The sequence below is a fragment of the Pantoea sp. ACRSC genome (assembly GCF_022346785.1).
Lineage (GTDB): Bacteria > Pseudomonadota > Gammaproteobacteria > Enterobacterales > Enterobacteriaceae > Pantoea > Pantoea alvi.
Genome location: NZ_JAKRNN010000025.1, coordinates 1 through 57671, shown reverse-complemented (window position 1 = coordinate 57671; position 57671 = coordinate 1). Strand labels below are relative to the sequence as shown.

Sequence of the window (57671 nt, the reverse complement as noted above, 5' to 3'; positions counted from 1 at the left end):
GGCTCAGGGCGCGTAGCTGCGACGGCAGCGATAAACCCAGGCGGGCGGCACATTTTTCAGCACCCGCTGACGCTGCCAGATAAAGTAGCGCGACAGATCGGGCTGGGTGAGCGAGGTGTACTGAAACTGCACGAAAACGCCCCCCGGCCCGAGCGCCTCGAAGGCCGCGCGCAGGATGTTGTTGCGCAGCGCGGGCGGCAGCGACAGCAACGGCAGGCCGGAAAAGATCGCGTCATACTCGCCGCTCAGATACTCCGCCGAACAGGTGCGCACCTGCAAACGCGCATCCCCCAGCGCGCGCAGTTTATCCGCCAGCGGCGCGCTAATCTCAAACGCATCCAGCGTCGCCTGCGGCTGCATGCGCGCCAGCAGATAACGCGTCAGCACGCCGTCGCCCGCGCCGAGTTCGGCGACGCGCAGCGCGCTGTGCCAGCAGACGCTGTCGCTCATGGTGCGGCACAGCGCCGCCGAGGAAGGCGTAATGCTGCCCATCTTGCGCGGATTGCGAATAAACTGATGAATAAATTCTGCTTTTGCGCGCATAAGGGTAAAAGCCGAAGCCAGCATGTCACTCTCTCCTGTGATTAACCTTATCTGTTGACCCTGTTTCGACCCCGGGTTTCGCTTTTTTTTGCCGCTTCGGCTTATTCTCAGAATTTTCTGTGTGCCCGGTCGGCGCGCTTTTCCTTTGCGGCGGTCACAGTTTCCGAAGGCAACATCTGACAGGCTGGGTTTGTTCATCCATTGTTAACAACAAGTTTCAATGTTGTTTAAATCCCAGCCATGTTAAGGAGATTTACCATGCGTTACGCCTCTCCCGGGGAACAGGGTTCTCTGATTCAGCTGCAGAAAACGTACGGCAACTTTATTAACGGCGAATTTGTGACGCCGGTGAACGGCAACTATTTCACCAATACCTCGCCGGTAAACGGCTCGGTTGCAGGGGAGTTCCCGCGTTCGGACAAGGCGGATGTGGATAACGCCGTCGCCGCGGCGCAGGCTGCCGCCGAGGCCTGGGGCAAAACCTCGCCGCAGCAGCGTTCGCTGGCGCTGCTAAAAATTGCCGATCGGCTGGAGCAAAATCTGGAATATATGGCGGTGAACGAGACCTGGGATAACGGCAAACCGGTGCGCGAAACCCTGGCCGCCGATATGCCGCTGGCGGTGGATCACTTCCGCTATTTCGCCGGCTGCGTGCGGGCGCAGGAGGGCACCGCCGCCGAGATAGACGAGTTTACCGCCGCCTACCATTTCCATGAGCCGCTCGGCGTGGTGGCGCAGATTATCCCCTGGAACTTCCCGCTGCTGATGGCGGCGTGGAAGCTGGCCCCGGCGCTGGGCGCGGGCAACTGCGTGGTGCTGAAGCCGGCCGAGCAGACGCCGCTGAGCATTACGCTGTTTGTCGAGCTGATCAAAGATCTGCTGCCGCCCGGCGTGCTTAACGTCGTACACGGCTACGGCAAAGAGGCGGGCGAGGCGCTGGCTTCCCATCCCGATATCGCTAAAGTGGCCTTTACCGGCTCGACGGCGACCGGCGGCCATATTCTCGAGCTGGCGGCGAAGAGCATGATCCCCTCTACCGTTGAGCTGGGCGGCAAATCACCGAATATTTTCTTCGAAGATATCATGCAGGCGGAAGAGAGCTTTATTGAGAAGGCGGCTGAAGGGGTGGTACTCGGCTTCCTTAACCAGGGCGAGGTCTGCACCTGTCCGTCGCGCGCGCTGGTGCAGGAGTCGATCTATGAGCCCTTTATGGCGGCGGTGATGAAGCGCATCAAAACCATCAAGCGCGGCGACCCAATGGACAGCGAAACCATGGTCGGCGCGCAGGCGTCGCAGCAGCAGTTCGACAAGATCCTCTCCTATCTGGAGATTGCTCGTCAGGAGGGGGCAGAGGTGCTCACCGGCGGCGGCGTAGAGAAGCTGGAAGGCTCGCTCGCCAGCGGCTACTACATTCAGCCGACGCTGCTGAAGGGTGACAACAGTATGCGCGTCTTCCAGGAGGAGATCTTCGGGCCGGTGGTCGGCATCACCACCTTTAAGGATGAGGCGGAAGCGATCGCTATCGCCAACGACTCGATTTACGGGCTGGGCGCCGGCGTCTGGACGCGCGATATCAACCGCGCCTACCGCGTCGGCCGCGCCATCAAAGCGGGGCGCGTCTGGACCAACTGCTACCACCTCTACCCGGCGCACGCCGCCTTTGGCGGCTATAAAAAATCGGGCATCGGGCGCGAGACGCACAAGATGATGCTGGATCACTATCAGCAGACCAAAAACCTGCTGGTGAGCTACAGCGTACAGCCGCTCGGTTTCTTCTGATTTCGCGGCCTGCGGCGCGCTGCTCTCTGGGCAACGCGCCGTTTTTGTTCCATATTCATCTCAACGCATTTCGCGTTTTTTCGACCCATTGTTAACTGTCATAACCGCGTAAGATTGCTATGGCATGGTCTGGAGAGGCGTTCCCGCCGGGCCTGAGGCCGAACTGAATAAGGAATGTTGATGAACGAATTATATAATGTGCTGACCGAACATGATGAGGTGCTGGATGGGCTGGAGTACAGCATTATTGCTGTTAACCTGCCGACCCGGCAGGCGGTCTCTCTGCGCGATAGCGGCGACGCCGCACGGCGGCTGACAGCAGAGGCGGGCGAGGCGGCTGAAGTGCCGCGCTTCTGGTAAGCTGTCGGCGTATCAGACAAGCACAATGCGCCTGAAACAGAGTGTTGCAGGCAGCGCAGAGGCTTAATACGCGGCTGAACGGGGTCGGGGAGCAAAGCGACCCGCGACGTCGATGTCGCGGGTCGAGCGAGCAGGGATGCGTAAAGCGCCCTGCCAGCCGCGTGAGCACAAATGTCACGCCTTCTGCGAGGTAGTTAAGCTTTACTTCACGCAGCGCGCGCAGGTGCTGTCCTGAATCTGCTTAAAGAAGTCGTTGCCTTTGTCATCCACCAGGATAAACGCCGGGAAGTTCTCAACCTCAATCTTCCAGATTGCCTCCATCCCCAGTTCGGCATACTCCACGCACTCCAGCTTCTTGATGCTCTGCTGCGCCAGCACCGCCGCCGGGCCGCCAATGCTGCCGAGGTAGAAGCCGCCATGCTTGTGGCAGGCATCTGTAACCTGCTGGCTGCGGTTGCCCTTCGCCAGCATAATCATGCTGCCGCCGTGCGACTGCAGCAGATCGACGTAGGAATCCATGCGGCCAGCCGTGGTCGGGCCAAGCGAGCCGGAGGCGTAGCCTGCCGGGGTCTTCGCCGGACCGGCGTAGTAGATCGGGTGATCTTTCACGTACTGCGGCAGACCTTCACCGCTGTCGATGCGCTCTTTCAGTTTGGCGTGTGCGATATCGCGCGCCACGATAATGGTGCCGCTCAGCGACAGGCGCGTAGAGACCGGATAAGCGGAAAGCTGTGCCAGAATCTCTTTCATCGGCCGGTTCAGATCGACGCTGACGACGTCGCCTTCGCCCTGCTGACGCAGCGCCTCTGGAATATACTGCGCCGGGTTATCCTCCAGCTTCTCGATCCAGATACCGTCGCGGTTAATCTTCGCTTTGATATTGCGGTCCGCCGAGCAGGAGACGCCCATGCCCACCGGACAGGAGGCGCCGTGGCGCGGCAGGCGGATCACGCGGATATCGTGCGCGAAATATTTGCCGCCGAACTGTGCGCCGAGGCCGAGCTGCTGCGCCGCCTCCAGCAGTTCCTGCTCCAGCGCCAGGTCACGAAACGCCTGACCATGCTCGTTACCGCTGGTGGGCAGGCTATCGTAGTAGTGGGTCGAGGCGAGCTTCACCGTCTTCAGCGTGGCCTCCGCCGAGGTGCCGCCAATCACAAAGGCGATGTGATAGGGCGGGCAGGCGGCGGTGCCGAGCGACATCATCTTATCCACCAGATAGTTCTTCAGCTTGCCCGGAGAAAGCAGCGCTTTGGTTTCCTGATAGAGGTAGGTTTTATTGGCTGAGCCGCCGCCTTTGGCGATGCAGAGAAACTTATATTCGTCGCCGTCAGTGCTGTAGATATCGATCTGCGCCGGCAGGTTGGTGCCGGTGTTCACCTCGTTATACATATCGAGGGCGGCGTTCTGCGAGTAGCGCAGGTTATCTTCAATAAAGGTGTTATAGACGCCCTGCGACAGCGCCGCTTCGTCGCCACCGCCGGTCCAGACGCGCTGGCCTTTCTTGCCCATGATAATCGCCGTGCCGGTATCCTGGCAGGTGGGCAGTACGCCTTTGGCGGCAATCTCCGAGTTGCGCAGGAACTGCAGCGCGACATATTTATCGTTCTCGCTCGCCTCATCGTCCGCGAGGATAGAGGCAACCTGCTGCTGGTGCGCCGGACGCAGCATAAAAGAGGCGTCGTGAAACGCCTGCTGCGCCAGCAGGGTCAGCGCTTTCGGATCGACCTTCAGCACTTCTTGACCCTCGAAGCTGGCGACGGAAACGTGCTCGCGCGTCAGCAGGTAGTACTGGGTCTCATCGTGGGACAGCGGAAAGGGATCTTGATAGTAGAAAGGTTTGTTCGACATCTCGGCTCACTTATGCGGCGACGGCTCGCTCAGGGCGAAACAAACAGCCGCAAATATTGTTGGTTTTTATTTCGCCAGCCGTGCAGGACGCGGCTGGCGTAAGCTGAAGGGAAAAGATTTTACACTTTATTAACCTGTCTCGTCGCCTGGTTTAGAACATCATTACCATCCACGGATAGGCGATCAGCATCAGCAGCACCAGGAAGAGCAGGCCGAAAATGGTGCCCAGACGCCAGTAGTCTTTGGTCGGCAGATAGCCGCTGCCGTAGTAAATCGGGCTGGGGCCGGTGCCGTAAGGGGTGATAATGCCCATCACGCCAAGGGAGGTACAGAGCATCAGGCAGAACACCGGCATATTGATGCCAGGGATCGCCGCGGCGATGGTCAGCATCGCGGGAAGCAGCGCAGTGGTATGCGCCGTGGTGCTGGCGAACAGGTAGTGCAGCAGATAGAAGGCGATAAGCAACACCACCGCGGAGATCTGCGGGTCATAGCCCTGCAGCAGCAGGCCGCCCTCTTTGCCCAGCCAGGCGATAAAGCCAACGCGCGCCAGACCATCCGCCAGCGCCACCAGCGTGGCGAACCAGGCGAAGGTGTTCCACGCCGCCTTGTTGCTGGTGATGTCGCTCCAGTTCAGCACGCCGGTCCAGAGCATCAGGATGATAATCAGCAGCGCGGCCATCGCAGGCTCAATCCAGGCGGTGGCGAAAATCCACATCAGCAGCGCACAGACCACGAAAATCAGCAGCAGAATCTCATTGCGTGACAGTTTGCCCAGCTTCTGCAGCTCGGCGGTAGCCCAGCGCGGCACTTCGTCGTTAACCTTCACTTCCGGCGGATAGAGCCAGTAGGCCAGCAGTGGCATGGTCAGGATCAGCAGCACGCCGAGCGGCAGGAAGGCGATAAACCACATGCCCCAGGAGATATCGAAGCCGACGACGCTTTTCACCAGCGCCAGCGCCAGCAGGTTCGGTGCCAGCGCCGACAGAAACATTGAGCTGGTGATACAGGCGGCGGTAATCGCCACCCACATCAGGTAAGAGCCGATGCGGCGCGCGCTCGGGTCGTTGGGTTTAGAGCCGTAGAGCGGCGGCAGGTTGGCGATAATCGGGTAGATGGTGCCGCCGCTGCGCGCGGTATTTGACGGCGTAAAAGGAGCCAGCAGCAGATCGGCGAAGGTAATGGCGTAGCCGAGCGTCAGGCTGCGACGGCCGAGATATTTCACCAGAATCAGCGCCAGGCGGCGGCCGAACTGGGTCTTATCGTAGCCGGCAGCGAACATAAAGGCGCCGAAAATCAGCCAGACGGTGGAGTTGCCGAAGCCGCTAACGCCCCACTTAAAGGCCTCAGTGGCGACTTTAAAACCGGGCTTCGCCAGCTCGGCGGGGCTAAACAGCACAAACTGGCTGAAAAGGGCGATAACCACAACCCCGGTCAGGCCGATAACTGCCCCCGGCAGCGGTTCGAAAATAAGGCCGACGATAACGCCGACGAAAATGGCGAAAAAGTGCCAGGCGTAGGGCTCCAGTCCGGCGGGTGTCGGCACCAGCAGTAGCAGGATGGCGACTACGATGGGCAGAGCGAGCATGATCCAGCGTTTATGTTGTCCCGGCGGCGGGACAGCCGCAGGTTGCGCGGCGTTGTTCAGCGTCGTTTTCATATTCATAGTAAGGGTCTGCAAGTTATAAAGAAGAGAGTGTCGGCTTTGTTGATGCGCCCTTTATTTATTCGTGCGCGTAGAACGCCTTCAGCAAAACCTTATTGAATAACGTCTTCACATGACAACTTTATTAAATAAACTTTTGCTCCGTGCCTATATGATGCGCCTGCCATAATTGTAAATTTTGATCTAGATCAAAGAGTGAGTGCGGCGTTAATTTGAATCAGCTGCTTTAAAATGCGTGCGGCACGCATAAAAGGATTTTATGCTGGGAAATGAGGTTATCGGCGCTTTTTGGTATAAATTTCATCTCTTTTACCTTATTGAAAAGTATGGGAAAATTTTTTACTTATAACAATAATTTGATTTTTTTAGCGCTTTCGCTAACATTACTATAACCAGATTCTCTGGCTTTGCAAAATAAATAACTCCGCTGCTTTAAAAGTTTTATAACTATATTCATTTCTTTCGTAACTAAAGTTGCTGGTATATTAGTTGCATCAAGCCGGACTTTTTAATAATTCACCAGAGTGCCTCGTCCGCAGAATTTCTCAGCTTTTAATTTCCGGAGTTAATCTAAATGAATACTCGCACCCCGCTTTTAAATCCGCTGACTTTGCCTAACGGCGCGGTATTAAAAAATCGACTGGTCATGGCGCCGATGACCACCTGTACGGGATTTTATGACGGCACCGTGACCAGCGAGCTCGTTGAGTACTATCGCGCGCGCGCAGGCACGCTGGGTACCGTCATCGTCGAGTGCTGCTTTATTGACGCCAAAGGGCCCGCCTTTCCCGGCGCTATCGCCATCGACAACGACAACAAAATCGCGGGACTGGCGCGCATCGCCGACGCGATTAAATCCCAGGGTTCGACCGCTATCCTGCAGATCTACCACGGCGGCCGTATGGTAGAGCCGGAGCTGATTGGCGGTAAAACGCCGGTCGGCCCGAGCGCCATCGCCGCGCCGCGCGAAGGCGCGACCAAACCGCAGGCGCTGACCGCCGATGAAGTTGAAGTAATGATCACTAAATTCGGTGACGCGGTGAACCGCGCCATCAAGGCGGGCTTCGACGGCGTAGAGCTGCACGGCGCCAATACCTACCTGATTCAGCAGTTCTATTCGCCTAACTCTAACCAGCGCGACGACAAGTGGGGCGGCAGCCGTGAAAACCGCGCCCGCTTCCCGCTGGCGGTGCTGGATATCGCCCATAAAATGGCGGAGCGCATCGCAGATAACACCTTTATTATCGGCTATCGCTTCTCGCCGGAAGAGATTGAGGTACCCGGCATTCGCTTTGACGACACGCTCTATCTGCTGGAGAAACTGGCGGAGCGCGGCCTTGACTACGTGCACTTCTCCGTGGGCCAGCTGCTGCGTCCCTCTATCGTCGATACCCGCGACCCGACGCCGCTGATCGACAAATATATCGCACAGCGCTCCGAACGCCTGGCGAAAGTGCCGGTCATCGGCGTGGGCGGCGTGGTGAATAAAGCTGACGCCGAGATGGCGCTGGAGCACGGCTACGATCTGGTGGCGATCGGCAAAGCCTGTATCGCCTACCCGAACTGGGTGGATCGCGTGCTCAACAACGAGCATCTCGACCTCTACATTGACAGCACCCAGCGCGAAGCGCTGATGATCCCGGAGCCGCTGTGGCGCTTCTCGCTGGTGGACGCGATGATCCGCGAAGTCAGCGCGCCGGGCCGCAAATATAAAGCGGGCGTCTATCAGGAAAAAGTCGAGGCGGAAGCGCTGAAGCTGAAAATCAACGTCACCCTCGATACCGACCGCATCACCGATATCTCGCTGGTGCCGGACGATACGCTGGACGTCGATTTCACCGAGACCTTTGAGAGCCTGCGTAGCCGTATTCTGGTGGCTAACAGCCCGCACGTTGACGCCATCAGCGGCGCCACAACCCAGAGCGAGGCGCTGAAAAAAGCAGTATCGCGCGCGCTCTCTACCTCCAGCAAAGAGTATGTGATTGAAGAGGGCGGTAATCCTTCCGCGCCGCAGAACTACGACGTGGTGGTGATCGGCAGCGGCGGCGCAGGCCTGGCGGCGGCGATTCAGGCGCACGACGAAGGCGCGCGCGTGGTGATCATCGAGAAGATGCCGACCATCGGCGGCAACACTATCAAAGCCTCCGTGGGCATGAACGCGGCGGAAACCCGCTTCCAGGCGATGAAGGGCATCAAAGACAGCAAAGAGCTTTTCTATCAGGAGACGCTGAAGGGCGGCCAGCACAAAAACAACCCGGCGCTGCTGCGTGAGTTTGTCGATCTGGCACCGGAGGCGATCGACTGGCTGGCGGATCACGGCATTGAGCTGAACGATATCACCATCACCGGCGGTATGAGTATCGACCGTACACACCGTCCTGCGGACCGCTCGGCGGTCGGCGGCTACCTGATCAGCGGCCTGGTGAAAAACATCAACAAGCGCAATATTGAAGTGCTGCTCGATACCTCGGTCGCGGAAATTCTCACCGAGAATGGCGCGGTGACCGGCGTGAAGGTGGTGGATGAGTATTACGACAGCCGCATCCTCTATGCGAAAAGCGTTATCGTCGCCACCGGTGGCTTCAGCGCCAACCGCGAGATGGTGGTGAAATACCGCCCTGAGCTGGACGGCTTTGTCACCACTAACCACAAAGGCGCTACCGGCAGCGGCATCGCTATGCTGCAGAAGCTGGGCGCGGATACCGTGGATATGGGCGAAATCCAGATCCACCCGACGGTGGAACAGACCACCTCCTATCTGATCTCCGAGTCGATTCGCGGCGGCGGTGCTATCCTGGTTTCACAGGCGGGCAAACGCTTCTTTAACGAGATGGAGACGCGCGACAAAGTTTCCGCGCAGATTATCGCGCTGCCGGAGAAAAGCGCCTGGGTGGTCTTTGATGAGCAGGTCCGCGCAAACAACAAAGCGGCGGATGAGTATATCGCCAAAGGCTTTGTCATCAGCGCGCCCACCGTGGGCGAGCTGGCAGTGAAGCTCAATATGGAGCACACCACGCTTGAAGAGACGCTGGCGCGCTACAACCAGTTTGTGGTGGACCAGAAGGATGAGGATTTCGGCCGTACCACCGCGCTGCGTCATCCGCTTAATCAGGGGCCGTTTTACGCCATCCGCATCGCGCCAGGGGTGCATCACACCATGGGCGGTGTCACCATCAACACCGACACTGCGGTGCTCGACAGCAACAAACAGGTGATCCGTGGTGCCTGGGCGGCGGGGGAAGTGGTCGGCGGCATCCACGGCGCCAACCGCATTGGCGGCAACGCTGTAGCGGATATCATTATCTTTGGTATCCTTGCCGGACGTAACGCGGCGGCCCTGGCGCGCGGCTAGCCCGCCGCTGGCGGCTACGAGAGCCGCGCCAGGGATGGCGCACGGCGCGCAGGGCAGCAACGCCCGGCGCGCCGTTGCCGCCGCGCCCGGATCCACTTAGACAGCCGAGGCGAGTATGTCAGCCGACGAAGGCGTTTACGCCTATTCCGCAGTGCTTATGGGTTCGCCCATCCTTCTTAAACTCTTTGACGATAATGCGGCGCTGGCCGCGCAGGTCTTCCGTCTTATTCGCCATCAGGAGAATATCCTCACCGTCAACCGCGCCCACTCCGAAGTGATGGCGATCAACCACGCCGCAGGCAAAGAGGCGGTCTGCGTCAGCCGCGAGGTGTTCGATCTGATCCAGTGCGCGCACCAGGTGAGTTTATTGCCGCAGAGCCTGTTTAATTTCACCATCGGCCCGCTGGTCAAGCGCTGGAAGATTGGCTTTCAGGGCCGCAGCGTGCCGCCGCACGCCGAGCTGGAGAGGCTGATGGCGCTGACCGATCCGCGCCAGGTGGAGCTGGATCCCGCGCGGCGCAGCGTGTTTCTGCGCCAGCCGGGCATGGAGATCGATTTAGGCGCTATCGCGAAAGGCTATATCGCCGATCTGGTACGCAGCTTTCTGCGCCAGCACGGCGTGGAAAGGGCGCTGATTAACCTGGGCGGCAACGTGCAGACGCTCGGCGCGCCGCCGCAGGCTGCCGGCTGGTCGGTAGGGCTGAAAACCCCCTTCGGGGCGGCCGACGCGCTTATCGGCGTGATTGAGGTGGCGGGTAAATCGGTGGTGACCTCGGGGATCTACGAACGCTATTTCGAGCTGGACGGGCGCCTCTATCACCATATTCTCGACGCGCGCAGCGGCTATCCGCTCGACAACGAGCTGCTGAGCGTCACGGTGATTTCCGACCGCTCGATAGACGGCGATATCTACACCACGCTGCTTTACGGGCTGGGGGTGGAGCAGAGCCTCGAGGCGCTGCGCGACGCGCCGCACATCGAGGCGATATTCGTGACCCGCGACCAGCAGGTGATCTGCTCTTCGTCGCGCCAGTTCGCGTTTCGCCTGCATGACCGCCGCTATCAGCTGATTACTGACAGTACTGCCTGAGCAGCGAATGGTATTCCGGCTGCAGGCGGTAGCGATAGACCGGTCGGCCGGTTGCGCCGTAATGGATGCTGGTGAAAAGAATATTGATCTGCGCCAGCCAGATCAGGTACTTGCGGCAGGAGACGCGCGAGATATTCACCTCCGCCGCCAGCTCGTCGGTAGAGAACTCGCTGCCGGGATTGGCATCGATCCACTGGCAGAGGGTGCGCAGCGTCTGCGGCGTCAGACCCTTTGGCAGCCGTTTGCTGTCGTTGCTGGTGGGCGGGTTGCCGTGGATCAGCTGGTCGACTTCCGCCTGCTGATAGTAGAGGTGGTTATCCATCAGCGACTTCTTCTGTCGCCAGTTGGTGAGCGCCTCTTCAAAACGCGGGAACTGGAAGGGTTTGATCAGGTAATCCACCACCCCGTAGTGCAGGGAGGTTTTGATGGTGGCGGCGTCGGCGGCGGATGAGATAATGATCACCTCGACAGGCTGCTTTGCCTCGCGCAGCTCCGGCAGCAGATCCAGCCCGTTCTCATGCTGCAGATAGATATCGAGCAGCACCAGATCCACGGCGGGCTCGCTGTGGAGGATCATCTCTTTCGCCTGCTGCAGCGTCGACGCCGTGCCGACGCAGTGAAAGCCCGGCACCTGCCCGACGTAAACGCGATTCAGCTCGGCGACCATAGCGTCATCATCGACCACTAACACATTGATCATGCGGTTTTGTTGCCTCCATCCCAGGGAAGTTGTACAAAAAATTGGGTAAACACGCCCGGCTCCGACTCCACGCTGACGCTGCCGCCCAGGCTTTCCGTCTGCTGCTTCAGCAGATACAGCCCAACGCCGCGATCCTCGCCTTTAGTCGAAAAGCCTTTGTCAAAGATAGCATCCAGCTTGTCGGTCGGTATGCCTGGTCCGTCATCGCTGACCTCACACGCCAGCCAGCCGTTCTGATAGTGCAGCATCACGTGGATATCGCCGTTGTGTTCACTGCCCAGCGCGTCGAGGGCGTTCTCGATCAGGTTGCCGAGCACGGTGATCAGCACGGCGATCTGCTGCTCGTTGCCGATATCGGGCAGGAAGCTGGCGTCGCTCAGCGTCAGGCGATGGCCGCTGTCCGAGGCGCGATTGATTTTACTCAGCAGGAAGCCGGCGATCACCGGCGACTTGATCTTATCGAGCAGCGAACCGATTTCGGTCTGGTAGTTGTTCGCCGTCTTTAAAATATAGGCTTCGACCTGCTCATAGTTTTTCATATGCAGCAGGCCAAGAATAACGTGCAGCTTATTCATAAACTCATGCGAGCGCTCACGCAGCGCGTCGACGTAGTTTACCATGCCGCTCAGGCGCTGCAGCAGCCGCGTGATTTCGGTTTTATCCCTGAAGGTGCAGACCGCGCCGATTAGCCGCTGCTGGCTGTAGACCGGCACGGTATTGCTCAGCAGCACCTGGCCGTTGATATTCAGCTCTTCATCGCGCCGCGCGCGGCCGGTAGCCAGCGTATCCCGCAGCTGCGCGTGGATCACGCTGGCGTCATCCATGCTGCCGGAGCCTTCCTCCGTTAGCAGCTTTTGCGCCGCCTCGTTGATCAGCGACACCTCGGCGTGGGCGTCCACGGCGATAACCCCCTCTTTTACCGAGTGCAGGATCGCCTGGCGCTGTTCGAACAGCGAGGAGATCTCCCAGGGCTCAAGCCCAAAGAGGATGCGCTTCAGGGTTTTTACCAGCGCCAGCGTGCCCAGCGTGCCCGCCAGCGCGCCGATCAGGATGGTCCAGATAATGCTCCAGCGGCTCTGGTTGATCTGCACGCTGACCGCCTCCAGCGAGATACCTATCGACACCACGCCGATCTGCTGCTGCTGCGCGTTATAGACCGGCGTAAAGACGCGCAGCGCCTCTGCCAGCGAGCCGCGATTGACCGAGACGTTCTCTTTGCCCTGCAGCGCCGGGTTGATGTCGTCGCCGATAAAATGCTTGCCGATAAGCGCCGGATTCAGATGGGAGTAGCGGATGCCCTGCATATTGGTCACCACCACAAACAGCAGATTGTTGTGCTGCTGTGCCGCGCGGGCGATAGGCTGGATAATGCCGGCGTCCGGCGGCCCGCTCAGCGCCTGTTGAATGGCGGGCACGTCCGCCAGCGTGCGCGCCACGGCCATCGCCTTGTCTTCCAGCTGGTTCTGCGTGGCGTTGCCGATCTGGAAGAAGTAGAGCAGATGCACGCTGAGCAGCACGAAGGTCACTACCGCGCCGATCATCAGCGTGACTAGCGTGCTGAGCTTCATATGTTTTTTGCGGGTCAGGTTGCCTTGCGGTGTGTCGCGCATCGTCGGTCCTTTATCGGAAAGCGGTGGGGTATTATCCCTTTCCGGCGAGAATTGAAAACCTTTTTAACGGTAAGCAGGGCGCAGGGGGGCGGCGCGGCAGAGCGAGCGTGAACGCAGCAAAAGTTTTGCCAGTAGCGATATGCAAGATATTCTTTTTTTTAAAGACTCACTTAAAATGAAGATGGAAGCATGTTGTACTCATCTTTGTTCTCATTTTTCACTGCGTCGTGACGAGATGAGTTGAAACACTAAGAAATGAAAAATCCACGCAGTTGCGTGGATTTTATAGGTTTTTGTGAACTTGATGAGGTGCTCTGACACCTCATGCGAAAACAAAACTTATTTAGACGTTAAACAAAAAGTTCATCACATCGCCATCTTTGACAATGTACTCTTTACCTTCTGAACGCATCTTGCCTGCTTCTTTCGCGCCTTGCTCGCCCTTGTAAGCGATAAAGTCCTCAAACGCGATGGTCTGCGCGCGGATAAAGCCTTTCTCGAAGTCAGTATGGATCTTGCCTGCCGCCTGCGGCGCGGTGGCGCCAACCGGGATAGTCCAGGCGCGCACTTCTTTCACGCCTGCGGTGAAGTAAGTCTGCAGGTTCAGCAGGGCGTAGCCAGCGCGGATCACGCGGTTCAGGCCCGGCTCTTCCAGACCCAGCTCGGCCATAAACTCGGCGCGATCTTCATCGTCCAGCTCGGCGATATCTGACTCAACGGCGGCGCAGACCGGCACAACCACTGAACCTTCCGCTTCGGCGATGGCGCGCACCTGATCGAGGTATGGGTTGTTCTCGAAACCGTCTTCGTTGACGTTGGCGATATACATGGTCGGCTTCAGCGTCAGGAAGCTCAGATAGCGGATCGCCGCTTTCTCATCGGCGTCCAGCTTCAGCGCGCGCAGCATACCGGCGTTTTCCAGATGGGGCAGGCACTTCTCCAGCGCGGCCAGCTCGACCTTCGCATCTTTGTCGCCGCCTTTAGCTTTCTTCTGCACGCGCTGAATGGCGCGCTCGCAGGTTTCCAGATCGGAGAGCGCCAGCTCGGTGTTGATCACGTCGATATCTTCCGCCGGATCGACTTTGCCCGCGACGTGAATGATATTCTCGTTCTCGAAGCAGCGCACCACGTGGCCGATCGCTTCGGTTTCGCGGATATTGGTCAGGAACTGGTTGCCCAGGCCTTCACCTTTCGACGCGCCTTTCACCAGACCTGCGATATCGACAAACTCCATGGTGGTCGGCACCAGGCGCTGCGGTTTGACGATCTCCGCCAGCTGATCAAGGCGCGGATCCGGCATCGGCACCACGCCGGTGTTGGGCTCAATGGTGCAGAAGGGGAAGTTAGCCGCTTCGATGCCCGCTTTTGTCAGCGCGTTGAACAGGGTGGATTTACCGACGTTCGGCAGGCCCACGATACCGCATTTGAATCCCATGGTTGATTACCCTTCTAACTTGAGGTGCAACGCCTGCTGCAGGCATTGCCGGAAACGAAAAAAAGTTGGCGCATTATACACAGAAATCGCGCGGGCAGGGCGTTTAGCTCGCCTTGAACGCGTGCAGCCGGTTCATCGCCTTCAGGCGATCCTCCTTGAGCCACACTTCGGTACAGCGCGCTGCTTCATCAATCGCGTCGTCGATCAGCTTCTGCTCGCTGGTGGGCGGCTTGCCCAGCACAAATCCCGTCACCTTATTGCGGTCGCCCGGATGGCCGATGCCGATGCGCAGGCGGTGAAAGTTATTGTTGTTGCCCAGCTTGCTGATAATGTCCTTCAGGCCGTTATGGCCGCCATGCCCGCCGCCCTGTTTAAATTTCGCGACGCCAGGCGGCAGATCGAGCTCATCGTGCGCCACCAGAATCTCCTCCGGCGCGATGCGGAAAAAGGTCGCCATCGCCGCCACGGCCTTGCCGCTGAGGTTCATAAAGGTGGTCGGCACCAGCAGACGCACATCTTCGCCCGCCAGGCTGATACGCGCGGTATAGCCGAAGAATTTCGCCTCTTCCTTTAGCGACTGATTATGACGCTCCGCCAGTAAATCGAGATACCAGGCGCCCGCGTTATGCCGCGTAGCGGCGTACTCCGCGCCGGGATTGGCCAGACCCACAATCAGTTTAATGCTGCTCACGATGATTATCCTGCTCAGGTGGTGAAAAGGCGTTAGTGTACTTCGCGGCAGAGCAGAGAACAAACATCACAAAAAGCGAGTGATTACGTCGCGTGACTAACTATTTTATTCTTTAAATCAAGCTGCTACGCGTAAATTTAGGTCAGCCTTTATTATTGTTTGTGATCCTGGACGCAAATTGTAAGCAGGTCATTGCCTAAACTTATGACAAGTTAACATTATGTGCGGTTTGTTTGGCTTGTTCATATGGACAGAGGTGAGTTATGAAACATCAACATTGTCGACACGCAGGAAACGCCCTGATGATCGTGGGGCTGATTGTGATGGTCTCCAGCATCTTCTTCTCAGTGCTCAACCAGCTGCCAAGCATTCAGATGCCGGCGCTGCTGGCGCAGGGCGCTATCCTCGGTATCTTTATCGGCGCGCTGTTGTGGCTGGCCGGCGCGCGCGTTAGCGGGCGCGAAAAGATCGAAGACCGCTACTTCTGGCACCGTCACTACGACAAGCGCTGCCGCCGCACGCCGCATCACTAACCTGTTGTTCCAGCCATAAAAAAACCGGGCGCATGGCCCGGTTTTTTAGTTAGCGAATCCTTAGTGCTCGAACATCGCCGAGATAGACTCTTCGTTGCTGATGCGACGGATCGCTTCAGCCAGCATGCCCGACAGGGTCAGGGTACGCACGTTCGGCAGCGACTTCATCTCTTCAGACAGCGGGATGGTGTCGCAGACAATCACCTGATCGATAACCGATTTACGCAGGTTTTCAACCGCGTTGCCGGAGAAAATCGGGTGAGTGGCGTAGGCGAAGACGCGTTTCGCGCCGCGCTCTTTCAGCGCTTCCGCCGCTTTGCACAGCGTGCCGCCGGTGTCGATCATATCGTCGACCAGCACGCAGTCGCGGCCTGCCACGTCGCCGATGATATGCATCACCTGAGAAACGTTCGCGCGCGGACGACGTTTATCGATGATAGCCATATCGGTATCGTTAAGCAGTTTGGCGATGGCGCGGGCACGCACAACGCCGCCGATGTCCGGGGAAACCACAATCGGGTTTTCCAGACCAATTTGCAGCATATCTTCCAGCAGGATTGGGCTGCCGAAAACGTTATCAACCGGGACGTCAAAGAAGCCCTGGATTTGCTCGGCGTGAAGATCGACCGTCAGAACGCGATCGACGCCTACGCTGGAAAGGAAATCCGCGACCACTTTAGCGGTAATCGGTACGCGAGCGGAGCGCACGCGGCGGTCCTGACGGGCATAGCCGAAATAGGGAATAACCGCGGTAATACGACCAGCAGAAGCTCGACGCAGCGCGTCGACCATCACAACCAGTTCCATCAGATTATCGTTGGTGGGAGCACAGGTGGACTGGATGATGAAAATATCACCACCGCGTACATTTTCATTAATTTGTACACTCACTTCGCCATCGCTGAAACGGCCCACTGCGGCGTCTCCAAGGCTGGTGTAAAGGCGGTTGGCAATACGTTGTGCTAGTTCCGGGGTGGCGTTACCAGCAAATAGCTTCATATCAGGCACGAGAAGAACCTCAGGCTTGGCGTCCAGAGAATGAACGGCGTTACGGTAACCGGCGCATACCGCAACGCATGTTCATACGGGTGTGTTAATGCACAGCGTGCAGCGTCTGGAACGGGGTGACACTGTCACACATGCGCTTACAGCCCGGAAAGGGTGCGATGCAAAGGCGAGACGTTAACGCCTCGCGCGACAAATCCGCATACCCATTTCGGGGCGAGTTCCAGCACCTGACGAGCGGCTGACTCGGTGTCAAATTCGGCAAACACGCAAGCGCCAGTGCCAGTCAGGCGCGACGGCGCGTATTCTAGCAGCCAGGAAACAAGCTCATCAACCTCGCGAAAACGTTTTCTTACCACTGCCTCACAATCATTGTGAAAAGGTGTCGATAAAAGCGCCGCCAGCGAACGCACCGGCGTATCGCGCGTAAGTTGCGGATCGTTAAACACCAGCGGCGTTGGCACGCTCACGCCAGGATGCGCCACCAGGTACCACTTTTCCGCCGGATCGGCAGGCTGTAGCTGCTCGCCGACGCCCTCTGCAAAAGCGGCGAAACCTCTGACGAACACCGGCACGTCCGCACCCAGCTTAATGCCCAGCTCCGCCAGGGTTTCCAGAGAAAAACCGACGCCCCACAGGTGATTGAGCGCCACCAGCACGGTGGCGGCGTTGGAGGAGCCGCCGCCCAGTCCGCCGCCCATCGGCAGCCGCTTCTCAATGGCGATCTGCGCGCCGGCGTCGGCCGGCAGTCGGTTCTGCGCCTGCGCCGCCTGGCGCAGCGCCGTCGCCGCGCGGACGATCAGGTTGTCGTCATGGGCAACCCCCTCAACCGGCGTGGTCAGGCTGACGCGACCGCTGCTGTCCGGGGTGATATGCAGGCTGTCGCCGTAGTCGAGAAACTGAAACAGCGTCTGCAGATTATGGTAGCCGTCTGCGCGACGGCCGGTGATATAGAGAAACAGGTTGAGCTTTGCCGGAGCGGGCCAGGTGGTGATCATTGCAGGGTCCAGCTATCCATACGCAGTTTGATGCGCTGGTCGCCTTCGCGCAGCTCCAGATTCGCCGGCAGCGGCGGGGTGGTTTTGCTGTCGTAATCCTGGATGGCGACCTGCCACGTCTGACCGTTGCTGCTGTAGTTCAGGCTCTTGAGCTGGTAACGGCTGTTTAGCTGGTAGTCGCTGGCGTCCCCCGGCAGGCCCATCATCCACTGGCGCAGGTTGGCGAGCGGAATATCCATGCCGGTCAGCTGAGAGATCATCTTCTCCGCGTCGTTGCTGACGTAGCGTTTGCCTTTGTTGTCCACCAGTTGCACGGTGTCGCCCTGGGCATCGAGCTGCAGCTCGGTGCTGCCCAGCGGATTGGTCAGCAGCAGGCGATAGCGGTCCGGGGCGGTCTGCTGCCAGTTAAAGCGCGCATAGACTTTCTGCTTGTCGGAAAGATAGGCGAAGGCGCCGCGTGTCTGGTAGTGCGTGACTTTCGCCACTTCCTGCTGATGCTGCTGCCACTGCGGCGCGGTCGTGCTCGGGCCAGGGCCCTGAGGCTGATTAACGGCGCAGGCGGTGAGCAGAACGCTCGCCAGCGGCAAAAGGCGCAACATAGTGCGTGGTGAATAGGTCATCACGTGGTCATCTCCTCGGACACGTTTTTAATTCGTAACGGATAACGCTAGCGATCCGCTTATAAACCGTCAATGCTGATTAGCGCAAAATTGCGCACGATCAGTTTAATCTTATTACTGTCATAGCCTTTGTATGGCTTTTCATGATCTGCCGCATCTTGTAGAATGCGCATCACAAAACCCTGACATTATTGGGACATCCCAACTTTTATCGCCATGACGCTGCTCGCACTCGGAATCAATCATAAAACTGCACCTGTTGCGCTGCGCGAACGCGTTGCGTTCGGGCCGGACGTGCTGGAACAGGCGCTCGACAGCCTTCTTTCCCAGCCAATGGTGCAGAGCGGCGTCGTTCTCTCTACCTGTAACCGTACTGAACTCTACCTTAGCGTAGAACAGCAGGCGGATCTGCAGGAGCGTCTGGTGCGCTGGCTGTGTGATTATCACCATCTCAATGAAGAGGACGTGCGTCAAAGTCTTTACTGGCATCAGGACAACGCAGCGGTCAGCCATTTAATGCGCGTCGCGAGCGGTCTCGACTCGCTGGTGCTGGGCGAACCGCAAATTCTCGGCCAGGTGAAAAAAGCCTTCGCCGATTCGCAGCGCGGCCATGCGCTGAGCAGCGAACTGGAGCGCATGTTCCAGAAAACCTTCTCGGTCGCCAAACGCGTGCGCACCGAGACGGAAATCGGCGCCAGCGCGGTGTCGGTCGCCTTTGCTGCCTGTACGCTGGCACGCCAGATCTTTGAATCGCTTTCAACGGTCAATGTGCTGCTGGTCGGCGCGGGCGAAACCATTGAGCTGGTGGCGCGCCATCTGCGCGAGCATAAGGTGCAGAAGTTGCTTATCGCCAACCGCACGCGCGAGCGCGCCGAGCGCCTGGCGGAAGAGGTGGGCGCGGAAGTGATCGGCCTGGCCGACATCGACGCGCGCCTGGCCGACGCCGATATCGTTATCTCCTCCACCGCCAGCCCGCTGCCGATTATCGGCAAGGGAATGATGGAGCGCGCGCTGAAAGCGCGTCGCAACAAGCCGGTGCTGCTGGTGGATATCGCCGTGCCGCGCGACGTTGAGCCGGAAGTGGGCAAGCTGCCTAACGCCTATCTCTACAGCGTCGACGACCTGCAGGCGATCATCGAGCAGAATATGGCGCAGCGCAAAGCCGCCGCCGTCGAAGCCGAAAGCATCGTGATGCAGGAGAGCAGCGAATTTATGTCCTGGCTGCGCGCCCAGAGCGCGGTCGAGACCATTCGCGAATACCGCTCTCAGGCGGAAAGCGTACGCGCCGATCTTGAATCGCGCGCGCTGGCCGCGCTGCAGCAGGGCGCCGATCCGCAGAAAGTACTGCAGGAGCTGGCGCACAAGCTGACCAACCGTTTAATTCACGCACCAACCAAATCCCTGCAGCAGGCCGCCCGCGACGGCGACACTGAACGCCTGCAATTGCTTCGCGACAGCCTCGGTCTCGAGTAGACTTCCGGGCTGTTGCCCTCTGTGACGAGAATCCCATCACGACATGAAAACCTCTATTGTTGCCAAACTGGAAGCGCTGCAGGAGCGCCACGAAGAAGTGGAAGCGATGCTCGGCGACGCCAGCGTTATTGCCGATCAGGACCGCTTCCGCGCGCTCTCGCGCGAATATGCGCAGTTAACCGACGTGACCCAATGTTTCCGCGCGTGGCAGCAGACGCAGGAAGATATCGAAACCGCCCAGATGATGCTGGACGATGCCGAAATGCGCGATATGGCGCAGGAAGAACTGCAGCAGGCGCGCCAGCAGAGTGAGCATCTGGAGCAGCAGCTGCAGCTGTTGCTGCTGCCGAAAGATCCTGACGACGAACGCGCCTGCTTTATCGAAGTGCGCGCCGGCACCGGCGGCGACGAGGCGGCGATTTTCGCCGGCGACCTGTTCCGCATGTACAGCCGCTACGCTGAAGGCCGCCGCTGGCGCGTCGAGATCGTCAGCGCCAACGAGGGCGAGCATGGCGGCTATAAAGAGGTGATCGCCCGCGTCACCGGCGAGGGCGCCTATGGCCGTCTGAAGTTCGAATCGGGCGGCCACCGCGTGCAGCGCGTGCCGGAAACCGAATCCCAGGGGCGTATCCATACGTCCGCCTGTACCGTGGCGGTAATGCCGGAGGTGCCGGAAGCGGAGCTGCCGGAGATCAATCCGTCGGACCTGAAAATAGATACCTTCCGCTCCTCCGGCGCGGGCGGTCAGCACGTCAACACCACCGACTCCGCCATCCGCATCACCCACCTGCCGACCGGCATTGTGGTGGAGTGTCAGGATGAGCGTTCGCAGCACAAAAACAAAGCCAAAGCGCTGGCGGTACTCGGCGCGCGCATCCGCGCCGCGGAGATGGCAAAACGCCAGGAGGCGGAGGCGAGCACGCGCCGCAACCTGCTGGGCAGCGGCGACCGTTCCGATCGTATTCGCACCTACAACTTCCCGCAGGGGCGCGTCACCGATCACCGCATCAACCTGACCATCTACCGCCTTGACGAAACCATGGAAGGCAAGCTGGACAGCCTGATTGAGCCGATCGTGCAGGAATATCAGGCCGATCAGCTGGCCGCGCTGGCTGGCCAGGAGTAATGGAGTTTCAGGAGTGGCTGAAACAGGCTGTCGCCGCCCTGCAGGGCGGGGATAGCCCGAAGCGCGACGCGGAGATCCTGCTGGGGCATGTCACCGGCAAATCGCGCAGCTGGCTGGTGGCGTTCGGCGAGACTGAACTGCTGCCCGAGCAGCAGGCGCGCCTCGACGCGCTGCTGGCGCGGCGCGTGCGCGGCGAGCCGGTGGCGCATCTTATCGGCGAACGCGAGTTCTGGTCGCTGCCGCTGCGCGTTTCCGACGCGACGCTCATCCCGCGCCCCGACACCGAAGTGCTGGTGGAACAGGCGCTGGCGCGCCTGCCGGCCGCGCCGTCGCGCATTCTCGACCTCGGTACCGGCACCGGCGCCATCGCGCTGGCGCTGGCGAGCGAGCGTCCCGACTGCGAGGTGCTGGGCGTCGACCGCATCGAGGCCGCCGTGGCGCTGGCGCAAAGCAATGCCGAACGGCTGGCGATTGCCAATGCCGCCTTCCTCCTGAGCCACTGGTTCGACGCGCTGCCCGCCGGGCGCTTCGACCTTATCGTCAGCAATCCTCCCTATATCGACGCGTGCGACCAGCATCTGTCGCAGGGCGACGTGCGGTTTGAGCCGCGCAGCGCGCTGGTGGCCGATGAGGCGGGGCTGGCGGATCTGCGCCTGCTTATCGCTCAGGCGCCGCAGTGGCTCGCGCCCGGCGGCTGGCTGCTGCTGGAGCATGGCTGGCAGCAGGATGCGGCAGTGCGCGCGCTAATGCAGCAGCAAGGTTTTCTTCAGGTTGCGACCGTAAATGACTACGGCGGCAATCCGCGCGTCACGCTCGGTCGCATTCCCTCTTAAAAAGGACGTTCCATGGCCGCTTACTACCCGCTTATCAAGCAACTGCACCTGCTGACGGTGTTTATCAGCATCGCGCTTTTCGTCGTGCGCTTCTACTGGCTGCGCAGCGGCTCGGCGCTGCTGCAGCGCCGCTGGGTGCGCATTGCGCCGCACGTTAACGACACCTTTTTACTGCTTACCGGCGTGCTGCTGGTGACGATCACCCACTTTTACCCGTTCTCGCCGCAAGGAAGCTGGCTGACGGAGAAGCTTTTAGGCGTTATTATCTACATCGCCTTAGGTTCCGTGGCGTTGAGTCGTCGCCCGCGTACCAGCCGTACCCGCTGGATCGCTTTCCTGGTCGCGCTGGTCGCGCTGGTGACAGTGATTAAGCTGGCGGTGACCAAAATGCCGTTATTGGGGATAGTATGACCTCCACAGAACAATTAGATTTTAGCCAGACGCCGCTGTGTGAAGCGGTGATTGGCGCCACCCGCGCGATCCGCGCCGATTTTCCCGCCTCATCCGTGCAGGAGCAGCTGGCGGCCCTGGTGGCGGAAGCCCGCCGCTACGTGAGTAGCGAACAGGACGCCGATATGCAGCTGGAGAAGCTGCTGGAGCTTTTCTATCGCCAGTGGGGCTTCGGCGGCGCCAGCGGCGTCTATAACCTCTCCGACGCGCTGTGGCTCGATAAAGTCCTCAAGACGCGTCAGGGCACCGCGGTGTCGCTGGGCGTGATCCTGCTGCATATCGCTCAGGCGCTCGACATCCCGCTGATGCCGGTTATTTTCCCTACGCAGCTGATTTTGCGCGCCGACTGGATCGATGGCGATATGTGGCTGATCAACCCGTTTAACGGTGAGACGCTGGATACCCATACGCTGGAAGTGTGGCTGAAGGGCAATATCAGCCCGACGGCAAAGCTCTACGACGACGATCTGGAAGAGGCGAAGACCATTAGCGTGATGCGCAAGATGCTCGACACCATGAAGGCGGCGCTGATGGAGGAGAAGCAGATGGAGCTGGCGTTGGGCGTAAGCCAGGTGCTGCTGCAGATCGATCCAGATGACCCTTATGAGATCCGCGACCGCGGTTTGATCTACGCGCAGCTGGAGTGCGATCATATTGCGCTAAACGATTTAACCTATTTCGTTGAGCAGTGTCCTGAGGATCCGGTCAGCGAGATGATCAAAGTACAAATTCACGCAATTGAACAGAAACAGGTGACGCTGCACTAAGCGCACCACACCATTAAGGAAAGGGCATGACTCAGAAAGTCGTCACTATTGGTGATATCAAGGTCGCTAACGATCTGCCATTCGTGCTGTTTGGCGGCATGAACGTGCTGGAATCGCGCGATCTCGCCATGCGTATTTGCGAACACTACGTCAGGATCACCGACAAGCTCGGCATTCCGTACGTGTTCAAGGCCTCTTTTGACAAGGCGAACCGCTCTTCCATTAAATCCTATCGCGGTCCCGGCCTCGAAGAGGGCATGAAGATTTTCCAGGCGCTGAAGCAGGCGTTCGGCGTGAAGATCATTACCGACGTGCACGAGGCGTCACAGGCGCAGCCGGTGGCCGACGTGGTCGACGTTATTCAGCTGCCCGCCTTCCTGGCGCGTCAGACCGACCTGGTGGAAGCGATGGCGAAGACCGGTGCGGTGATCAACGTCAAGAAGCCGCAGTTCGTCAGCCCTGGCCAGATGGGCAATATCGTGGATAAGTTCGCTGAAGGCGGCAACGATAAGGTGATTCTGTGCGATCGCGGCAGCAACTTCGGCTATGACAATCTGGTTGTCGATATGCTCGGCTTTAACGTGATGAAGAAAGTCAGCAACAACAGCCCGGTGATTTTCGACGTGACCCACGCGCTGCAGACGCGCGATCCTTTCGGCGCCGCTTCCGGCGGTCGTCGCGCCCAGGTGGGCGAGCTGGCGCGCGCCGGTATGGCGGTCGGCATTGCCGGTCTGTTTATTGAAGCGCATCCGGACCCGGATCACGCTAAGTGTGACGGCCCCTCCGCGCTGCCGCTGGATAAGCTGGAGCCGTTCCTGGTACAGATGAAGGCGATTGACGATCTGGTGAAGAGCTTCCCGGAGCTGGATACCAGCAAGTAACGGGTGCCTTAGCGGGCGAAATAAAAAAGAGCGACCTCGATCGCTCTTTTTTTTCGCCTGCCGGACAGGTCGTGCCGGGGCGCTTTGTCTTTTAGATTTGAATGCGGTGTGAAGCCTTTAATTCACAGCATAATCGTCATCAGATAGCCGGCAAAAATCGCCAGGTGTGCAGCGCCGTTCAGCACGTTGGTACGCCCGGTTGAAAACGAGATATGACACAGAATCAGCGCCGCTGACATCATCACCATCTGCGGCGGCTCAAGGCCGAAGACCAGCTGCTGATCGGTCAGGGTGGCGATAATGGTTACCGCAGGCACGGTCAGCGAGATGGTCGCCAGCACGGAACCGAAAAAGAGATTCATGGCGCGCTGCACCTGATTCATCAGCACCGCCTTCAGGGCGCCCAGGCCTTCCGGCGAGAGGATCAAGAGCGCCACCAGAAAGCCGGTGAACTGCGCAGGCGCATTAAACTCCGTCAGCAGATGCTCCAGCGTGTTAGCGTTCATCTTGGTGACGCTGATCACCGCAATCAGATGCACAAGCAGCCAGACGGTGTGCCAGACGCTGCTGTGCGCCGAGGGCTTGCCGTGGTGCGGGTCGCCATCGTCGCTGTCATCTTCATGTTCGTAAACAAACAGGCTCTGGTGGGTGCGCGTCTGGATCAGCAGAAAAACGCCGTACATCGCTGCCGAAATTGCCGCGATCAGCAGCGCCTGGGTGGGGGTAAAATTGCCGCCCGGCAGCGCATCAGGGAACACCAGCACCAGAATCGCCAGCGGAAAGATAGCGATCAGATACTGCTTAACCCCGGCAAGATTGACATACTGGGTGGCGAATTTGCGTCCGCCCAGCAGCAGCGAAAAGCCCACCAGACCGCCGGTGACAATCATAATGATAGAGTAGAGCGTGTCGCGCATCAGCGCGGGCGCCGCGTCGCCGGTTGCCATCAGCGCCGAGATCAGGCTCACCTCAAGGATCACCACTGACAGGCTGAGGATCAGCGAGCCGTAGGGTTCGCCCAGCCGGTGCGCCAGCACGTCGGCGTGCCGCACCACGCTAAAGGCGCTGCTGAGGATCGCCACCAGCGCCAGCAGGTTGATGCCGATAACCACCGGCAGGGAGTTTTGTCCGCCGAAGAAAAACAGCACGCCCAGGGCGGCGAGGGGAAGTATCAGCGAGAACTCTTTGTGACGTGTTTTTTCATGCGTAGTCATTCACCATCCTCTCCAGAGAAATGCGTCGGCGAAGCCCAACGGGGCCTCACAAAAGAGTAGAACTTTTATTACATCCGACAGTGTAACTTTTCACCGTTTATCCGCCGGAAAATTTACCGGTTTTTACTTTTTATCATTTAATGCGCGACAGCGCCAAAAGTGCAAGCAAGCAGATTTTATATCTTCCTGTTCATTGTGTTAGCCACATCAGCTACCCATTCATCCGGCGGTTAAACGCCAGTTTATTGGGAGAAAAGGCCTGTTTTCATTCACCTTGCCGGTTTTGTGCAAAAGGGGAGGCTGAATAGCAAGGTTGTAATTTTTTATCCATACGCCAGGCTTAAAGCAGGCCCATAATGGAGGAAATGCAATGCCTTACAAGAATCGTGAAGCGCTGCCGGATAGCGTAAAACATGTGCTGCCGCCGCACGCGCAGGAGATCTATCAGAAGGCGTTTAACAGCGCCTGGGATCAGTATAAAGACAAAGATGAGCGCCGCGGCGATGAGTCTCAGGAAGAGGTTGCGCACAAAGTCGCCTGGTCGGCGGTAAAAAAAGAGTATGAAAAAGGGGATGACGACAAGTGGCATCCGAAAAAGTAGCCACCTGCAGAACGGGCCAGCGGGGCTGGCCTGACGCGGCGATTTTTTAATTTCTCAGCGGAGCGCGGCCTTGAAAGCGGTGTGGAAAATGCATACTGTCAGTGAATGTTGCGGCTCAAGTATGCCGCCCGCCAGCCGATTTTATAAGGGAGCCCGTCGGACAGGACGTTAAAGAAGTCAGGAGGTCGCATTGTTAACCCGAGAATTTTTATTAAAAGCTGACTGCAAAACGTCATTCGGCGATATTGAGGAGTCCCTGCTCTGGAGCTGCGAGCAGCGCGCCGCGTCGCTGGCGGCCACGCTGGCCTGCCGCCCCGACCAGAGTCCGGTCTGGATCTTTGGCTATGGATCGCTGATGTGGAACCCGGTTTTTGAGGCGGACGAGGTCGCTTCCGGCACGCTGGAGGGCTGGCATCGCGCCTTCTGCCTGCGCCTGATCGCCGGGCGCGGCACCTCGTCCCATCCTGGCCGTATGCTGGCGCTGAAAGAGGGCGGGTCAACCAGCGGTCTGGCGTTTCGCCTGCCGGAGACGCGCCTGCATGAAGAGCTGGAGCTGCTGTGGAAGCGCGAAATGATCACCGGCTGCTATCTGCCAACCTGGTGCGAATTAACGCTGGAGGATGGGCGCAGCGTCACCGCGCTGGCCTTTATTATGGATCCGCGCCATCCGCTCTATGAGTCGGACTCCTGTCCCGAGGCGATCGCGCCGCTGATTGCGGCGGCGAGCGGGCCGCTGGGCAGCAACGCGCAGTATCTCTTTTCCCTTGAGCAGGAGCTGGCGAAGCGCGGGATGGAAGAGGAGAGTCTGAGTCGCCTGGCGCATCAGGTGCGCGCGCTGCAGGCGGGCGTCCACTGTGCGCAGGGATAAACATCAAGGCTCGCGGCGTACGATCCACGCCGCGAAAACCCATTAATTTCCCGGATTCAGCAGCCAGGTGCCTGGCTTGTCAATCACCAGCGACTGCGCGCGCATGCTGGTACCTGAATGCACTTCGATACGATACTGACCCGCGGCCAGATTGAGCGTGGCGAACCCGTTGCTGCCGGTTTTCACCTCTACCGGCTGACCGTTAAGCACCACACTGGCGTCGCGCTCCAGCTTGAGGTAGACCGTCGCCAGCGCGGCGGGCGCAGTGGCCTGCGGCGTGCTGTTCACTACAGGGTTCTCCGCCACGGCGGGTGAGGCGTTTTCCGGCGCGGCGTCGTGACGGTTAGCCAGCCAGGCCACCACCACAACCGCCAGCAGCGCCGCGGCCGCCAGGGCGATCAGCCCCGGCGAGAGGCGGCGCACGTTGCGCGGCGTCACCGGCTCAACGCTGGCCGAGGCGTGATTGACCGCCATCACCACCGGCGCGGGCGTTACCGTCTCCTCCTCCTCGACCACGGGCGCAGGCGCAGGTGCTGCGACCGGCGGCTCCGGCGCAGGCTGCAGGCTGTTGACCACCGCCTCCACGTCGCTGACGGGCAGGTCGATCAGCGCCGCAAAGGCGTCAATTGACTGCGGACGATCGGCGGGCTTCATTGCCAGCGCGCAGTCCACCGCGTGCAGCAGCGGCAGCGAATAGCCGGGCGGCTGGCGCTCGACCAGCGGCTGGTAGTTATCCTCGATGCAGCGCACCACGCTTACCGGCGGCGCATTGCCGGTGATCAGGCTGTGCAGCACCGCGCCGAGCGCATAAATATCGGTCCACGGCCCCTGTTCGTTTTCACCCTCTTCGCTGTACTGCTCAATCGGTGCGAAGCCCGGCTTGAGCATAATCTCGGTTTCATCCGACAGGTTGCCGATCTCCTTGCGCGCCGAGCCGAAGTCGAGCAGTACCGGCAGCTGGTTTTCCTGAATCTGAATATTATCCAGCGAAATATCGCGATGCAGATAGCCCGCCTGATGGATAGTGTTGATGGCGCCAAACAGCGGCGGCAGCAGGCGGCGGATCCAGGCTTCGCTCACCGCCTCGGGGCTGGTCTGCTGCCACTCTTTCAGCGTCATGCCGGGGTAGTAGAGCGTGCCCATATAGGCGGTGCCGTTCTGTTCCCAAAAGCGCAGCACGTGCAGCAGGCCAGGATGGTTGAAGCGCGCCAGCAGACGCGCCTCCTGCATAAAGCTGGTCAGGCCGGCGTTAAACAGCTTTTGATAGCGTTCGCCGCGCAGCTCCAGCGACAGATCTTCTGCGCGTACCGCCAGCGACACCGGCATATACTCTTTAATGGCGATGGTGCGTTCAAGCTGATGATCCCAGGCGCGATAAACGATGCCAAACCCGCCGCCGCCAATCACTTCCTTGATTTCAAACTCGTTAAAACGGTATCCCGCAGGGAGCGCGTTGGGCACCGCTTTTTGATTATCATTTGCCGACATAGTGAACTCTCTGAACACCGCCTGGCAGCCAGGCTGCGCTGTAATTAATTGATGTTACGCCACGCACCTATCGCCGGATCAACCAGATCGGCGTGCAGGGTGTCGATCAGTAACACATTCACTTTTTGCTGTGGCATAAACTGCGGTCCCCAAAGACCACGCAACGTTTCCACCCGCGATTTCACGGCGTCCGGATCCTGCTGCGCCGTATTCTTGTCCATTTTCACCAGCAGGGCGCCGTTAAAGCGCCAGACGTGGGTCGCCTCGTCGAAAGGCAGCACCAGCCAGCTCTCCGCGGCATCGGCGCGCGTCACGATCATGCGCTCTTTATTTGCGGCCACCACCTGCAGCGAGTTGCCGGTAATCAGCAGATTCGCAATGGGGTAGCCCTGATAGAACGTCACCGGCAGAGGTGTGCTTTTGCCCATGCTGGCCAGCACTAACTCGCTTTTACCTTCCAGCCAGCCGTCGTGCGGACACTTCGCCTGCGCAACATCGGGAATAAACAGCGACGCGCCGTCGGCGTCCCACGAGGTGCGGAAGCGGCAGCCGCCAGGCAGATCAAAATGCTGTAGCGGCGCGTTACTGGCCGGACGCGACAGGTCGAGCGGCGCGGCGTTAGCGGCGCTGGCGCTGGCGGTGGCGTCAGCCATCACAATCGGCCGCCAGTTTTGCAGCTTGCTGGCGCTGCCGCTGGCCAGCACGCCGCCCTCTTTGTTGGTCATCTGCCAGGGCAGCTCATCCAGCGTGCCGCACTGGTTCGCCAGCAGCGTGCCGACGCGCGGCAGAAAGGTGGTCAGCACGGCGGAATCGGTGCTTTTGCCCGACACGATGCGCAGCGGCAGCGACTCTCTGCACCAGTCGTCGGGGGCTTTGCTTTTCACGCCGTCGATAAAGACCTCCAGCGCCAGGCTGGGGGAGTAAACCACGCGATAATCTTCGGCCTGCGCGCTGAAAGCGATAAGCAAGGTCGCAATGCCGGACAACCACAATTTCATAAGGATCCTTGATATCAGTCGCGGGGCGGCAGAAAACGTGCCGAATCCGCCGCAGAATAAAGCAACGTGGCGTCCTGAGGTTCGCCGATCCACACAGAGAGCGCGCTGAGATTATCCTTTTTCACGCTGCGGCTGACCGCTTTTTCCATCAGCGCCAGCCACTCTTCGCAGGCGTTCACCATGCGCAGCGCCTGCTCCATCTCTCTGGCCGTCAGGTTCAGCCAGAATCCGTCGGTGCAGACCAGAAAGGCGTCACCATCTTCCAGCGCCAGCACGGCGGAGAAGGTCACGGGACGCGCCGGATCCGCGCCGAGCGCATTATAGAGTAAATTACTGTTAATGCCGGTATTTTCATAGCCCGCATCCTTCAACTGCTGCGCCAGACTGTGATCGCGCGTGACGTCGAACAGCGTGCCGTGGCGAAAGTGATATACCCGGCTGTCACCGGCGTGCGCCCACCAGGCGCGCCGCTGCGGGCGATCGATAAACAAGGCCGCCAGCGTGGTGCTCATGCGGGCGAAGCCGGGCTGCTGCGCCTGCGCCTCGCGCAGCGCCGCGCGGCAGCGCTCAATCGCTGCGTGCGTGTTCTCCGGCGTGAGTCGCGGCTGGTCGCGCAGATCGGCCAGCAGGGTGTCGCGCACCAGCTGCGCGGCGCGATCGCCGCCGGCGAGGCCCGCCACGCCGTCGCAGACCACAAAGCAGGCCTTCTCGTCGGTGATCTCCGCGCCGGTGCGGTCCTGGTTCTCATCGCGCAGCCCCTGCTGGCAGCGGCTGGCAAATACAATCTTCATGCGTCGTCCGTCCGGGTCTGCGAATCTTTATACTGGTTCACTTCCACATCATAAGCGTGCAGAAAGGCTTCGCCGAACAGGGTGTGGAAGTCATCTTCAATCTCGCCGGCGGTGCGCTGATAGCTACGCGTAAAATAGTCCCAGAGCGCGGCTTTTCGGGCGACGGAGAAGGGGAGTTTAGGCAGTACGCCCTCGCTGCGCGCCTGCTCTTCCAGGCGCTGCGGGTTAAACGACTGCAGCATGGCGGCGATAATGGCGCGAATGCCGGCGATCATGCCGAGCTGATGCGCCTGCAGATCCACCAGCGCGTCGCGCACCGCCTGCTCCGGCGGCATAAAGCCGGGCATCTGGCTCTGATACATCTGCATCAGCACGGTTTTGCCAGAGGGGAGGATCTTAAAGGGGTTGTTCGCCTCGTTGAGGATCATCGTCATGTCCGCCTTGACGCCGCGCTTGAGGATCTGGCGCGACGACAGCAGCGCCACGGTGCCCTGTGAGAAGAGGCTCAGCATCCGTCCCGTGACGCGCATCTGCTCTTCATCAATCGGCGTGGCGTGCCCGTTGTTCAGCCCCATGCCCTCCAGCAGCGCGGCGATCAGCTTCTCCTGATCCTGCATCGCGACGCCCGTCGCACGCGGCGACTCGCTCTGCTGCGGATCGATCGCCAGCCGTGCGTCGCTGTGGCGCGACAGCGGAGGGGGCGCGGAGAGGACGCTTCCCGCCGGTTCGACCTCAAGCATGCCCAGCGGATCCCCCTCCAGCTGCAGCTCGCTGACAAACAGCGCCAGCGGGTCATCTTTCGCCGCGTCGGCACGCGCCGGATCCTCTACGGCAAGCTGGTATTCGCCAATCTGCAGCGCGTCGCCATGGCGCAGCTGCACCTGCATTCCCCGCTCCAGCGCGACGCCGTTGTGTACCACTGCGGTTACGCTGCCCTGGCTGGTGAGGCGGCACTCCCCGTCGGCGGAAAGGTGCACCACCGCCTGCAAACGCGAAATGGCGCGCGATTCGTCCGGCAGCACCAGATCGTTATCCTGGCTACGGCCGATGGTGCCGCCGGGCGGCTGAAACGCCACGGTTTTTACCGGAACATCCGTATTGCACTGCACAATGGTAAATTGCATGAGTCATCCCGTGTCTGATGGGCAAACGCAAGGCCGTTATTCGAACATTGGCGGATAGAGGCCGTTACGTCCCGGCTGAGTACCTGCCGCCGGGTTAAAAAGAAGTAAAAACAGTTGCGCCGTCAGGTTGCCGCTGTGCTTGTGGGTCGCATGAGCGAAGCCGTCGCAGCGGTTGGTCCACCAGTAGCTGATATGCTGCTGGGGATCGAAGCGGTCCGCCACCTCGCGCCAGCTCAGCGTACAGGGCAGGTCGCTGAAGCCGATAACATCCATAATATCGGAACGCTGCTTCTCCGGCACCAGCAGCGGCGGCAGCGCCTGCATCTGCTGCTCCAGCTGCGCCGGGGGGATTTGAACCTGCACCGCCTGGTAGAGCGTGGCGCCTAAATCCTGAAACCAGTCGCCGGAAATTGCGAGCTGCGCCGGATGCCACTGGCTGAGCGGGAAGGTGCGCAGGGCTAGCAGCGGCCAGGCGCGGCCCACGCGATCGCAAGAGGGCATCAGGCAGCCCATCTGCACCTGCTGCACGCCCGGCGTGATCGGCAGAACGAAGTTCCACACCGGCGCCCGTAAAAACCAGCTGGTGGCCGCCTGCTCCTGATTGTGCCAGTGCATCAGCCCTTGCTGAAACCAGTGGGTCCAGGGCGCGATATGTTTCTCGCTCAACCGGTGGCGCAGAAAATCGCCGGTTGAAGGGAGCTTCCCGTACCAGCCGGGGGCGACGATCGCAGCCATACTCACCTCATCATTACTCGCTATGCGTGGTCAATCGCTGCGCGTCCGCCGCTGGCGTAACGGCCAGCGCGCTGCCTTCGCGACCCGCATTTTTAAGATTTTCCGCAAGCTTGCGCATCATCAGCGCATTGTCGCGCGCATAGGGCGAAGACTGAATCTGCTGATCCAGCAGCTGGCTGAGGTGCCAGTCAAGCTGCTGCAGATCGCGCGCGCTGACGTTCTCAGGCAGCGAGCGCTGCAAATTCTGCATCAGCCAGGCGCGTAAAAATTCGCCGTCGTAGTTGCGCGGCTGATAGAGCATCTGATAGGCGCGCAGCGCGTTGCGGCTGTATTCATTGTCGTCGCCCTTGTCGTTTCGCAGCAGGTTGGTGATCTGCTGCGCGACGCGCGGTAATAGCAAAGACTTTAGCGCATTTTGATAAAGCGCCCAGGCGGCATCGCTCACCTGGGTGCCGCGATAAAGCCCGGCGCGCATGGTAACTGGCGGATTATCCAGAGAAAAGTGGTCCGAAAGCGGCAGTTTAACCAGGTTGTTCAAAAAGGGAAGCAGATCAAAAATATTATCCGCCGGCTGATGGATCACCTGCTGGCTCTGGGTGGCGATAACCGGCACGCGCTCCGCCACCTGGCTGAGATAGCGCTGGTTCTGGAAAAAGCTAATCATCCAGAGCCCCGAAGCGATGGTGAGCGCGCCTGCCAGCACGCCGTAGCCAATCCAGTGGAACAGCTGGTTGCGGTGCTCCCAGTGGCGGTTACTGCCGGCGAGACCGCTCTCGCGGAACACCAGGTCGCTAAGCAGATCGCGAATAAAAAAGCTCTGTCCCTTGTTGCCGGGAATAGGGCTGTTGCGGTTGACGCTGTCCCAGGCGGCGATGGTCTGACCGCCCGCCTGCGGCAGCTGCAGCTTGCGGCTCAGCTCGCCCATAATGCGGTCGAAGGGCAGGCCTTCCTGCGTGCCGCTGGTAAAGAAGAGCCCGCGGGCGCTCCAGGCGATCGACTCCTGCTGGTCGGAGAAGACCACGTCAAGGTATTCGCTCAGCAGCGGGCGCAGCGAGGCGAACTCCTGCGGAAAGAGGAAACAGTCGGCGCGCTGGCTGAGATCGCGCTCCTGCGCCATCTTGTGACCCAGCTGCTGCAGCAGCTGCTGTTCGAGACGGTGGAACTGCTGATGAAAGCTGCGGTGCCAGTCATCTTTATGCGGCTTGCCCGGCTCCCAGGGAAAGGTAAAGCCCCAGACGGCGTCACGCTGGCGCTTCTCCAGCGCGCCGAAATAGCCCATAAAGCCTTTCAGCAGATCGGTTTTGGTTACCATCACATAGACCGGGAAGTGAATGCCGGTCTGCTGGTGCAGCTCCCTCAGGCGGTTGCGCATGGCGCTCGCCTGGGCATAGCGCGTCTCGGCCGACTCGCTCAGCAGATCCGCCACGCTGAGCGTCATGATCACGCCGTTGATCGGCTGGCGGGTGCGGTAGCGCTTCAGCAAATTGATAAAGCTGTTCCACTCGCTGGCGTCGCGCGCGCGCTGGCTCTCCTGCAGGGTATAGCGCCCGGCGGTGTCGATCAGCACCGCCTGGTCGGTAAACCACCAGTCGCAGTGGCGGGTGCCGCCTACGCCGCGGATGGCAGTCTTGCCGACGCTGTCGGTCAGCGGAAAGTCGAGACCGGCGTTGAGCAGCGCGGTGGTTTTGCCCGCGCCGGGCGCGCCGATCACCAGATACCACGGCAGCTGGTAGAGATAGCCCGACTGCATGCGCGCCAGCCAGCGGCTGTTGCTTTTGCGGCTGAAGGGCATGCGTTTTAGCTGCATCACCGCTTCGCTGAAGCGCTGGGTGAGCAGCTCTTCGGTCGCCTGACGGTCGGAGAGATCCTCCGCGCCCGCCTGCTGCAAATTAGTGAGCAGCTTGCTGTTGAACCAGGCGCGATAGAGCGAGGGGATAAACTGAAACAAAATCCAGATGAAAAAGAGCAGACCCACCGTCAGCTGGCGCGGCAGCGCCGGCTCCAGCGGCCGGGTTTCTCCCCAGCTCCAGAAGGGGCCGAGGATCCAGACGAGACAGCTCAGCGCCGTCACGCCAATAAAGCTCCACAGCAGACGATGGGTGAGAGCAGGGCGTAATGATGCGCGCATTACTGGGTTTCCTGATGATTACTGAGCGTTTCCGGCGCGGCGAACAGCGTAATTTCGACGCGGCGGTTGCGCGTGCGGTTTTCGTTGCTGTCGTTGGGCAGCAGCGGATCGCTGTCGCCGCGCCCTTCAGAGCGGATCGCATGGCCGTCGGCGAGCTGCGACTGCAGCAGCTGGGTCACGGCGCGGGCGCGGGCGAAAGAGAATTCATAGCTGGAGGCGAAGCGGCTGTTATCCACCGGACGATTGTCGGTAAAGACCGACACCAGCACCGTGCCTTTAACGTTCTTCATCGCCGTGGCGACGCGGGCCAGCAGCGCGCGACCCACCGGATTGATGGCGGTGCCCTGTTCGGCGAACAGCTTGTCAGCGGGGATAATCACCTTGCTGCCGAACGCGCCGTCGCTGACTTCGAGCTGACCGGCGGCGATAACGTCGTTGAGGCGCTGGCGCAGATCGAGCAGCGCCTGCGGCGAAGAGGGGCGGCGGCCGACGGTGATCTGCGGCAGCGGCGTCTGATAAATCGCGCGCAGCAGCGGTTCGGCGTCGTTGCCGAGCCGCCAGTTAAGGGCGCTGTAGAGCAGGCAGGCGAGCAGCGCGGCGACGGTGGCGCAGGCCCAGAGCGGGATCATCGGGCGCGAGATGCTGCTGACCAGCGGATGTACCTCGACCAGCGGCCTGGCGCTCTCGCTTTGCGGCTGGCGCGTTTCTTCGATCAGCTTCGCAAGGCGCTTGCGAATGGCGTCGCACTGCACCCGTCCGCTGTCGCTGCCGCGGTAGCGGCCTTCGTAGCCGAGCAGCAGGCAGTAGTGCACCACCTCCAGCAGCCAGAGGTGCTGGGCCGGACTCTGCGAAATGCGCGACAGCAGCTGGAAAAATTTTTCGCCGCCCCAGCTTTCGTTGTGGAAAGTGACCAGCATGCCGTTGCCGGACCAGACGCCGCGCGTGCCCCACGGGGTTTGCGCCGCCGCCTCGTCCAGCGCGCTGCACAGGCAGTAGCGCGCGCCGATAATCATCTCGAACGGCAGCCCGGCCTGTTTGCAGCGCTGCTCGAACTGGCGAATTTCATCGATCAGCGACTGACGCAGGCCGGCGGGGTCGTCGTGCGTGACCGCCTGGCGTAGCTGCACCACGGCGTTCAGCAGCGGCGCCGCAGCCTGAAGTAAAAGATTATCGTTGCCCGAGGCGTTTGCCTCTGCGGCCTGCGATTCTTGTGTCATTAACGGGGATTCTTCCAGACAAGAACAGATCCCTGAGTGGCGAGCTCAGGGATAACAAACTGGCAATATGCGCCGGATTTCATTATCAGTCTAAGATCCAGGTCGCGGTATCGTTGGTGCGACACGCCTTGCTGGCGCCGCCAACATCGACGCAGACCTGCTTATTCTTACCGCGCGGGCGCGGGCGATCGCTGCGCAGCGTCGCGTCGTAGCGGCTGCTCTCTACGCCCGCTTTCAGCGGAACATAGCCGATCAGCGGGCCGTCGGCCTGGTCGGCGATCGCCAGCCAGTGGTTTTCGACGCTGCCCAGCACCTCAAACGGCTTGCCGGTTTCAAGGTAACGTACCACTTTGCCGCCGTAGTCGGGCGTGGTCATCACCGAGGCGGCATAGAGCGCACGCCAGGTCTCATTCACCGGGGTAAATTCGGCAGGCGCGACCACCGCATGACGATGCACTAACTTAACGCCATTGACTTCGCTGGTGACCAGCGTGTCATCAGTGACCGGCGGGGGCGGCGCTTTGCAGCCCGCCAGGGTCAACGTCGCCAGCAGCATTAACGCAAGACTCTTTTTCACCATGTTCCTCGATTTCATCAGAGTAACTGCATAATACGCCGCCATCGTCATCCTGGTGACGACCTGCGCGCTGCATCATGCCTTCACAGCATCAGCTAAAAAAACAGACAAATTACATCAGGATAGTACTGCGACCAGTCTACCTAAGACTTTTGAGATTTCAAACTATTGCGCTGTCGCTAAAGTCATGCTAGCCGGGCAGGCGCGCGGCGCGCAAAAATGCCGAAAAACGTCGCTGGGCAGTTCAGTTAAACCCGTTTAACTAATGAATGACGTAACGCGATGAATTATGAAGCAGCTTATTTTGTCATGGGCCACCAGGAATAGGAAATTATTAAATTTTTTTAATTGCTTCCACTTTTTGCCACGTCGCCAGGCTCGGCTGGACGCCCGCTATTTTCAGAATATCCGGGTGAGGGGGATCGCCTTTTTTTTGTAAAGCGGCATGGCTTTTGCTTCGTATTGCCCAGACAAGGCGACTCTGAGTAAAAGGTGACCCCTATGACCGACGCGCTGGCATACCTCCAGGCATCGCGCGACAGCGACATCGCCAGCCTGCAACGGCTGCTGCACACCGGCCAGCTGATTGCGGCGCTGAGCGAGCTGATCCACCAGCTGCAGCGCGAGCGCGGCGCCAGCAATATCTGGATCTGTTCGCAGGGGCGGCTGTTTAGCCAGGAGCGCCTGGCGCGCGAGGGTGAGGTAGGCGAGGCGATCCGGCGCTTTACCCGGGCGCTGCCGCCCGCGGCGGCCCATCCCGGCGACAGCCGCTTCTGCAATTTGATCGCCGCCGCGCTGCAGGCGCTGGCGGCGCTGCCGGGGCTGCGCACGCAGATGCTGGCGGGCGAGCGCGATCAGGCGCAGGCGATGCAGGCGTTCAACGAGGTGATCCGCACCCTGCTGACCCTGGTATTTGAGGCGGCGGATACCGCCAGCCATCCCGATATCTCCCGCGCGCTGATTGCGCTGTTCAGCTTTATGCAGGGCAAAGAGCTGGCAGGGCAGGAGCGCGCCACCGGATCGGCCGGCTTCGCCGCCGGCCGCTTCAGCGAAGAGCAGCGTCAGCGTATGGTGGCGCTGATCGCGGCGCAGGAGCAGAGTTTTGCCACCTTCAGCCAGTTCGCCGACGCCGACGCGCTGGCCCGCTGGCGTCCGCTGGCCTCCGCCAGCCGCGAGGTAGAGCGGCTGCGTCGCATCGCCTGCACCCTCGGCCAGGCGGAAGAGTCAGGCACCCTGCGCTGGTTCTCGCTGCTCAGCGCCCGCATCGATCAGATGAAAACGCTGGAGGATCACCTTACCGCCACGCTGATGACGCGCTGTCGCCAGGCGATTCAGACCGCGCAGAGCGAAGCCGCCCAGCCGGTCCCGGCGGCGGACCAGAGCTTTAGCCTCTATATCGCCGGCGCCGACTGGCTGCCGGAGGATCAGACCCGCCTGCACAGCGACGGGCTGGCGCATCAGCTTGGCCGCTCGGTGCTGTCGCTGGTGCGCGAGCAGGCGCAGCGTCTGCAGCGCCAGGCGGATGAGCTGGCGACCATGCGCGCCACCTTAGAGGAGCGGCGAACTATCGATCAGGCGAAGGCCTGGCTGATGCAGCAGCACGGCTACGACGAGCCGGCGGCGTGGCAGGCGCTGCGCAAAAGCGCCATGAACCAGAATAAACGCATTATTGATATCGCCCAGGCGGTACTGGCGGTGGCCGCGATGACGCAGCCCCCCGCGCAGCCGTAAGGGGCAGCTACCTCTGCAGAGGTAGATGCACAACCGCTGTGCGCAGGCCGCGTTAACAAAGTGCATCCCTCTGGCCTGGCCGCGCCGGGAGCCGCGGCGCGGCGGGTTCATTAACCTGGCACGCTCCTTGCTGGACTTACAGGGTATTCGCACTTCTTTCGCCAACGGCGGCGAAACAGTGCTTTGGATAAAGGCGTCCATCCGCATGCGCAGGCATGTCGGTCGGACGCCTTTTTTTATTCCCTTTTTTCAGGAAGCGAGCGATGAGCCACTCCTCTTTTTCCGCCTCACGGCGCAAGTTGTTACTCGCCGGCGCCGCTGTCGGCGGCGCATATCTGCTGCCAGGGCTGCGTAACGCCGTCTGGGCCGCCGGTTCCGACGCGCCGGAGAAGGCGAGCCTGCGCGTCGGGTTTATTCCGCTGACCGACTGCGCGCCGGTGGTGATGGCGGCGGTCAAGGGCTTCGATAAAAAGTACGGCCTGACGCTGCAGCCGAGCAAAGAGGCGAGCTGGGCGGCAGTACGCGACAAGCTCACCGCCGGCGAGCTGGACGCCGCCCATGCGCTCTACGGCATGATCTACGGCCTGCAGCTGGGCGTGGCGGGGCCGCAGCACGACATGGCCAACCTGATGACCCTTAACAACAACGGCCAGGCGATTACGCTCTCCAGCCAGCTGAAAGCGCAGGGCGTCACCGACGCCGCCAGCCTGAAGCAGGCGGTCGCGGCGCAGCCAAAAGGCACCTTTAGCTTCGCCCACACCTTTCCAACCAGCACCCACGCGATGTGGCTCTACTACTGGCTCGCCGAGGCGGGCATTCATCCGTTTAACGACGTTCGCACCCTTGTCGTGCCGCCGCCGCAGATGGTGATGAATATGAAGATCGGCAATATGAGCGGCTTCTGCGTCGGCGAGCCGTGGAACCAGCGCGCCATCAGCGACAACATCGGCTTTACCGCCGCGACCTCGCAGCAGATCTGGCCCGATCACCCGGAGAAGATCCTCGCCACCCGCGCCGAGTGGGTGAAAAGCAATCCCAACAGCGCCCGCGCGCTTACCGCCGCGGTGCTGGAGGCGGCGCGCTGGATCGACGCCTCTGACGATAACCGCCGTGAAACCGCGGCGGTGCTGGCGCAGCGCGCCTGGATCAATACCCGAGTCGAGACGCTGGAAGGGCGGATGCTCGGTCAGTACCAGAACGGCCTCGGCAAAAGCTGGCAGGACGCGCATCCGATGCGCTTTTTCCGCGACGGCGCGGTGAGCTTTCCCTGGCTCTCCGACGGCATGTGGTTCCTGACGCAGCTGAAGCGCTGGGGCATGCTCAGCGCCGATCCCGACTATCTGGCGGTGGCGCGCCAGGTTAACCGCATCGATATCTACAAACAGGCGGCCAGCGCCGTCGGCAACGTTGCGCTGCCGCAAAGCGAGCTGCGCAGCAGCACCCTGATGGACGGCAAGGTATGGGACGGCACGCATCCCGCCGCTTACGCCGCCAGCTTCGCCCTGAAACGCTAAGAGAGGCAGAAATGAAAAAAGTCGCGCAGATCAGCGCCCCGGCGGCGGTCGAACCCGGCACCGTTATCACCCTGAATCTGAAACCGAAAAGCGCGGCCCGCCCGGCGCGCCTGCGTCCGCTGATGCAGCGCCTTATTCCGGCGCTGTGCGGCCTGCTGCTGATGCTGCTGGTGTGGCAGATCGCCGCGCTGTGGAGCAGCGGCTTTCCCACGCCCTACGCCACCTGGCAGGCGGCGCTGACGCTGTTCGCCGCTCCCTTCTATAACGCCGGACCAAACGATCAGGGCATCGGCTGGAACGTGCTCGCCTCGCTGCAGCGCGTCGCCGTCGGCTTCGGCCTGGCGGCGCTGGTGGGCATTCCCGCTGGCTTTCTGATCGGGCGCTTTACCTTTGTGTCGCGCATGTTCAGCCCGATTATCGCGCTGCTGCGCCCGGTCAGCCCGCTCGCCTGGCTGCCTATCGGCCTGCTGCTGTTTCAGCGCGCCGAACCCGCCTCCAGCTGGACCATTTTTATCTGCTCTGTCTGGCCGATGGTAATCAACACCGCCGAAGGGGTGCAGCGCATCCCACAGGACTACCTCAACGTGGCGCGCGTGCTGCAGCTTTCCGAGTGGACGATCCTGCGCCGCATCCTGTTTCCCGCCGTGCTGCCAGCGGTGCTTACCGGCGTGCGGCTCTCCATCGGCATCGCCTGGCTGGTGATCGTCGCCGCCGAAATGCTTACCGGCGGGCTCGGCATCGGCTTCTGGATCTGGAACGAGTGGAACAACCTTAACGTCGAGAACATCCTCATCGCCATTCTGCTTATCGGCGTGGTGGGCCTGCTGCTGGAGCAGGGCCTGATGCTGCTGGCGCGTCGTTTTAGCTGGGATAAATAAGGAGTCGCTATGTCACCGATTATTCGCGTTCAGCAGGTCAGCCAGCGTTTCACCACGGCGGGCGGCGACTTTCTCGCCCTGGACAACGTCTCGTTCGATATTCACGAAGGGGAAACCCTTAGCCTGATTGGCCACTCCGGCTGCGGCAAATCGACGCTGCTCAACCTGATCGCCGGGCTGAGCGCGCCGAGCAGCGGCGTGCTGCTGTGCGACAACCGCGAAATCGCCGGGCCAGGCCCGGAGCGCGCGGTGGTGTTTCAGAACCACTCGCTGCTGCCCTGGCTGACTGCCTGGCAGAACGTCGAGCTGGCGGTGCGCCAGGTCTTTAAGGGACGCATGAGCAAGGCGGAGATGGGCGAGTGGGTAGAGCACAACCTCAATCGCGTGCAGATGAGCCATGCGATGCACAAGCGTCCCGGCGAGATATCGGGCGGCATGAAGCAGCGCGTCGGCATTGCGCGCGCGCTGGCGATGAAGCCGCGCGTGCTGCTGCTCGACGAGCCGTTCGGCGCGCTCGATGCGCTGACGCGCGCCCACTTGCAGGATAGCGTGATGCGCATCCAGCAGGAGCTGAACACCACCATCGTGCTGATCACCCACGACGTCGACGAGGCGGTGCTGCTCTCCGACCGGGTGCTGATGATGACCAACGGCCCGGCGGCGAAAGTGGGCGAGATCCTCGCCGTCGATCTCCCCAGGCCGCGATCGCGGGTGGCGCTGGCGGACGACGCGCGCTATCACCAGCTGCGCCAGCAGATCCTGCACTTTCTTTATGAAAAACAGACCGCAGCCTGAGGAGCGGCATATGAAGCAACGGCTGCTGGTGGTGGGCAACGGTATGGCGGGGATGCGCATGGTTGAGTGCCTGCTGCGGCTCGCCCCGGATCGCTACGCCATTACGGTGATCGGGCGTGAGCCGCACGGCAATTATAACCGCGTGCTGCTGTCGCCGGTGCTGGCGGGCGAGACATCCTTTGAAGAAACGCTGATCCACACGCCGGCGTGGTATCAGCAACAGGGCGTCACGCTGCTGGCGGGCGAAACGGTGCAGCGCGTCGACCTTGCGGCGCGGCGGCTGGAAACCGACCGCCGCGCGCTGCAGTGGGATCGGCTGGTGTTCGCCACCGGATCGCGCCCGCGGCTGCCCGCTATACCCGGCATTGACCGGCCGCAGGTCTGTGGCTTTCGCACCAGGGCGGACGTCGACGCGCTGCTGGCCGGGAAGGGGCCGGTGGTGGTGCTGGGCGGCGGCTTCCTCGGCATTGAGGCCGCCGCCGCGCTGTGCGCCAGGGGGCGCGAGGTCACGCTGCTGCACCCTAAGCGCTGGCTGCTGGATCGCCAGCTGGATGCCCAGGCGGGCGCGCTGCTGGAGGCGCAGCTGCGTTCACGCGGGCTACGGGTAGCGCTTAACAGCGGGCTGGCGGCAGTGACGGAAAGCGGCGTACTGCTCGCCGACGGCCGTGCGCTGCCGGCCGCGCAGGTGGTGATCGCCATCGGTATTGAGCCGGAGATCGCCGTTGCGGCGGCGGCGGGCGTCCCCTGTGGGCGCGGCATCCTGGTGAATCGCCAGCTGCGTAGCGCAGTGCCCGGCGTCTACGCGCTCGGCGAGTGCTGCGAAATCGACGGCGAAACCTTCGGCCTGGCGGCGCCCGGTCAGGCGCAGGCGGCGGTGCTGGCGGCGCAGCTGGCCGGGCAGCCGGCTGCGGATTTTCACCATCAGGAAAGCGGCACCCGCCTCAAGGTCAGCGGCATTTCGCTGTTCAGCTGCGGGGATATTCGCGAGGCGGAGAGCTGCATCAGCTTCGACCCGCTCTCTGGCGACTACCGCCGTCTGTTTTTGCGCGACGGCCGCCTGACAGGGGTGCTGCTCTACGGCGACTGTCGGCAGGCCGCGCCGCTGCTGGCAAAGCTGCAGGCGGGCGAACCCGCCGCGCTGCACACCCTTTTTGACACTCCACCCGAATCGCAGCCGCAGGCTGCAGGAAGCCCGATGATGAGTAAACCGGTATTAGCCGTGGTCGGTCACGGCATGGTTAGCCACTATTTCCTCGAACAGCTGGTGGCGCGCGCGCTGCACCAGCGCTATCACATCGTGGTCTACGGCGAAGAGCGGCTGCCCGCCTATGATCGCGTCCATCTCTCATCCTGGTTCGAGGGCAAAAGCGCCGCCGACCTGTCGCTGGTCGGCGAGGATTTCTTTGCGGCGCACGGTATCGAGCTGCGCAGCAGCTGTCGGGTGGTCGCCATCGATCGCCAGCAGCGCAGCCTGCGCGACAGCCGCGGCGACGAGCTGGCGTGGGATAAGCTGGTGCTCGCCACCGGCTCGCGTCCTTTTGTGCCGCCCATTCCCGGCCATGACGACGCCCGCTGCTTCGTCTACCGCACGCTGGACGATCTCGACGCCATCGCCGCCTGCGCGCGCCGCAGCCAGCGCGGGGTGGTGATCGGCGGCGGCCTGCTGGGGCTGGAGGCGGCCAATGCGCTGCGTCAGCTCGGGCTGGAGACCCATGTGGTTGAGTTCGCGCCGCGCCTGATGGGGGTACAGCTCGACGAGGGCGGCGCGCAGATGCTGCGGCGTAAAATTGAGGCGCTCGGCGTGCAGGTACATACTGCGAAGGAGACGCAAACCCTTGCGCGCGAAGCGGACGGCAGCCTGACGCTGCAGTTTGCCGACGGCGAGAGGCTCAACACCGATATGGTGCTCTTTTCGGTGGGTATTCGTCCGCGCGACGAGCTGGCACGGGAGGCGGGGCTGAGCCTGGGGGCGCGCGGCGGCATCGCTATTAACGATCGCTGCCAGACCAGCGACGAGGCGGTGTTTGCCATCGGCGAATGCGCGCTGTGGAACGGGCAGATCTTCGGCCTGGTGGCGCCCGGCTATCAGATGGCGCGGGTGCTGGCCGGACAGCTCGCCGGCGAGGCCAGCACCTTCAGCGGCGCGGATATGAGCACGAAACTCAAGCTGCTCGGCGTTGAGGTCGCCTCGTTCGGCGACGCGCACGGCCGCACGCCGGGCAGCCAGAGCCTCTACTGGACCGACGAGCCGAAGGGGATTTACAGAAAGATCGTGGTGTGCGGCGAGGGCAAAACCCTGCTGGGGGGCGTGCTGGTGGGAGACAGCAGCGACTACAGCACGCTGCTGCAGATGATGCTTAACCAGATGGCGCTGCCCGCCGCGCCGGAGAGCCTGATCCTGCCCGCACTGGCGGCATCGCCGGGCCGGGCATCGGGCGTGGCGGCCCTGCCGGAAAGCGCGCAGGTCTGCTCCTGCCACAGCGTCAGCAAGGGCGATATCTGCGCCGCGGTGCAGGCGGGCTGCGGCGATATGGCGGCAGTGAAGCAGTGTACCCGCGCGGCCACCGGCTGCGGCGGCTGTTCGGCGCTGGTAAAGCAGGTGATGGAGCACCAGCTGGCGAATCTGGGTGTCGTGGTAAAAAAAGATATCTGCGAGCACTTCCCCTGGTCACGCCAGGAGCTTTATCACCTGATGCGCGTCGGCGAGCTGAAAAGCTGGGAGGCGCTGCTGGCGGCGCACGGGCGCGGCCACGGCTGCGAGGTGTGCAAACCGCTGGCGGCGTCGCTGCTCGCCTCCTGCTGGAACGACTACCTGCTGAAGCCGGCGCACCTGCCGCTGCAGGAGACCAACGATCGCTACTTCGCCAATATCCAGAAAGATGGCAGCTACTCGGTGGTGCCGCGCGTGGCGGGCGGTGAGATCACCCCGCAGGGGCTGATCGCCATCGGCGAGGTGGCGGCGCGCTACGATCTCTACACCAAAATTACGGGCGGCCAGCGTATCGATCTTTTCGGCGCGCGGCTCGATCAGCTGCCCGCTATCTGGGAGGCGCTGCTGGCGGCGGGCTTTGAGACCGGCCACGCCTACGGCAAATCGCTGCGCACGGTGAAGTCCTGCGTCGGCTCCAGCTGGTGCCGCTACGGCGTGCAGGATTCGACCGCCTTCGCCATCGCGCTGGAGCACCGTTACAAAGGGCTGCGCGCGCCGCACAAGATCAAAATGGCGGTGTCGGGCTGCACCCGCGAGTGCGCCGAGGCGCAGAGCAAAGATATCGGCGTTATCGCCACCGAGAAAGGCTGGAATCTTTACGTCTGCGGCAACGGCGGCATGAAGCCGCGCCACGCCGATCTCTTCGCCAGCGATCTCGACGACGAGACGCTGATCCGCTACGTCGACCGCATCCTGATGTTCTACGTGCGCACCGCCGACCGGCTGCAGCGCACCAGCGTCTGGATGGATAACCTTGAAGGGGGGCTTGACTACCTGCGCCAGGTGGTAATCGAGGACAGCCTCGACATTGCGGCGACGCTGGAGGCGGAGATGCAGCGCGTGGTCGACAGCTACCAGTGCGAATGGCGAACCACGCTGGCGGATCCCTCGCGGCGCGCGCTCTTTACCACCGCCGTTAACGGCGACGGGCCGGACGAGACGCCGCCTTACCATCGGGTGCGCGACCAGCGTCAGCCCGCAACGCAGGCGCGTATCCCGCTGCGCGAGCTGCCCGCCGAGCCCTGGAGCGCGCTGTGCGATCTTGCGGCGGTGCCGCCGCAGGCGGGCATCGGCGCGCGTCTCGGCAGCGAGCGCATTGCGCTGTTCCGCTTCGGCGACGCCCTCTATGCGCTGGAGGATCGCGAGCCGGGCAGCGAGGTCAGCGTGCTGTCGCGCGGCATCCTCGGCGACGTGGCGGGGGAGCCGGTGGTGATCTCGCCGCTCTATAAACAGCGCGTGCGGCTGCGCGACGGGCAGAGCCTCGACGATCCACAGCAGCGGCTGCGCTGCTGGCCGGTGAAGCTGGAAGCGGGGCAGATCTGGGTGGCGAACCGGCCGCTGAACCTGATGGCGGAAGCCTCATGAAGAGCACCTGTCCCTACTGCGGCGTCGGCTGCGGCGTCAGCGTGAGCGCCAGCGGCGTCGTCACCGGCGACCCCAGCCATCCGGCCAGCCACGGTCGCCTGTGCGTGAAAGGCGCGGCGCTGGGCGACACCCTGCATGCCAGCGGGCGGCTGTTGCGGGCGCGGGTCGACGGCGAACCGGTAGCGCTGGAGAGGGCGCTGGAGAGTGCCGCCGCGCGACTGCGCGCCATTATTGACCGGCACGGCCCGGAGGCGGTGGCGATCTACGCCTCCGGCCAGCTGCTCACCGAGGACTATTACGTCGCCAATAAGCTGATGAAGGGATATATCGGCGCGGCCAATATCGATACCAATTCGCGGCTCTGCATGGCCTCGGCGGTGGTGGGCTACAAGCGCGCCTTTGGCGCCGACGCGGTGCCCTGCTGCTATGCCGATTTCGCCGAGGCGGATCTGGTAGTGCTGGTGGGGTCCAACGCCGCCTGGACGCATCCGGTGGCTTATCAGCAGCTGGTGCAGGCGAAGCAGCAGCGCCCGGCGATGCGGGTGGTGGTGATCGATCCGCGCCGCACCGCGAGCGCCGATCTGGCGGATCTGCATCTGCCGCTGCGGCCGGGCAGCGACGGCGCACTGTACGCTGGCCTGCTCAACTGGCTGGCGCAGCATAGCGGCATCGACAGCAGCATGCTGCCCCACCTGAACGGCGTAGAGGAGACGCTGGCGGCGGCGCAGCCCTGGACGCTGGCGCGCACGGCGGCGGCCTGCGAGCTGGATAGCGATCTGCTGACGCAGTTCTACCAGCTCTTTAGCGGCAGCGATCGCGTACTGACGCTCTGGTGCATGGGCATTAACCAGTCGGTCGCCGGCAGCGACCATAATAACGCCATTCTTAACGTCCATCTGCTGAGCGGCAAGCTGGGCCGCGCGGGCTGCGGCCCCTTTTCGCTGACCGGGCAGCCTAACGCCATGGGCGGACGCGAAGTGGGCGGACTGGCGAACCAGCTGGCGGCGCATATGGGCTTCAGCGACGCCGAGTGCGACCGGCTGCAGCGCTTCTGGCGCAGCCCGACGGTGGCGCGGCGGCCAGGCCTTACCGCCGTGGCGCTGTTCGAGGCGGTGGCGCGCGGCGAGGTAAAGGCGGTGTGGATCCTCGGCACCAACCCGGCGGCGTCAATGCCGGAAGGCAACCGCGTGGCGCAGGCGCTGGCGAGCTGTCCGCTGGTGATCGTCTCCGACGTGATGGCGCAGACCGACACCACGGCGTTCGCCGATATTCTGCTGCCCGCGCTCGGCTGGGGCGAAAAAAACGGCACCGTTACCAACTCCGAGCGGCGCATCTCGCGCCAGCGCGCCTTTGTGCCGCCGCCCGGCGAGGCGAAGCCAGACTGGTGGCTGCTGGCGCAGGTGGCGCAGCGGCTCGGCTTTGGCGACGCCTTCGCCTGGCAGCATCCGGCGGAGATTTTTCGCGAGCACGCTGCGCTCTCCGGCTTTGAAAACCAGGGCCAGCGCGCTTTCGACATCAGCGCTCTGGCGCAGCTCAGCGATGAGAGCTGGGATCGGCTGAAGCCGGTACAGTGGCCGGTCAACGCGCGCTTTCCCCACGGCTGTGCCCGGCTGTTTGGCGATCGCCGCTTTTTCCATGCCGACGGCAAGGCGCGGCTGCTGCCCTGCGCCGCGCCGCTGGCGCTGGCGGCTGACGAAGCCTGTCCGCTGCTGATGAACAGCGGACGCATCCGCGATCAGTGGCACACCATGACGCGCACTGGCGCGGTGCCGCGTCTGATGCAGCATATCGACGAGCCCTTTATCGCGCTGCATCCGGTGACGGCGCAGCGCTGGGGCCTCGCCGACGGCGACCTGGCGCGGGTGCAGTCGACGCGCGGCTGGATGGTGGCGCGGGTGCGGATCGACAGCGGCATGCGGCCTGACGAGCTGTTTGCGCCGATGCACTGGAACCGCCAGTTCGCCCTGCAGAGCAGCGTCGGCGCGCTGGTGACGGCGCGCTGCTGTCCCGCGTCGGGCCAGCCGGCGCTGAAGCAGACGGCGGTGCGTCTCCAGCCGCTGCGCACCGACTGGCAGGGCTGGCTGTGGCAGCGCGATATCCACCCACCCGCCGGGCTGCGCTACTGGGCACGCGCGCCGCAGGCAGGCGCGCAGCGGCTGACGCTGGCGGGCGATGGCGCCGCCAGCGACTGGGCGCAGGCGCAGCTGGCGACGCAGAACATGCAGCTGCAGCAGGCGACGGGTGCCGCGGGTGAGTACCGGCTGCTGGCGTGGCGCGAAGGCGAGCTGCAGCTGGCATTCTACGCCGCGCCGCGTCTGCCGACGCTTGACCAGGGGCTGATTAGCGCTGCTTTCTGCGCGCCGCCCGCCGACGCCGCCGGACGCTTTGCGCTGCTGGCGGGCTGCAGCGCACAGGGCAACGACGCGGGGCGCATCATCTGCAGCTGTTTCGGCGTCGGCGAAACGGCGATCCGCCGGGCGATAGAGGAGGGCTGCGACTCGCCTGCGGCGCTGGGGGCCGCGCTGAAGTGCGGCACCAACTGCGGCTCCTGCATTCCTGAACTTAAACAACTGCTACTCACGCCTGCAACGGCGTAACGGAGAGGCCTGTGACCCACGCAATTGATTCACTGAACAAACTGCTGTCCACCGGCGACCGGGAGGGCCGCGTCTGGCTGGTTGGCGCAGGCCCGGGCGACGTTGAGCTACTGACGGTCAAAGCGCTGCGGCTGCTGCATCAGGCGGAGGTGGTGGTGTATGACCGGCTGGTGAGCGAAGCGGTCATGGCGGAGGTGCCGGCCTCGGCGCTCTGCATCGACGTTGGCAAGCAGCCCGGCCGCCACGGCCTGAAGCAGGGCGAGATCAACCAGCTGCTGGCGGATCTGGCGCGCGGCGGCCGCGAGGTGGTGCGGCTGAAGGGTGGCGATCCCTTTATTTTCGGGCGCGGCGGCGAAGAGCTGGCGTTTCTGCAGCAGGCGCAGGTGCGCTGCGAGGTGGTGCCGGGGATAACCGCCGCCGTGGGCTGCGCCGCCGCCAGCAACATTCCGCTGACGCACCGCGACTGCGCGCAGTCGCTGCGCCTTATCACCGGCCACGGCAGGCTGGGCGAGCCGCAGCTGGCGGATCGCAGCTATGGCGACCCGCGCGAAACCCTGGTGTTCTATATGGGGCTGCGCTGGAGCGCCTCGATCGCCGCCCAGCTGCAGGCGCAGGGCCGCGCAGGGGAGACGCCGGTGGCGATCGTCGAGAACGGCACGCGCGCGGATCAGCGGGTGCTGATCACGTCGCTGGCCGGGCTGGCGCAGACGGTGGCGCAGCAGCAGCCGGTTTCACCCTCGCTGCTGATCGTCGGTGAGGTGGTGCGCTACGCGACGGCGGCGCAGCAGGCCGCCGCCGCGCAGGCTTAAACCGCACGCCGCTGCGCCTGCGGCAGCGAGGCTACCAGCACGTTAACGCCGAGCGCCTCAAAGGCGGCAATCTGCGCCGCGCTGATGCCGTCGTCGGTGATCAGATAGTGAATATGGCTCCAGTCGCAGGGCAGCGCGAACATCGACACCTTGTCGATTTTGCTTGAGTCCGCCACCACATAAACCGTGCTGGCGGAGTTGATCATCGCCATCTTCACCTTGATATCGGTTTCGCTGGGAAAGCTGAGGCCGAGGCGCGGTGAGATGCAGGCGGTGGCGAGAAACAGCTTCTGCGCCAGCACGTTTTCAAAGAAGCTCGCCGCCTTTTCGCCGGAGGTGGAGAGCGTCGGGAATTTAAAGGTGCCTCCGGTAAGCAGAATGTTGATGCCCGGCTCGCCGCCCAGCTTGAGGGCGATATTCACTGCCGTGGTCACCACCGACAGGCGGCGGATATGACCGATCGCCTCGGCGATGGCGGTGGTGGTGGTGCCCGAATCGAAAATCACCGTGTCGCCGTTTTCGATATGCTGCGCCGCCAGCCGGCCAATCGCCTCTTTTTCCTCCAGATGGGTCTGCCGCTCCAGCAGCAGCGCGCCGGTGTTCTGCTTGCCGGTCATCAGGGTCGCGCCGCCGTGATAGCGCTGCACAAAGCCCTGCTTTTGCAGCATTCTCAGGTCGGTGCGGATGGTCGCCTCCGTCAGGCCGAACGCCTCCGTCAGCGCCTTTACCGTCACCGTGCCGTCTTCGCGGATCATCTCCAGAATCTTTTCGCGGCGCTGCTGCATATCGGCAAGCTGCTCACTTTTGCTTTTCAATCGAAACGCTCCCTCTTCTCAATCACGGTTATATCCGGCGAACTGATGCCTGTCGCTGAGTTTACCCCGCACTTTTGGCGAATGCGAGGTAGCCTGCTGCGCCATTTGTTTTCGAACGAAAATGTATTTCGCCCATCTCTTTGAAAGTGCAGGGTTCGCTTAGCGCCTTTATCCATGCCTGTTAGCGGCTGTTTACGCTATATCACGGGAAAACAAGGGGATAAAAATAATTTCTGTCAGGTGTATGAAATTTGATCTCACCCACATACCATTGCGTTTCGATAGCTTATATTTTTGTTCGAAAATCAATTATCCCGTAAGCCCGGAAAAAATCCGTTTTTAACTGGAGCGGCCGCCGGCAACGATACAAGTGAGGAACAGATGAGCAGCGAATATGACGTAAATCTGCGCTACGGCGTCGACAGCACGATGGATCTTGGCGGCAAGGTGGCGGTGGTGACCGGCGGGCTTGGCGGCATCGCCATGGCGAGCAACGAGATGCTGCTGGCGAAAGGGGCGCGGCTGGCGCTGCTCTATCCTCCTTTCGAAGCGGACAAGGTCGCCAGCCTGCGCGACGCCTTCGACGCCGACAGCGTGCAGTTTGTGCAGTGCGACGTCACCGATCCTGGCTCGGTGGAGAGGGCGTTTAACGAGGTGGCGCAGCACTATGGCCAGATCGATATTCTGGTTAACTGCGCTGGCTACGTGATGCTGCAGCCGGTGCTGGAAACCGATTTTGCCGAATGGCAGAAGCAGATTGCCGTCAACCTGACCGGGCCGTTTCTCTGCGCCCAGGCGGCGGGACGGCGGATGATCGCCGCGGGCAACGGCGGCAAGATTATCAATATCGCCTCGCAGGCCGCCTCCATCGCCATCGACAACCACGTCGCCTACACCTCCGCGAAGGCGGGGCTGCTCGGCATGACCAAAGTGATGGCGAAGGAGTTCGCACCGCACCGCATCAACGTCAATACCCTGTCGCCCACCGTGGTGCTGACGCCGATGGGCGAAAAGGCCTGGCGCGGCGAAAAGGGCGAACAGATGAAAAAGCTGATCCCCTTAGGCCGCTTCGCCTATACCGACGAAATCGCCGCCGCCGTGCTCTTTTTCGCCAGCAACGGCAGCGACATGATTACCGGCGCCGATCTGATGATCGATGGCGGTTTCACTATCTGGTAATGCAGCACCAGCCTGACGCCTCACCACCCTATAAACAGAAGAGAGAATATCGCCATGAAAATCCGCTCCCTGCTGTGCAGCGCTATCGCCGCCGGCCTCTTCTCCAGCGCCGGCTTCGCGGCGGAGAAAGGCACCATTATGATCCTCGTTAACTCGCTGGATAATCCCTATTACGCCTCGGAAGCCAAAGGCGCCAACCTCAAGGCGCAAGCGCTGGGCTACAAAACCTCGGTGCTGTCGCACGGCGAAGATGTGAAGAAGCAGAGCGAGCTGATCGACGCTGCCATCGGCAAAAAAGTGCAGGGCATCATTCTCGATAACGCCGACTCCACCGCCAGCGTCGCGGCGATTAAAAAGGCCAAAGACGCCGGTATCCCGGTGGTGCTGATCAACCGTGAAATCCCGGTAGACGACGTGGCGCTGGAGCAGATCACCCATAACAACTTCCAGGCCAGTTCCGACGTGGCCACCGTGTTCGTCGAGAAGATGGGCGAGAAGGGCAAATATGCCGAGCTGACCTGCAACCTGGCTGACAACAACTGCGTAACGCGATCGAAATCCTTCCATCAGGTGCTGGACCAGTACCCCGATATGCAGAGCGTGGCGCGCCAGGATGCGAAAGGTACCCTGATCGACGGCAAGCGCATTATGGACAGCATTCTGCAGGCGCATCCCGATGTGAAAGGGGTGATCTGCGGCAACGGGCCGGTGGCGCTGGGCGCCATCGCCGCCCTGAAGGCGGCGGGCCGCGACGACGTGACCGTGGTGGGCATCGACGGCAGCAACGACGAGCGCGACGCGGTGAAGGCGGGCACGCTGAAAGCCACGGTGATGCTGCAGGCGCAGGCGATCGCCGCGCAGGGCGTCACCGATCTGGATAACTTTATTCAGAAGGGCGTTAAGCCGGCGAAGCAGCGCGTGATGTTCCGCGGCATCCTGATTACGCCGGACAACGCCAGCGGCGTGCAGGACTTCAACTTTAAGTCGTAACCCCTCGCAGCGGCGCCCGTTGCAGACGGGCGTCAGGAGAACCCCATGGAAAGACGACTCTGGCTTCTGCTTCCTCTGGTTGTGCTCAGCGGGTGCCGCATTGTGTCGCAGCAGGAGCTGGCGGATCTGAAAAATCCGCCTAATCCGAAGATGGCCAATATCGACCGGACCTGGCGCGAACAGCTGGTGCCACAGGTGCAGCGCGACGCGAAACCGGCAGACGAACTGCTGAAGGCGCTGCAGGCGGCGAAAGATTTCGACAGCGCCTGCAGCACGCTGGGCTACCGCAGCCAGGCGGAGAACCCCTGCGTGTTCAGCGTCAGCCTCAGCGGCGAGGTAACAGCGGTCAATACCACCTCGCGCAGCGGCCGTATGACGGTGAAACAGGCTTCTGGCACCACCGTCACGGTGCAAACCGGGCCGATTATTCCCGGCACCGCGCTGCGCGACGCCTATAAAGGGGCAAGCTATCAGGACTTTAACGACCAGGTGCTGTTTGGCGACTACGGCCGCGCCATCAATCAGCAGGCCTCCAGCATGATGACCGCCTTTAAGCCGAAAGTGGGCGACAAGGTGCAGCTGACGGGCGTATTCAGCAGCTGGGATGTGCCGCAGCAGATCCCGAACGTGACGCCTGTCGCCATCGCGCGGCAGTAAGGAGCGGCTATGCAGCATTCACAAGCAGAGGCGGCCAGCGAGGTGATTATCGAGACGCGCGGCCTGTCGCGCATCTATCCCGGCGTCACCGCCCTCGATCAGGTCAACTACCGCGTCTATCGCAATAAGGTCAACGTGCTGATCGGCGAAAACGGCGCGGGCAAATCCACCATGATGAAGATGCTGGCGGGGGTTGAGACCCCCTCCAGCGGCGAAATCCTGCTCGACGGCCAGCCGGTATCGCTCTCCTCAACGCAGCAGGCGGAAAAACAGGGCATCAGCATTATCTTTCAGGAGCTGAACCTTTTTCCCAATATGAACGTGATGGACAACATCTTTATCGCCAACGAGTTCTTTCAGCGCGGGGTGATTAACGAAAAGTATCAGTATGCGCTGGCGAAGTCGCTGCTGGAGCGGCTGGAGCTGGATGTGGATCCCTGGGCGCCGCTGGGCGAGCTGGGTATTGGCCATCAGCAGCTGGTGGAGATTGCGCGGGCGCTTTCCAAAGATACGCGGGTGCTGATTATGGATGAGCCGACCAGCGCGCTCAGCCAGTCAGAGGTCAGGGTGCTGTTCAACGTCATCGAGCAGCTGAAGCGGCGCGGCGTCACCATTATCTATATCTCGCACCGGCTGGAGGAGCTGATGGAGATTGGCGATCACATCACCATTTTCCGCGACGGCCGCTTTATCAGCGAGCGCGAGGTGCGCGATGCCAGCGTGCCCTGGATTATTGAACAGATGGTCGGCGACAAGAAAAAGCATTTTGACTATCAGGCGGCGCCGCAGGGCGAAACCGTGCTGGAGGTGGAGGGGCTGACCGCCCTGCATCAGAACGGCGGCTACCGGCTTAACGACGTCAGCTTCTCGCTGCGCAAAGGGGAAGTGATCGGCATCTACGGCCTGCTGGGGGCCGGGCGCACCGAGCTGTTCAAGGGGCTGATCGGCCTGATGGCGTGCCAGTCGGGCAGGGTGCGGCTGGCGGGCAGCGCGCTGGAGCGCAGCAGCTTTCAGCAGCGGCTAAAGCGCGGCATTACGCTGGTGCCGGAGGATCGCCAGGGCGAAGGCGTGGTGCAGCTGATGTCGATCGCCGCCAATATGACGCTCACCGACCTCAGCCTGCGCGGCTTCCGCCGCGCGCTGCGTCTGCTGCACCCGGCAAAAGAGAAGCGGCGCGTCGACGAGATGATCCAGCATCTGGCGATTAAGGTCAGCGATCCCGAGCTGCCGATCACCTCGCTGAGCGGCGGCAACCAGCAGAAGGTGGTGCTGGGCAAGGCGCTGATGACCGGGCCGCAGGTGGTGCTGCTGGATGAGCCGACGCGCGGCATCGACGTCGGCGCGAAAACCGACGTCTATCACCTGATCGGCACGCTGGCGCAGCAGGGGCTGGCGGTGATGTTCTCCTCATCCGAACTGGACGAGGTGATGGCGCTGGCGGACCGCGTGCTGGTGATGGCCGACGGGCGTATCACCGCCGATTTACCCCGCGCCGACGCGACGCGCGAGAAACTGATTACGGCCTCGACGCCGCATGACTAAGCCGCCGGTTTACCGGGCATGACGGGCGAGTCCGATCGCCCGCAGGAGAGATGATGAACCAAAAATACCTGCTCTATATGTACCTGCTGAAGGCGCGCACCTTTATCGCGCTGCTGATCGTTATCGGCTTTTTCAGCGTGATGGTGCCCAACTTTCTCACGCCGTCAAACCTGCTGATTATGACCCAGCACGTCGCCATTACCGGGCTGCTGGCGATCGGCATGACGCTGGTGATCCTTACCGGCGGCATCGATCTCTCGGTGGGCGCGGTGGCGGGCATCTGCGGCATGGTGGCGGGGGCGCTGCTCACCAGCGGCGTGCCGCTGTGGCACGGCAATACCCTGTTCCTTAACGTGCCGGAGGTGATCCTCACTGTGGCGCTGTTTGGCGTGCTGATCGGGCTGATCAACGGCGCGGTAATTACCCGGCTGGGCGTCGCGCCCTTTATCTGCACTCTCGGCATGATGTACGTGGCGCGCGGCGCGGCGCTGCTGTTTAACGACGGCAGCACCTACGCCAACCTGGTGGGCCTGCCGGCGCTCGGCAATACCGGCTTCGCCTTTCTCGGCTCCGGCACCCTGCTTGGCGTCTATCTGCCAATCTGGCTGATGGTGGGCTTTCTGCTGCTCGGCCTCTATCTGACGCGCAAAACGCCGCTGGGACGCTATATCTACGCCACCGGCGGCAATGAGTCGGCCGCGCGGCTGGCGGGGGTGCCGATCGTAAAGGTGAAGATTTTCGTCTACGCCTTCTCTGGCCTCTGCGCCGGGCTGGTGGGGCTGGTGGTGGCGTCGCAGCTGCAAACCGCTCATCCCATGACCGGCAATATGTTTGAGATGGACGCCATCGGCGCCACGGTGCTGGGCGGTACGGCGCTGGCAGGCGGTCGCGGGCGCGTATCCGGCTCGATTATCGGCGCGTTCGTGATCGTCTTCCTCGCCGACGGCATGGTGATGATGGGCGTCAGCGACTTCTGGCAGATGGTGATCAAGGGGCTGGTGATCGTTACCGCCGTGGTGATCGACCAGTTCCAGCAGCGGTTGCAAAGCAAAGTGGTGCTGCTGCGTCGCCATGAAAAAAAGCAGCAGTCGACATCGGTATCTGAAGTCAGTCATGGATAAGGGGAGGGCAATATGACGCGTAATTTCCAGGGACAAACCGTGGTGATCACCGGCGCCTGCCGCGGCATTGGGGCAGGCATCGCGGCGCGCTTCGCGCGCGACGGCGCAAATCTGGTGATAGTTTCCAACGCCGAGCGGGTGTTTAGCACCGCCGAGGCGCTGAAGCAGGCGTACGGCAGCGATATTCTGGCGCTGCAGGTGGACGTTACCGACGAAGCCGCGGTTCAGCAGCTCTATCAGCAGGCGTCCGACCGCTTTGGCCGCATCGACGTGTCGATCCAGAATGCGGGCGTCATCACCATCGACCGCTTCGACGCCATGCCGAAAGCGGATTTTGACAAGGTGCTGGCGGTGAACACCACCGGCGTCTGGCTCTGCTGCCGCGAGGCGGCGAAGTATATGGTGCGGCAGAACGGCGGCAGCCTGATCAATACCTCATCGGGTCAGGGGCGGCAGGGGTTTATCTACACGCCGCACTACGCGGCGAGCAAGATGGGGGTGATCGGCATTACCCAGAGCCTGGCGCTGGAGCTGGCGCCCTGGCATATCACCGTCAACGCCTTCTGTCCTGGCATTATCGAAAGCGAGATGTGGGACTACAACGATCGCGTCTGGGGCGAGATCCTCAGCAGCGAGCAGAAAACCTATGGCAAGGGCGAGCTGATGGCGGAGTGGGTAGAGAATATTCCGCTGAAGCGCGCGGGCCAGCCGGAAGATGTCGCCGGGCTGGTGGCCTTTCTCGCCTCTGACGACGCGCGCTACATTACCGGCCAGACCATCAACGTCGATGGCGGGCTAATCTTCTCCTGACGGCGATTACAGGCTGGATAAATCTGAGTTTATCCAGCTTTTCCCCTGGTTTACCCGCTTTTCCCCGCCTTTCTCTGCAAATTCATCATGATGTGTTAAAGTAGACTTAGTCCATTTTGTGAGACAGGTCTCGTTAATTAGCCGAAAAATCCGATAAGACGCTATGTTTTTTCACCGCTTTGCCCGCTTGTTTTTTGTCTCTTCGCCTCTCGCCGTGGCGATCCTTTCCGCTGTGCCTGCTGCTCAGGCTTTCACCTCTTCCGCCTCGGTAGCGGAGACGCCCTTCGAGGACCCGGCGCGCTTTAACCAGCAGCTGGCGGCGCTGCCGTCGCTGGGCAACGGGCAGAGCGACGACGAGTGGAATAAGCGGCTCGCCGCTATCGCCAAAGATATCGGCGAAGCGAGCCAGAACGGCGACAGCGATACCAGTTTCGGCCAGCAGGCGGGCGTCTGGGCCTTTAACCATTTCCGCGACGAGGTGGCGAGCCGCGTTGAGAGCGAAGGGCAGTCGCTGCTCTCGCCCTACGGCAACGCCCAGCTCGATCTGATGGTGGATATGCAGGGCAACTTTACCGGCACCGGCGGCGATCTCTTCAGCGCGCTGGCGGACGAGCGCAGCTATCTTACCTTTAGCCAGGTTGGGGTGCGCGATACCAGCGACGGGCTGGTGGGCAACGTCGGGCTGGGCCAGCGCTGGGTGACGCCGAACTGGCTGCTAGGCTATAACGCCTTTCTCGATCGCAGCTTTGATATCGGCCAGCAGCGCGCCTCGCTCGGCACCGAAGCCTGGAATGAGAATCTGCGCTTCTCCGCCAACTACTATCACCCGCTGGGCGGCTGGAAGAACAGCGGCGAAACCCAGCAGCAGCGCATGGCGCGCGGCTATGACATCACCACCCAGAGCTATCTGCCATTCTATCGCCAGCTCGGCGTTTCCCTGAGCTGGGAGCAATATTTCGGTGACAACGTCGATCTGTTTCACAGCGGCAACCGCTATCATAATCCCTACGCGCTGTCGCTTGGTCTCTCCTATACGCCGGTGCCGCTGGTAACCCTTTCAGCCAGCCACAAAACCAGCAGCGCGGGCGAAACGCAGGATCAGCTGGGCCTGAAGCTTAACTATCGCTTCGGCGTGGCGCTGAGCAAGCAGCTGGAGCCAGGCAACGTCGCCGAGGCGCGTTCGCTGCGCGGCAGCCGCTACGACCGCGTCACCCGTTCCGACACACCGGTGCTCAATTTCCGCCAGCGCAAAACCCTGTCGGTGTTTCTCGCCACGCCGCCGTGGCAGCTGACGCCGGGCGAAAGCCTGCCGCTGAAGCTGCAGATCCGCCACAGCAACCCGATCAAGGCGGTGAGCTGGCAGGGCGATACCCAGGCGCTGAGCCTGACGCCGCCGGCGGATAACAGCCAGCCGCAGGGCTGGAGCCTGATTGTGCCCGCCTGGGACGACTCGCCGGGTGCCAGCAACGAATATCATCTGTCGGTGACGCTGGAGGATGATAAGCAGCAGCGCGTTACCTCAAACTGGATCACCCTGACGGTGCAGCCGCCGATGCAGGCCGATGCCGCGCAGGGGTCAGATCGCTTCGATATTATGGCGCCCTGACAGCAGGGGCGGGGTCAGGATTAAATTGTGACAATTGTCACAATTTATCGCTGGTCAGCCGGCCGGGAAAGTCGCAGAATCGCCGCAAAATCCCTTGTCACCTGCTTATCATGATCGTTCGTCCCCATCGCCACTGGTTCGTTCGTTTGTTCGCCTGGCACGGCTCCGTGCTGCCTGATATTTCGTTTCGTTTATTGCTCAATTTGCTGATGTCGCTGCTCGCGCTCGCGCTGCTCAACTGGTATGAGACGCTGGGCATTAAGCTAACGCTGGCGCCATTCAGCCTGCTCGGCGTCTCTATCGCGGTGTTTCTCGGCTTCCGCAACAGTGTCTGCTTTGCCCGCTTCAGCGAGGCGCGCCATTTTTTTGGCGCGCTGCTTATCGCCTGCCGCACCCTGCAGCGTCAGGTGCTGGCGCTCTTTCCTGAGGATGCGCCGCGTATTCAGGCGCTGCTGCTCGCCTTCTGCTACAGCCTGAAGCATCAGCTGCGCCGCAGCGACGCGCGCGCCGATCTGCAGCGGCTGCTGGGCGAAGATGCCGAGTGGGTGCTGTCGCGCCGCTCGCCAACCAATATGCTGCACCTTCAGCTGTCGCACTGGCTGGCAGATCAGCGTCGTCAGGGGAAAATCAGCGACCTGGTGTGGGGCAATATCGACGAAAGCCTGAATCAGCTGGCGGCGGTGCTCGGCGGCTGCGAGCGGCTGGCGAGCATGCCGGTGCCCTTCGCCTATGGGCTGCTGCTGCACCGTACCGTCTATCTCTTCTGCACGCTGCTGCCGTTCGCGCTGGCGCCCGATCTGCACTATATGACGCCGCTGGTATCGATGTTTATCGCCTACACCTTTTTGTCGCTCGATACGCTGGCGGAAGAGCTGGAGATGCCTTTCGGCTATCAGAACAACCATCTGCCGATGGATGCGATTTGCACCAATATCGAGATCAGCCTGCGGGAAATGGCGGGGGAAGAGGAGACGCTGCCGTCGCGTGGTTCTCCGGGAGTTAGGGGGCGGGGGCGGCGGCGTAGGGAGCGGGGGCGGGTGCGCCGCGGGTT

General features: G+C 61.7%; 49 protein-coding genes (1 of these 49 running past the window's edge). 29 read left to right on the top strand and 20 right to left on the bottom strand.

What is annotated here, in order from left to right; genetic code table 11:
• A protein-coding gene (locus MHZ97_RS19360; RefSeq protein ID WP_239315442.1) for a glutamine amidotransferase crosses the window boundary here: on the top strand, positions 1–16 show its 3' end. It extends 707 nt beyond the left edge of the window; the window shows 16 of its 723 coding nt (coding positions 708–723); the start codon falls outside the window, past its left edge; its stop codon occupies positions 14–16.
• On the opposite strand, the gene MHZ97_RS19355 is transcribed toward MHZ97_RS19360, so the two are convergent.
• Positions 4–567, bottom strand: a complete 564-nt coding sequence (locus MHZ97_RS19355) for a class I SAM-dependent methyltransferase (protein WP_224481445.1) — start codon at positions 565–567, stop codon at positions 4–6. The genes MHZ97_RS19360 and MHZ97_RS19355 overlap by 13 nt on opposite strands.
• A gap of 234 nt (positions 568–801) precedes the next feature.
• Here MHZ97_RS19355 and MHZ97_RS19350 point away from each other — a divergent pair, with 234 nt between their 5' ends.
• Both MHZ97_RS19350 and MHZ97_RS19345 read left to right on the top strand, forming a co-directional pair.
• Entirely contained in the window at positions 802–2322 is a 1521-nt protein-coding gene (locus MHZ97_RS19350) for an aldehyde dehydrogenase family protein (protein ID WP_103797498.1), read from the top strand.
• 180 nt (positions 2323–2502) lie between these two features.
• Positions 2503–2682 (top strand): hypothetical protein, encoded by a 180-nt coding sequence (locus MHZ97_RS19345; RefSeq protein WP_103797499.1) that lies wholly within the window; start codon positions 2503–2505, stop codon positions 2680–2682.
• Between the two features lie 201 nt (positions 2683–2883).
• Here the strand turns inward: MHZ97_RS19345 and fumA are convergent, their stop codons facing one another.
• The gene (gene fumA, locus MHZ97_RS19340; RefSeq protein WP_103797500.1) at positions 2884–4530 is read right to left on the bottom strand and encodes a class I fumarate hydratase FumA; all 1647 of its coding nucleotides are present in this window, start codon (positions 4528–4530) and stop codon (positions 2884–2886) included.
• Between the two features lie 151 nt (positions 4531–4681).
• A complete protein-coding gene (locus tag MHZ97_RS19335; RefSeq protein ID WP_103797547.1) occupies positions 4682–6190 on the bottom strand; it encodes an anion permease in 1509 nt (502 codons plus the stop codon).
• A gap of 580 nt (positions 6191–6770) precedes the next feature.
• Here MHZ97_RS19335 and MHZ97_RS19330 point away from each other — a divergent pair.
• Entirely contained in the window at positions 6771–9548 is a 2778-nt protein-coding gene (locus tag MHZ97_RS19330; RefSeq protein ID WP_239315443.1) for a flavocytochrome c, read from the top strand.
• 115 nt (positions 9549–9663) lie between these two features.
• A complete protein-coding gene (locus MHZ97_RS19325) occupies positions 9664–10638 on the top strand; it encodes an FAD:protein FMN transferase (protein WP_239315444.1) in 975 nt (324 codons plus the stop codon).
• Here MHZ97_RS19325 and dcuR read toward each other — a convergent pair.
• The 4 genes from dcuR to pth all read right to left on the bottom strand — a co-directional run bounded on the left by dcuR (position 10619) and on the right by pth (position 15074).
• On the bottom strand, positions 10619–11338 hold the full coding sequence (gene dcuR / locus MHZ97_RS19320) for a two-component system response regulator DcuR (protein WP_103797503.1): 720 nt from the start codon (positions 11336–11338) through the stop codon (positions 10619–10621). The genes MHZ97_RS19325 and dcuR overlap by 20 nt on opposite strands.
• Positions 11335–12948 carry a sensor histidine kinase gene (locus MHZ97_RS19315; RefSeq protein WP_103797504.1) on the bottom strand — a complete coding sequence of 538 codons (1614 nt, stop codon included), beginning with the start codon at positions 12946–12948 and terminating at the stop codon, positions 11335–11337. Before MHZ97_RS19315 ends, dcuR begins: the two co-directional genes overlap by 4 nt.
• Before the next feature lie 343 nt (positions 12949–13291).
• Entirely contained in the window at positions 13292–14383 is a 1092-nt protein-coding gene (gene ychF / locus MHZ97_RS19310) for a redox-regulated ATPase YchF (protein ID WP_033789708.1), read from the bottom strand.
• A gap of 103 nt (positions 14384–14486) precedes the next feature.
• Positions 14487–15074 (bottom strand): aminoacyl-tRNA hydrolase, encoded by a 588-nt coding sequence (gene pth / locus MHZ97_RS19305; protein ID WP_239315445.1) that lies wholly within the window; start codon positions 15072–15074, stop codon positions 14487–14489.
• A 263-nt stretch (positions 15075–15337) separates the two neighbouring features.
• On the opposite strand from pth, the gene ychH reads away from it, so the two are divergent.
• Positions 15338–15607 (top strand): stress-induced protein YchH, encoded by a 270-nt coding sequence (gene ychH / locus MHZ97_RS19300; protein ID WP_103797513.1) that lies wholly within the window; start codon positions 15338–15340, stop codon positions 15605–15607.
• Positions 15608–15667: 60 nt separating this feature from the next.
• Here the strand turns inward: ychH and prs are convergent, their stop codons facing one another.
• From prs to lolB, 3 genes are all read right to left on the bottom strand, one after another.
• Entirely contained in the window at positions 15668–16615 is a 948-nt protein-coding gene (prs, locus tag MHZ97_RS19295) for a ribose-phosphate diphosphokinase (protein WP_006118899.1), read from the bottom strand.
• 137 nt (positions 16616–16752) lie between these two features.
• Positions 16753–17610: a 4-(cytidine 5'-diphospho)-2-C-methyl-D-erythritol kinase gene (gene ispE, locus MHZ97_RS19290; RefSeq protein WP_103797514.1), complete on the bottom strand. Its 858-nt coding sequence runs from the start codon at positions 17608–17610 to the stop codon at positions 16753–16755.
• Positions 17607–18230, bottom strand: a complete 624-nt coding sequence (lolB, locus tag MHZ97_RS19285) for a lipoprotein insertase outer membrane protein LolB (RefSeq protein WP_239315446.1) — start codon at positions 18228–18230, stop codon at positions 17607–17609. Before lolB ends, ispE begins: the two co-directional genes overlap by 4 nt.
• 216 nt (positions 18231–18446) lie before the next feature.
• On the opposite strand from lolB, the gene hemA reads away from it, so the two are divergent.
• The 6 genes from hemA to kdsA are packed head-to-tail and all read left to right on the top strand — an operon-like array spanning position 18447 to position 23760.
• Positions 18447–19703, top strand: a complete 1257-nt coding sequence (hemA, locus tag MHZ97_RS19280) for a glutamyl-tRNA reductase (RefSeq protein ID WP_103797516.1) — start codon at positions 18447–18449, stop codon at positions 19701–19703.
• 43 nt (positions 19704–19746) lie between these two features.
• Positions 19747–20829 carry a peptide chain release factor 1 gene (gene prfA, locus MHZ97_RS19275; RefSeq protein WP_103797517.1) on the top strand — a complete coding sequence of 361 codons (1083 nt, stop codon included), beginning with the start codon at positions 19747–19749 and terminating at the stop codon, positions 20827–20829.
• Complete coding sequence (prmC, locus tag MHZ97_RS19270) at positions 20829–21662, top strand: peptide chain release factor N(5)-glutamine methyltransferase (protein ID WP_103797518.1); 834 nt, start codon at positions 20829–20831, stop codon at positions 21660–21662. The genes prfA and prmC overlap by 1 nt, the downstream gene beginning before the upstream one ends.
• A gap of 12 nt (positions 21663–21674) precedes the next feature.
• Positions 21675–22073, top strand: coding sequence for a SirB2 family protein (locus MHZ97_RS19265; protein ID WP_239315447.1), 399 nt, complete (start codon positions 21675–21677; stop codon positions 22071–22073).
• A complete protein-coding gene (gene sirB1 / locus MHZ97_RS19260) occupies positions 22070–22879 on the top strand; it encodes an invasion regulator SirB1 (protein ID WP_103797520.1) in 810 nt (269 codons plus the stop codon). The genes MHZ97_RS19265 and sirB1 overlap by 4 nt, the downstream gene beginning before the upstream one ends.
• 26 nt (positions 22880–22905) lie before the next feature.
• Entirely contained in the window at positions 22906–23760 is an 855-nt protein-coding gene (gene kdsA, locus MHZ97_RS19255) for a 3-deoxy-8-phosphooctulonate synthase (RefSeq protein WP_239315448.1), read from the top strand.
• A gap of 122 nt (positions 23761–23882) precedes the next feature.
• Here kdsA and chaA read toward each other — a convergent pair whose 3' ends face one another.
• Entirely contained in the window at positions 23883–24974 is a 1092-nt protein-coding gene (gene chaA, locus MHZ97_RS19250; RefSeq protein WP_239315449.1) for a sodium-potassium/proton antiporter ChaA, read from the bottom strand.
• Positions 24975–25344: 370 nt separating this feature from the next.
• On the opposite strand from chaA, the gene chaB reads away from it, so the two are divergent.
• Together chaB and MHZ97_RS19240 are read left to right on the top strand one after the other, a co-directional pair.
• On the top strand, positions 25345–25575 hold the full coding sequence (gene chaB, locus MHZ97_RS19245; RefSeq protein ID WP_103797523.1) for a putative cation transport regulator ChaB: 231 nt from the start codon (positions 25345–25347) through the stop codon (positions 25573–25575).
• A gap of 190 nt (positions 25576–25765) precedes the next feature.
• A complete protein-coding gene (locus MHZ97_RS19240) occupies positions 25766–26443 on the top strand; it encodes a gamma-glutamylcyclotransferase (protein WP_239315450.1) in 678 nt (225 codons plus the stop codon).
• 42 nt (positions 26444–26485) lie between these two features.
• Here MHZ97_RS19240 and MHZ97_RS19235 read toward each other — a convergent pair whose 3' ends face one another.
• The 8 genes from MHZ97_RS19235 to MHZ97_RS19200 form a co-directional block, all read right to left on the bottom strand.
• Positions 26486–27931, bottom strand: coding sequence for a serine/threonine-protein kinase (locus tag MHZ97_RS19235; RefSeq protein WP_239315451.1), 1446 nt, complete (start codon positions 27929–27931; stop codon positions 26486–26488).
• Positions 27932–27975: 44 nt separating this feature from the next.
• Positions 27976–28929, bottom strand: a complete 954-nt coding sequence (locus MHZ97_RS19230) for a hypothetical protein (protein WP_103797526.1) — start codon at positions 28927–28929, stop codon at positions 27976–27978.
• Between the two features lie 14 nt (positions 28930–28943).
• On the bottom strand, positions 28944–29720 hold the full coding sequence (locus MHZ97_RS19225) for a PP2C family serine/threonine-protein phosphatase (protein WP_239315452.1): 777 nt from the start codon (positions 29718–29720) through the stop codon (positions 28944–28946).
• Positions 29717–30844 carry a type VI secretion system-associated FHA domain protein TagH gene (gene tagH / locus MHZ97_RS19220; RefSeq protein WP_103797528.1) on the bottom strand — a complete coding sequence of 376 codons (1128 nt, stop codon included), beginning with the start codon at positions 30842–30844 and terminating at the stop codon, positions 29717–29719. Before tagH ends, MHZ97_RS19225 begins: the two co-directional genes overlap by 4 nt.
• A 36-nt stretch (positions 30845–30880) precedes the next feature.
• Positions 30881–31579, bottom strand: coding sequence for a type VI secretion system-associated protein TagF (gene tagF, locus MHZ97_RS19215; RefSeq protein WP_103797529.1), 699 nt, complete (start codon positions 31577–31579; stop codon positions 30881–30883).
• 13 nt (positions 31580–31592) lie between these two features.
• Positions 31593–33707, bottom strand: a complete 2115-nt coding sequence (tssM, locus tag MHZ97_RS19210; RefSeq protein WP_103797530.1) for a type VI secretion system membrane subunit TssM — start codon at positions 33705–33707, stop codon at positions 31593–31595.
• Complete coding sequence (gene icmH / locus MHZ97_RS19205; RefSeq protein WP_103797531.1) at positions 33707–34924, bottom strand: type IVB secretion system protein IcmH/DotU; 1218 nt, start codon at positions 34922–34924, stop codon at positions 33707–33709. The genes tssM and icmH overlap by 1 nt, the downstream gene beginning before the upstream one ends.
• A gap of 85 nt (positions 34925–35009) precedes the next feature.
• Positions 35010–35504: an SH3 domain-containing protein gene (locus MHZ97_RS19200; RefSeq protein WP_199187370.1), complete on the bottom strand. Its 495-nt coding sequence runs from the start codon at positions 35502–35504 to the stop codon at positions 35010–35012.
• 498 nt (positions 35505–36002) lie between these two features.
• Here MHZ97_RS19200 and MHZ97_RS19195 point away from each other — a divergent pair, with 498 nt between their 5' ends.
• The 7 genes from MHZ97_RS19195 to cobA all read left to right on the top strand — a co-directional run bounded on the left by MHZ97_RS19195 (position 36003) and on the right by cobA (position 47900).
• The gene (locus tag MHZ97_RS19195) at positions 36003–37232 is read left to right on the top strand and encodes a nitrate regulatory protein (RefSeq protein ID WP_239315453.1); all 1230 of its coding nucleotides are present in this window, start codon (positions 36003–36005) and stop codon (positions 37230–37232) included.
• 263 nt (positions 37233–37495) lie between these two features.
• A complete protein-coding gene (locus MHZ97_RS19190) occupies positions 37496–38746 on the top strand; it encodes a CmpA/NrtA family ABC transporter substrate-binding protein (protein ID WP_103797533.1) in 1251 nt (416 codons plus the stop codon).
• Positions 38747–38757: 11 nt separating this feature from the next.
• A complete protein-coding gene (gene ntrB / locus MHZ97_RS19185; protein ID WP_239315454.1) occupies positions 38758–39624 on the top strand; it encodes a nitrate ABC transporter permease in 867 nt (288 codons plus the stop codon).
• 9 nt (positions 39625–39633) lie between these two features.
• Positions 39634–40419 carry an ABC transporter ATP-binding protein gene (locus MHZ97_RS19180; RefSeq protein WP_103797535.1) on the top strand — a complete coding sequence of 262 codons (786 nt, stop codon included), beginning with the start codon at positions 39634–39636 and terminating at the stop codon, positions 40417–40419.
• A 10-nt stretch (positions 40420–40429) separates the two neighbouring features.
• Positions 40430–44494, top strand: a complete 4065-nt coding sequence (gene nirB, locus MHZ97_RS19175; RefSeq protein ID WP_239315455.1) for a nitrite reductase large subunit NirB — start codon at positions 40430–40432, stop codon at positions 44492–44494.
• Positions 44491–47091 (top strand): nitrate reductase, encoded by a 2601-nt coding sequence (locus MHZ97_RS19170; protein ID WP_239315456.1) that lies wholly within the window; start codon positions 44491–44493, stop codon positions 47089–47091. Before nirB ends, MHZ97_RS19170 begins: the two co-directional genes overlap by 4 nt.
• Positions 47092–47102: 11 nt before the next feature.
• On the top strand, positions 47103–47900 hold the full coding sequence (gene cobA / locus MHZ97_RS19165; RefSeq protein WP_103797538.1) for a uroporphyrinogen-III C-methyltransferase: 798 nt from the start codon (positions 47103–47105) through the stop codon (positions 47898–47900).
• Here the strand turns inward: cobA and MHZ97_RS19160 are convergent.
• Entirely contained in the window at positions 47897–48715 is an 819-nt protein-coding gene (locus MHZ97_RS19160; RefSeq protein WP_033747611.1) for a DeoR/GlpR family DNA-binding transcription regulator, read from the bottom strand. The genes cobA and MHZ97_RS19160 overlap by 4 nt on opposite strands.
• Before the next feature lie 381 nt (positions 48716–49096).
• Here MHZ97_RS19160 and MHZ97_RS19155 point away from each other — a divergent pair, with 381 nt between their 5' ends.
• The 8 genes from MHZ97_RS19155 to MHZ97_RS19120 all read left to right on the top strand — a co-directional run.
• A complete protein-coding gene (locus MHZ97_RS19155; RefSeq protein ID WP_103797540.1) occupies positions 49097–49894 on the top strand; it encodes a GolD/DthD family dehydrogenase in 798 nt (265 codons plus the stop codon).
• Between the two features lie 54 nt (positions 49895–49948).
• Positions 49949–50884 (top strand): D-ribose ABC transporter substrate-binding protein, encoded by a 936-nt coding sequence (locus MHZ97_RS19150; RefSeq protein WP_239315457.1) that lies wholly within the window; start codon positions 49949–49951, stop codon positions 50882–50884.
• Positions 50885–50929: 45 nt separating this feature from the next.
• Complete coding sequence (locus MHZ97_RS19145; RefSeq protein ID WP_103797542.1) at positions 50930–51541, top strand: DUF2291 family protein; 612 nt, start codon at positions 50930–50932, stop codon at positions 51539–51541.
• 9 nt (positions 51542–51550) lie between these two features.
• Complete coding sequence (locus MHZ97_RS19140; RefSeq protein WP_103797543.1) at positions 51551–53083, top strand: sugar ABC transporter ATP-binding protein; 1533 nt, start codon at positions 51551–51553, stop codon at positions 53081–53083.
• 53 nt (positions 53084–53136) lie between these two features.
• A complete protein-coding gene (locus MHZ97_RS19135) occupies positions 53137–54204 on the top strand; it encodes an ABC transporter permease (RefSeq protein WP_103797544.1) in 1068 nt (355 codons plus the stop codon).
• Positions 54205–54216: 12 nt separating this feature from the next.
• The gene (locus MHZ97_RS19130) at positions 54217–55014 is read left to right on the top strand and encodes a glucose 1-dehydrogenase (protein ID WP_239315458.1); all 798 of its coding nucleotides are present in this window, start codon (positions 54217–54219) and stop codon (positions 55012–55014) included.
• 163 nt (positions 55015–55177) lie between these two features.
• Positions 55178–56620, top strand: a complete 1443-nt coding sequence (locus MHZ97_RS19125; RefSeq protein WP_239315459.1) for a YchO/YchP family invasin — start codon at positions 55178–55180, stop codon at positions 56618–56620.
• A 110-nt stretch (positions 56621–56730) separates the two neighbouring features.
• Positions 56731–57671 (top strand): bestrophin family protein (locus MHZ97_RS19120; protein WP_239323821.1); only part of this gene is annotated, 941 nt, incomplete at its 3' end.

What these genes read in the sequence shown, in the direction of transcription:
- MHZ97_RS19355 (WP_224481445.1), bottom strand. Translation starts at nt 567, where the DNA reads ATGCTGGCTTCGGCTTTTACCCTTATGCGCGCAAAAGCAGAATTTATT.
- MHZ97_RS19350 (WP_103797498.1), top strand. Translation starts at nt 802, where the DNA reads ATGCGTTACGCCTCTCCCGGGGAACAGGGTTCTCTGATTCAGCTGCAG.
- MHZ97_RS19345 (WP_103797499.1), top strand. Translation starts at nt 2,503, where the DNA reads ATGAACGAATTATATAATGTGCTGACCGAACATGATGAGGTGCTGGAT.
- fumA (WP_103797500.1), bottom strand. Translation starts at nt 4,530, where the DNA reads ATGTCGAACAAACCTTTCTACTATCAAGATCCCTTTCCGCTGTCCCAC.
- MHZ97_RS19335 (WP_103797547.1), bottom strand. Translation starts at nt 6,190, where the DNA reads ATGAAAACGACGCTGAACAACGCCGCGCAACCTGCGGCTGTCCCGCCG.
- MHZ97_RS19330 (WP_239315443.1), top strand. Translation starts at nt 6,771, where the DNA reads ATGAATACTCGCACCCCGCTTTTAAATCCGCTGACTTTGCCTAACGGC.
- MHZ97_RS19325 (WP_239315444.1), top strand. Translation starts at nt 9,664, where the DNA reads ATGTCAGCCGACGAAGGCGTTTACGCCTATTCCGCAGTGCTTATGGGT.
- dcuR (WP_103797503.1), bottom strand. Translation starts at nt 11,338, where the DNA reads ATGATCAATGTGTTAGTGGTCGATGATGACGCTATGGTCGCCGAGCTG.
- MHZ97_RS19315 (WP_103797504.1), bottom strand. Translation starts at nt 12,948, where the DNA reads ATGCGCGACACACCGCAAGGCAACCTGACCCGCAAAAAACATATGAAG.
- ychF (WP_033789708.1), bottom strand. Translation starts at nt 14,383, where the DNA reads ATGGGATTCAAATGCGGTATCGTGGGCCTGCCGAACGTCGGTAAATCC.
- ychH (WP_103797513.1), top strand. Translation starts at nt 15,338, where the DNA reads ATGAAACATCAACATTGTCGACACGCAGGAAACGCCCTGATGATCGTG.
- ispE (WP_103797514.1), bottom strand. Translation starts at nt 17,610, where the DNA reads ATGATCACCACCTGGCCCGCTCCGGCAAAGCTCAACCTGTTTCTCTAT.
- lolB (WP_239315446.1), bottom strand. Translation starts at nt 18,230, where the DNA reads ATGACCTATTCACCACGCACTATGTTGCGCCTTTTGCCGCTGGCGAGC.
- hemA (WP_103797516.1), top strand. Translation starts at nt 18,447, where the DNA reads ATGACGCTGCTCGCACTCGGAATCAATCATAAAACTGCACCTGTTGCG.
- prfA (WP_103797517.1), top strand. Translation starts at nt 19,747, where the DNA reads ATGAAAACCTCTATTGTTGCCAAACTGGAAGCGCTGCAGGAGCGCCAC.
- prmC (WP_103797518.1), top strand. Translation starts at nt 20,829, where the DNA reads ATGGAGTTTCAGGAGTGGCTGAAACAGGCTGTCGCCGCCCTGCAGGGC.
- MHZ97_RS19265 (WP_239315447.1), top strand. Translation starts at nt 21,675, where the DNA reads ATGGCCGCTTACTACCCGCTTATCAAGCAACTGCACCTGCTGACGGTG.
- sirB1 (WP_103797520.1), top strand. Translation starts at nt 22,070, where the DNA reads ATGACCTCCACAGAACAATTAGATTTTAGCCAGACGCCGCTGTGTGAA.
- kdsA (WP_239315448.1), top strand. Translation starts at nt 22,906, where the DNA reads ATGACTCAGAAAGTCGTCACTATTGGTGATATCAAGGTCGCTAACGAT.
- chaA (WP_239315449.1), bottom strand. Translation starts at nt 24,974, where the DNA reads ATGACTACGCATGAAAAAACACGTCACAAAGAGTTCTCGCTGATACTT.
- chaB (WP_103797523.1), top strand. Translation starts at nt 25,345, where the DNA reads ATGCCTTACAAGAATCGTGAAGCGCTGCCGGATAGCGTAAAACATGTG.
- MHZ97_RS19235 (WP_239315451.1), bottom strand. Translation starts at nt 27,931, where the DNA reads ATGTCGGCAAATGATAATCAAAAAGCGGTGCCCAACGCGCTCCCTGCG.
- MHZ97_RS19230 (WP_103797526.1), bottom strand. Translation starts at nt 28,929, where the DNA reads ATGAAATTGTGGTTGTCCGGCATTGCGACCTTGCTTATCGCTTTCAGC.
- MHZ97_RS19225 (WP_239315452.1), bottom strand. Translation starts at nt 29,720, where the DNA reads ATGAAGATTGTATTTGCCAGCCGCTGCCAGCAGGGGCTGCGCGATGAG.
- tagH (WP_103797528.1), bottom strand. Translation starts at nt 30,844, where the DNA reads ATGCAATTTACCATTGTGCAGTGCAATACGGATGTTCCGGTAAAAACC.
- tagF (WP_103797529.1), bottom strand. Translation starts at nt 31,579, where the DNA reads ATGGCTGCGATCGTCGCCCCCGGCTGGTACGGGAAGCTCCCTTCAACC.
- tssM (WP_103797530.1), bottom strand. Translation starts at nt 33,707, where the DNA reads ATGCGCGCATCATTACGCCCTGCTCTCACCCATCGTCTGCTGTGGAGC.
- icmH (WP_103797531.1), bottom strand. Translation starts at nt 34,924, where the DNA reads ATGACACAAGAATCGCAGGCCGCAGAGGCAAACGCCTCGGGCAACGAT.
- MHZ97_RS19200 (WP_199187370.1), bottom strand. Translation starts at nt 35,504, where the DNA reads ATGGTGAAAAAGAGTCTTGCGTTAATGCTGCTGGCGACGTTGACCCTG.
- MHZ97_RS19195 (WP_239315453.1), top strand. Translation starts at nt 36,003, where the DNA reads ATGACCGACGCGCTGGCATACCTCCAGGCATCGCGCGACAGCGACATC.
- MHZ97_RS19190 (WP_103797533.1), top strand. Translation starts at nt 37,496, where the DNA reads ATGAGCCACTCCTCTTTTTCCGCCTCACGGCGCAAGTTGTTACTCGCC.
- ntrB (WP_239315454.1), top strand. Translation starts at nt 38,758, where the DNA reads ATGAAAAAAGTCGCGCAGATCAGCGCCCCGGCGGCGGTCGAACCCGGC.
- MHZ97_RS19180 (WP_103797535.1), top strand. Translation starts at nt 39,634, where the DNA reads ATGTCACCGATTATTCGCGTTCAGCAGGTCAGCCAGCGTTTCACCACG.
- nirB (WP_239315455.1), top strand. Translation starts at nt 40,430, where the DNA reads ATGAAGCAACGGCTGCTGGTGGTGGGCAACGGTATGGCGGGGATGCGC.
- MHZ97_RS19170 (WP_239315456.1), top strand. Translation starts at nt 44,491, where the DNA reads ATGAAGAGCACCTGTCCCTACTGCGGCGTCGGCTGCGGCGTCAGCGTG.
- MHZ97_RS19155 (WP_103797540.1), top strand. Translation starts at nt 49,097, where the DNA reads ATGAGCAGCGAATATGACGTAAATCTGCGCTACGGCGTCGACAGCACG.
- MHZ97_RS19150 (WP_239315457.1), top strand. Translation starts at nt 49,949, where the DNA reads ATGAAAATCCGCTCCCTGCTGTGCAGCGCTATCGCCGCCGGCCTCTTC.
- MHZ97_RS19145 (WP_103797542.1), top strand. Translation starts at nt 50,930, where the DNA reads ATGGAAAGACGACTCTGGCTTCTGCTTCCTCTGGTTGTGCTCAGCGGG.
- MHZ97_RS19140 (WP_103797543.1), top strand. Translation starts at nt 51,551, where the DNA reads ATGCAGCATTCACAAGCAGAGGCGGCCAGCGAGGTGATTATCGAGACG.
- MHZ97_RS19135 (WP_103797544.1), top strand. Translation starts at nt 53,137, where the DNA reads ATGAACCAAAAATACCTGCTCTATATGTACCTGCTGAAGGCGCGCACC.
- MHZ97_RS19130 (WP_239315458.1), top strand. Translation starts at nt 54,217, where the DNA reads ATGACGCGTAATTTCCAGGGACAAACCGTGGTGATCACCGGCGCCTGC.
- MHZ97_RS19125 (WP_239315459.1), top strand. Translation starts at nt 55,178, where the DNA reads ATGTTTTTTCACCGCTTTGCCCGCTTGTTTTTTGTCTCTTCGCCTCTC.